At 50.3% G+C, this 41,185-nt stretch carries 42 protein-coding genes, 1 tRNA gene and 1 pseudogene; 12 read left to right on the plus strand and 32 right to left on the minus strand.

Translation table 11 applies throughout. The features are described from left to right. The 7 genes from AC9UG7_RS12035 to AC9UG7_RS12065 form a co-directional block, all read right to left on the minus strand. The coding region (locus AC9UG7_RS12035; protein WP_509588128.1) for an LON peptidase substrate-binding domain-containing protein at positions 1 to 350 on the minus strand (350 nt) is incomplete at its 3' end. A 55-nt stretch (positions 351 to 405) separates the two neighbouring features. Next, complete coding sequence (gene clpX / locus AC9UG7_RS12040; RefSeq protein WP_509588130.1) at positions 406 to 1,668, minus strand: ATP-dependent Clp protease ATP-binding subunit ClpX; 1,263 nt, start codon at positions 1,666 to 1,668, stop codon at positions 406 to 408. A gap of 92 nt (positions 1,669 to 1,760) precedes the next feature. Beyond that, complete coding sequence (clpP, locus tag AC9UG7_RS12045; RefSeq protein ID WP_509588133.1) at positions 1,761 to 2,369, minus strand: ATP-dependent Clp endopeptidase proteolytic subunit ClpP; 609 nt, start codon at positions 2,367 to 2,369, stop codon at positions 1,761 to 1,763. A gap of 13 nt (positions 2,370 to 2,382) precedes the next feature. After that, positions 2,383 to 3,696: a trigger factor gene (tig, locus tag AC9UG7_RS12050; protein ID WP_509588136.1), complete on the minus strand. Its 1,314-nt coding sequence runs from the start codon at positions 3,694 to 3,696 to the stop codon at positions 2,383 to 2,385. 46 nt (positions 3,697 to 3,742) lie between these two features. Beyond that, a tRNA-Leu gene (locus AC9UG7_RS12055) sits at positions 3,743 to 3,829 on the minus strand. 98 nt (positions 3,830 to 3,927) lie between these two features. After that, positions 3,928 to 7,044 carry an efflux RND transporter permease subunit gene (locus AC9UG7_RS12060; protein WP_509588226.1) on the minus strand — a complete coding sequence of 1,039 codons (3,117 nt, stop codon included), beginning with the start codon at positions 7,042 to 7,044 and terminating at the stop codon, positions 3,928 to 3,930. Next, on the minus strand, positions 7,044 to 8,123 hold the full coding sequence (locus AC9UG7_RS12065; RefSeq protein ID WP_509588139.1) for an efflux RND transporter periplasmic adaptor subunit: 1,080 nt from the start codon (positions 8,121 to 8,123) through the stop codon (positions 7,044 to 7,046). The genes AC9UG7_RS12060 and AC9UG7_RS12065 overlap by 1 nt, the downstream gene beginning before the upstream one ends. Before the next feature lie 81 nt (positions 8,124 to 8,204). Between AC9UG7_RS12065 and AC9UG7_RS12070 the strand changes: the two genes are divergently transcribed. The 4 genes from AC9UG7_RS12070 to hemH are packed head-to-tail and all read left to right on the plus strand — an operon-like array spanning position 8,205 to position 12,196. Further along, complete coding sequence (locus AC9UG7_RS12070; RefSeq protein WP_509588142.1) at positions 8,205 to 8,981, plus strand: squalene/phytoene synthase family protein; 777 nt, start codon at positions 8,205 to 8,207, stop codon at positions 8,979 to 8,981. Between the two features lie 28 nt (positions 8,982 to 9,009). Further along, positions 9,010 to 9,849, plus strand: coding sequence for a presqualene diphosphate synthase HpnD (gene hpnD, locus AC9UG7_RS12075; protein ID WP_509588228.1), 840 nt, complete (start codon positions 9,010 to 9,012; stop codon positions 9,847 to 9,849). Beyond that, positions 9,846 to 11,105: a hydroxysqualene dehydroxylase HpnE gene (gene hpnE, locus AC9UG7_RS12080; protein WP_509588145.1), complete on the plus strand. Its 1,260-nt coding sequence runs from the start codon at positions 9,846 to 9,848 to the stop codon at positions 11,103 to 11,105. The genes hpnD and hpnE overlap by 4 nt, the downstream gene beginning before the upstream one ends. After that, positions 11,102 to 12,196, plus strand: a complete 1,095-nt coding sequence (gene hemH, locus AC9UG7_RS12085) for a ferrochelatase (protein WP_509588148.1) — start codon at positions 11,102 to 11,104, stop codon at positions 12,194 to 12,196. Before hpnE ends, hemH begins: the two co-directional genes overlap by 4 nt. A 13-nt stretch (positions 12,197 to 12,209) precedes the next feature. On the opposite strand, the gene AC9UG7_RS12090 is transcribed toward hemH, so the two are convergent. The 6 genes and pseudogenes from AC9UG7_RS12090 to orn form a co-directional block, all read right to left on the minus strand. Then, entirely contained in the window at positions 12,210 to 12,980 is a 771-nt protein-coding gene (locus AC9UG7_RS12090) for a hypothetical protein (protein ID WP_509588151.1), read from the minus strand. Between the two features lie 100 nt (positions 12,981 to 13,080). Next, positions 13,081 to 13,545 (minus strand): bactofilin family protein, encoded by a 465-nt coding sequence (locus AC9UG7_RS12095; protein ID WP_509588154.1) that lies wholly within the window; start codon positions 13,543 to 13,545, stop codon positions 13,081 to 13,083. Then, entirely contained in the window at positions 13,514 to 14,563 is a 1,050-nt protein-coding gene (locus tag AC9UG7_RS12100) for a M23 family metallopeptidase (protein ID WP_509588157.1), read from the minus strand. Before AC9UG7_RS12100 ends, AC9UG7_RS12095 begins: the two co-directional genes overlap by 32 nt. 21 nt (positions 14,564 to 14,584) lie before the next feature. Further along, positions 14,585 to 14,980, minus strand: a complete 396-nt coding sequence (locus AC9UG7_RS12105) for a bactofilin family protein (RefSeq protein ID WP_509588160.1) — start codon at positions 14,978 to 14,980, stop codon at positions 14,585 to 14,587. Between the two features lie 320 nt (positions 14,981 to 15,300). Further along, positions 15,301 to 16,737 (minus strand): annotated as a pseudogene (locus AC9UG7_RS12110) (DEAD/DEAH box helicase); the annotation flags it as partial. 247 nt (positions 16,738 to 16,984) lie between these two features. After that, the gene (gene orn, locus AC9UG7_RS12115; RefSeq protein WP_509588163.1) at positions 16,985 to 17,575 is read right to left on the minus strand and encodes an oligoribonuclease; all 591 of its coding nucleotides are present in this window, start codon (positions 17,573 to 17,575) and stop codon (positions 16,985 to 16,987) included. 133 nt (positions 17,576 to 17,708) lie between these two features. On the opposite strand from orn, the gene AC9UG7_RS12120 reads away from it, so the two are divergent. Both AC9UG7_RS12120 and rsgA read left to right on the plus strand, forming a co-directional pair. After that, a complete protein-coding gene (locus AC9UG7_RS12120) occupies positions 17,709 to 18,953 on the plus strand; it encodes a M48 family metallopeptidase (RefSeq protein WP_509588166.1) in 1,245 nt (414 codons plus the stop codon). Continuing rightward, positions 18,950 to 19,843 (plus strand): ribosome small subunit-dependent GTPase A, encoded by an 894-nt coding sequence (gene rsgA, locus AC9UG7_RS12125; RefSeq protein ID WP_509588169.1) that lies wholly within the window; start codon positions 18,950 to 18,952, stop codon positions 19,841 to 19,843. Before AC9UG7_RS12120 ends, rsgA begins: the two co-directional genes overlap by 4 nt. 16 nt (positions 19,844 to 19,859) lie before the next feature. Here rsgA and AC9UG7_RS12130 read toward each other — a convergent pair whose 3' ends face one another. The 6 genes from AC9UG7_RS12130 to rpsP all read right to left on the minus strand — a co-directional run bounded on the left by AC9UG7_RS12130 (position 19,860) and on the right by rpsP (position 23,748). After that, on the minus strand, positions 19,860 to 20,834 hold the full coding sequence (locus AC9UG7_RS12130) for a CobD/CbiB family protein (RefSeq protein WP_509588172.1): 975 nt from the start codon (positions 20,832 to 20,834) through the stop codon (positions 19,860 to 19,862). 28 nt (positions 20,835 to 20,862) lie between these two features. Continuing rightward, entirely contained in the window at positions 20,863 to 21,567 is a 705-nt protein-coding gene (locus AC9UG7_RS12135; protein WP_509588175.1) for a CoA pyrophosphatase, read from the minus strand. A 63-nt stretch (positions 21,568 to 21,630) separates the two neighbouring features. Further along, positions 21,631 to 22,023 (minus strand): 50S ribosomal protein L19, encoded by a 393-nt coding sequence (rplS, locus tag AC9UG7_RS12140; protein ID WP_509588178.1) that lies wholly within the window; start codon positions 22,021 to 22,023, stop codon positions 21,631 to 21,633. Positions 22,024 to 22,142: 119 nt separating this feature from the next. Continuing rightward, entirely contained in the window at positions 22,143 to 22,901 is a 759-nt protein-coding gene (trmD, locus tag AC9UG7_RS12145; RefSeq protein WP_509588180.1) for a tRNA (guanosine(37)-N1)-methyltransferase TrmD, read from the minus strand. Between the two features lie 10 nt (positions 22,902 to 22,911). Beyond that, positions 22,912 to 23,484, minus strand: a complete 573-nt coding sequence (gene rimM, locus AC9UG7_RS12150) for a ribosome maturation factor RimM (RefSeq protein WP_509588182.1) — start codon at positions 23,482 to 23,484, stop codon at positions 22,912 to 22,914. Positions 23,485 to 23,496: 12 nt separating this feature from the next. After that, complete coding sequence (gene rpsP, locus AC9UG7_RS12155; protein WP_509588184.1) at positions 23,497 to 23,748, minus strand: 30S ribosomal protein S16; 252 nt, start codon at positions 23,746 to 23,748, stop codon at positions 23,497 to 23,499. A gap of 102 nt (positions 23,749 to 23,850) precedes the next feature. Between rpsP and AC9UG7_RS12160 the strand changes: the two genes are divergently transcribed. Further along, on the plus strand, positions 23,851 to 24,384 hold the full coding sequence (locus AC9UG7_RS12160) for a GNAT family N-acetyltransferase (RefSeq protein WP_509588186.1): 534 nt from the start codon (positions 23,851 to 23,853) through the stop codon (positions 24,382 to 24,384). A 72-nt stretch (positions 24,385 to 24,456) separates the two neighbouring features. Continuing rightward, positions 24,457 to 24,903 carry a hypothetical protein gene (locus tag AC9UG7_RS12165; protein ID WP_509588188.1) on the plus strand — a complete coding sequence of 149 codons (447 nt, stop codon included), beginning with the start codon at positions 24,457 to 24,459 and terminating at the stop codon, positions 24,901 to 24,903. Positions 24,904 to 24,964: 61 nt separating this feature from the next. Here the strand turns inward: AC9UG7_RS12165 and folK are convergent, their stop codons facing one another. From folK to AC9UG7_RS12190, 5 genes are read right to left on the minus strand one after another with little or no spacing between them, the layout of a single operon-like run. Further along, positions 24,965 to 25,432 (minus strand): 2-amino-4-hydroxy-6-hydroxymethyldihydropteridine diphosphokinase, encoded by a 468-nt coding sequence (folK, locus tag AC9UG7_RS12170; protein WP_509588190.1) that lies wholly within the window; start codon positions 25,430 to 25,432, stop codon positions 24,965 to 24,967. Continuing rightward, on the minus strand, positions 25,425 to 26,882 hold the full coding sequence (gene pcnB, locus AC9UG7_RS12175; protein ID WP_509588192.1) for a polynucleotide adenylyltransferase PcnB: 1,458 nt from the start codon (positions 26,880 to 26,882) through the stop codon (positions 25,425 to 25,427). Before pcnB ends, folK begins: the two co-directional genes overlap by 8 nt. After that, on the minus strand, positions 26,879 to 27,568 hold the full coding sequence (locus AC9UG7_RS12180) for a histidinol-phosphatase (RefSeq protein ID WP_509588194.1): 690 nt from the start codon (positions 27,566 to 27,568) through the stop codon (positions 26,879 to 26,881). The genes pcnB and AC9UG7_RS12180 overlap by 4 nt, the downstream gene beginning before the upstream one ends. Beyond that, positions 27,558 to 28,244: a DnaA regulatory inactivator Hda gene (hda, locus tag AC9UG7_RS12185; protein ID WP_509588197.1), complete on the minus strand. Its 687-nt coding sequence runs from the start codon at positions 28,242 to 28,244 to the stop codon at positions 27,558 to 27,560. The genes AC9UG7_RS12180 and hda overlap by 11 nt, the downstream gene beginning before the upstream one ends. Positions 28,245 to 28,250: 6 nt before the next feature. Next, the gene (locus tag AC9UG7_RS12190; protein ID WP_509588199.1) at positions 28,251 to 29,321 is read right to left on the minus strand and encodes an AI-2E family transporter; all 1,071 of its coding nucleotides are present in this window, start codon (positions 29,319 to 29,321) and stop codon (positions 28,251 to 28,253) included. A gap of 80 nt (positions 29,322 to 29,401) precedes the next feature. Here AC9UG7_RS12190 and purM point away from each other — a divergent pair, with 80 nt between their 5' ends. Then, positions 29,402 to 30,430 carry a phosphoribosylformylglycinamidine cyclo-ligase gene (purM, locus tag AC9UG7_RS12195; protein ID WP_509588202.1) on the plus strand — a complete coding sequence of 343 codons (1,029 nt, stop codon included), beginning with the start codon at positions 29,402 to 29,404 and terminating at the stop codon, positions 30,428 to 30,430. A gap of 71 nt (positions 30,431 to 30,501) precedes the next feature. Here the strand turns inward: purM and AC9UG7_RS12200 are convergent, their stop codons facing one another. Continuing rightward, positions 30,502 to 31,215: a SirB1 family protein gene (locus AC9UG7_RS12200; protein ID WP_509588204.1), complete on the minus strand. Its 714-nt coding sequence runs from the start codon at positions 31,213 to 31,215 to the stop codon at positions 30,502 to 30,504. A gap of 15 nt (positions 31,216 to 31,230) precedes the next feature. Next, complete coding sequence (gene murJ / locus AC9UG7_RS12205; protein ID WP_509588206.1) at positions 31,231 to 32,796, minus strand: murein biosynthesis integral membrane protein MurJ; 1,566 nt, start codon at positions 32,794 to 32,796, stop codon at positions 31,231 to 31,233. 99 nt (positions 32,797 to 32,895) lie between these two features. Here murJ and rpsT point away from each other — a divergent pair, with 99 nt between their 5' ends. Beyond that, positions 32,896 to 33,195: a 30S ribosomal protein S20 gene (rpsT, locus tag AC9UG7_RS12210; RefSeq protein WP_509579695.1), complete on the plus strand. Its 300-nt coding sequence runs from the start codon at positions 32,896 to 32,898 to the stop codon at positions 33,193 to 33,195. Between the two features lie 111 nt (positions 33,196 to 33,306). On the opposite strand, the gene AC9UG7_RS12215 is transcribed toward rpsT, so the two are convergent. Further along, positions 33,307 to 33,603, minus strand: a complete 297-nt coding sequence (locus AC9UG7_RS12215) for a DUF3579 domain-containing protein (RefSeq protein WP_509588208.1) — start codon at positions 33,601 to 33,603, stop codon at positions 33,307 to 33,309. Positions 33,604 to 33,730: 127 nt separating this feature from the next. Between AC9UG7_RS12215 and AC9UG7_RS12220 the strand changes: the two genes are divergently transcribed. Together AC9UG7_RS12220 and argF are read left to right on the plus strand one after the other, a co-directional pair. Continuing rightward, complete coding sequence (locus tag AC9UG7_RS12220) at positions 33,731 to 34,933, plus strand: aspartate aminotransferase family protein (RefSeq protein WP_509588210.1); 1,203 nt, start codon at positions 33,731 to 33,733, stop codon at positions 34,931 to 34,933. 1 nt (position 34,934) lies between these two features. After that, positions 34,935 to 35,876, plus strand: coding sequence for an ornithine carbamoyltransferase (argF, locus tag AC9UG7_RS12225; protein WP_509588212.1), 942 nt, complete (start codon positions 34,935 to 34,937; stop codon positions 35,874 to 35,876). Positions 35,877 to 35,928: 52 nt separating this feature from the next. Here argF and AC9UG7_RS12230 read toward each other — a convergent pair whose 3' ends face one another. The 5 genes from AC9UG7_RS12230 to AC9UG7_RS12250 form a co-directional block, all read right to left on the minus strand. After that, positions 35,929 to 37,122: an FAD-dependent monooxygenase gene (locus AC9UG7_RS12230; RefSeq protein WP_509588214.1), complete on the minus strand. Its 1,194-nt coding sequence runs from the start codon at positions 37,120 to 37,122 to the stop codon at positions 35,929 to 35,931. Between the two features lie 35 nt (positions 37,123 to 37,157). Next, entirely contained in the window at positions 37,158 to 38,207 is a 1,050-nt protein-coding gene (locus AC9UG7_RS12235; RefSeq protein WP_509588216.1) for an adenosine deaminase, read from the minus strand. Continuing rightward, on the minus strand, positions 38,208 to 39,200 hold the full coding sequence (locus AC9UG7_RS12240; RefSeq protein ID WP_509588219.1) for a Rieske 2Fe-2S domain-containing protein: 993 nt from the start codon (positions 39,198 to 39,200) through the stop codon (positions 38,208 to 38,210). 39 nt (positions 39,201 to 39,239) lie between these two features. Continuing rightward, positions 39,240 to 39,773 carry a hypothetical protein gene (locus AC9UG7_RS12245; protein WP_509588222.1) on the minus strand — a complete coding sequence of 178 codons (534 nt, stop codon included), beginning with the start codon at positions 39,771 to 39,773 and terminating at the stop codon, positions 39,240 to 39,242. Between the two features lie 84 nt (positions 39,774 to 39,857). Next, positions 39,858 to 40,997 (minus strand): BMP family ABC transporter substrate-binding protein, encoded by a 1,140-nt coding sequence (locus AC9UG7_RS12250; protein ID WP_509588224.1) that lies wholly within the window; start codon positions 40,995 to 40,997, stop codon positions 39,858 to 39,860. Positions 40,998 to 41,185: the final 188 nt, after the last annotated feature.

Raw genomic sequence — 41,185 nt, forward strand, 5'->3', positions numbered from 1 at the left:
AGGTTACACACAAAGTGCAAAGGACCGTCTTCAATCTGGTTGACCGTGGCGCGCTGCTGGCCTTCAACCAGCACCTTGACAGTGCCGTCAGGCAGCTTGAGCATTTGCAAAATGGTCGAGACGCAACCGACCTGGAACATATCGCCGACAGCAGGCTCATCCTTGGCGGCTGTTTTTTGCGCGACGAGCATGATGCTGCGGTCTGCGCCCATGGCGGTTTCCAGCGCTTTGATGCTTTTTGGTCTGCCGACAAACAAGGGAATGACCATGTGCGGGAACACCACCACGTCACGCAAAGGCAGCATGGGCAGGTCAATCGGCTCTGAGGGCAACGGGGTTTGTCCGGACATGGTCAAACTTCCAATCAAAAAAATGGGCTGGATACTGACCAGCCCGTTAGGGAAATCAAGCCTTTTTGGCGGCTTCTCGGTACACCAGCAACGGGGGTTTGTTTTCGTCGACAGTGGATTCCTCCACCACCACTTTTTCCACATTACTGCTGTTTGGCAAATCGAACATGGTGTCGATCAGCGATTGTTCAATGATGGAGCGCAATCCACGTGCTCCTGTTTTGCGATCCAAGGCTTTTTTGGCGATGGCTTTCAGCGCTAAAGGCCGAATTTCAAGCTCGACACCCTCCATAGCGAACAGTTTGCCATATTGCTTGACCAAGGCATTTTTAGGTTCCGTCAAGATTTGCACCAAGGCATCTTCTGTCAATTCGCTGAGCGTGGTGACCACCGGCAAGCGACCGACCAACTCAGGAATCAAACCGAACTTGATCAAATCTTCAGGCTCAACCTGGCCGAACATTTCCGTCAAGCTGCGCTCTTTTTTGGTTTTGACCACAGCGCTGAAACCAATACCTGAGCGCTCTGTGCGGTTTTCGATGACTTTCTCTAAGCCCGCAAAAGCGCCGCCGCAAATGAACAGAATATTGGTGGTGTCGACCTGCAAAAAGTCCTGGTTCGGGTGCTTGCGACCGCCTTGCGGTGGCACGCTGGCCATGGTTCCTTCGATCAATTTGAGCAAAGCCTGTTGCACGCCTTCTCCGGAGACATCGCGGGTGATGGACGGGTTGTCTGATTTGCGGGAAATCTTGTCAATTTCATCGATGTACACAATGCCGCGCTGTGCGCGTTCCACATCGTAATTGCAGTTTTGCAGCAACTTCTGAATGATGTTTTCAACGTCCTCGCCCACATAGCCTGCTTCGGTCAATGTAGTGGCGTCCGCCATGACGAAAGGCACGTTCAACATACGCGCCAAGGTTTGCGCCAAAAGCGTTTTGCCAGAACCTGTTGGGCCAATGAGTAATATATTGCTCTTGGACAGTTCTACATCATCCTTTTTAGCATCAAGCTTGTGCTGCAAACGCTTGTAATGGTTGTAGACAGCCACAGACAAAGCACGCTTCGCAGGCTCTTGTCCAATGACGTAATTGTCTAGATTGGTTTTGATTTCTACCGGGGTGGGCAGATCGCCTCGACCTTCGCGCACAGTGCTAGCAGGCAATTCATCTCGAATGATGTCGTTACATAAATCGATGCATTCATCGCAAATGAATACAGAAGGGCCTGCAATAAGTTTTTTTACTTCGTGCTGACTTTTACCGCAAAAAGAGCAATAAAGGGTCTTTTCGCTAGAGGGTCCTTTTTTTTCGGCCATTCAGTAGTTACCTGTGGGAGATGGTCGAATGATACTCAAATCCGCAGCGCTTTCGGCGCAGGCGGTTTGAACGGGGGATTGACTGTCTTGGATCAAGGGCGCTTGGCGATGACATCGTCAACCAGACCGTAAGCCTTGGCTTCTTCTGCGGTCAAGTAGTAATCACGTTCGGTGTCTTGCTCAATCCGTGACAGGGGTTGTCCCGTGGCTTCAGCCAGCATCTGGTTCAAGCGCTCGCGTGTTTTGAGGATTTCACGTGCGGCAATCTCAATTTCTGTGGCCTGCCCTTGGGTTCCGCCTAATGGTTGATGGATCATGACTTTCGAATTAGGCAGACTGAAGCGTTTGCCTTTGGCGCCAGCTGCCAGCAAAAAAGCTCCCATGCTGGCGGCCATACCCGTACAAAGCGTTGACACTTCTGGCTTGATGAAGTTCATGGTGTCGAAAATTGCCATGCCTGCACTGACCGAACCGCCGGGTGAATTGATATACAAGGAAATATCTTTGTCTGGATTTTCGCTTTCCAAAAACAACAACTGAGCGACTACCAAATTGGCCGTATGGTCATTCACAGGCCCCACCAAGAATATGACTCGCTCTCGCAGTAAGCGGGAATAAATGTCATAGGCACGCTCACCCCGACCGCTTTGTTCGATGACAACAGGGACCATGCCCAATGCTTGAATATCCAATGCACTCATGAAAATCTCCAGTTCAAGCTTGTTGGCTCATTAATTCGTCGAAGCTCACTTCTTTGGTCTTGGCCTTCACCAAAGACAACACATAATTGGTGACGTTGTTCTCAATCACAATAGCTTCCACCTCAGCCATCCGACGGCTATCACTATAGTACCAACGAATTACTTCCGCAGGTTTTTCGTAGCTCGCTGCCAAATCTTCAACGTGTGCCTTGATTTGATCGGGTGTGGCTTGCAGGTTGTGCATACGCACCACTTCTGAAACCACCAATCCCATACGTACACGACGCTCGGCTTGCGGGCGAAACACATCGTCTGGAATAGGTGCTTGGTCAGCATCTTTGATACCGCGCTGCTTCAACTCCTCACGGGCACCTTGAACCATACGGTCGAGTTCGGATTGAACAATGGAGTTGGGCAAATCTAATTCCGCATGGGCGACCAAGGCATCCAGTGCGGCTTGTTTGTTTTTTCCCAGTAAACGGAATTTAACTTCACGTTCCAGATTTTTACGAATATCAGCACGCAATGCCTCGACCGTGGCTTCAACCACGCCCATGGACTTCGCAAGTTCATCGGTGACCTCAGGCAAATGCGTGGCCTCCAGTTTTTTCAATGTGACCATAAAGTCAGCGGTTTTACCGGCCACTTCGCGACCTTGGTAATCCTCGGGGAAATGCAGTGGAAAAGTTTTGCTTTCGCCCAATTTCATACCAACTACCGCTTCTTCAAATTCCTTGAGCATCTGGCCTTCACCGACGACAAACTGAAAATCTTCTGCACGGCCACCATCAAAAGGCTCTCCATCAATCTTGCCAATAAAGTCCACCGTCACACGGTCATCAACTGCCGCAGCCGTATCCATTGAGCGCTGAGCAAAAGTTCTTTTTTGCTTAAGCAGGATTTCAACGGTTTTGTCTATTGCGGCCTCGGTGACCTCAGCCTTAAGGGCTTCAACTTCAACCTGACTTAGGTCTTTGATTACCACTTCAGGGTAAACCTCAAAAATAGCATCAAATGCCATTTCAGTATCTGTGGTGTTTTCTTTTTCGCTGATGCGTGGTTGACCTGCAACTCTGAGTTTGGCTTCGTTAGCAGCGACGCTGAAAGCTTCCCCCACCTTGTCATTCATGACTTCGTAATGAACCGAATAGCCATATCGCTGAGCGACGATGTTCATGGGAACTTTGCCAGGGCGAAAACCATCTACTTTGACCTGACGAGCCAAGCGCTTAAGCCGTGCATTCACTTCGTTTTGAATAACTGAGGTAGGCAAGGTCAACGTGATTTTGCGCTCCAGCTTTTCGAGGGTTTCTACATTAACGGCCATGAGGCTTCTCCAATATGAATCAATAGGCGTTTGAAAATGAACGTTTTGGTGCGCGGGGGGGGACTCGAACCCCCACACCATTGCTGGCGTCAGGACCTAAACCTGGTGCGTCTACCAATTTCGCCACCCGCGCGAGTCCAAAAAAAGCAAAAGGCGGTCTGCGTAAACAGACCGCCCGTTCAAAATCGGTCAAAGTTAAATTCTAACCGCCTTCCCCGCGAAATTTTGAATTCAACGCTTTACCCTGAACCAGGCTGCGTACATGGCTGGTAGTGCCAGCAACGTGAGCACAGTGGCCACAATCAAACCGCCCATGATGGCAACAGCCATAGGACCCCAGAAAACACTGCGGGACAAAGGAATCATGGCCAGTACAGCGGCAGCAGCCGTGAGCACAATCGGCCGCAAGCGGCGCACAGCTGACTCGACAATAGCGTCCCAGGCAGGAACGCCTTTGGCTCGGTCTTGCTCGATCTGGTCAATCAAAATCACCGAGTTACGCTGAATCATTCCCATCAATGCGATGACTCCCAACAACGCCACAAAACCAAATGGTCTATTCAGAACAAGCAGCGACATGGCAACCCCAGCTATACCCATGGGACCGGTCAGAAACACCAGCATGGCACGGCTGAAACTTTGCAATTGAATCATCAGCAGCGTGAAGGTGACAAACAACATCAAAGGCAAGCCAGCTGCAATGGAAGAGGAGCCCTTGGAACTCTCTTCGACCGCACCGGCGACGCTGATGGTGTATTGTGAATATCCTTTTTCAGCCCACTGTGCCTGCAAGGCATTGAGCGCTGGTAAAAGCTGTTTGGTGACCGTGGCACCTTGTAAACCCTCTGTAATGTCGCATTGAGCGGTGATGGCGTATTCACGGTTTTCTCGCCACATGACGCCCGGCTCCCAGTCAAACACAGGTTTGGCCACTTGAAGCAAAGGAACTGCACGGCCGCTGGTTGTAGGCACATATGCATTTGCCAAATCCGACATGGTTTGACGTTCGCTCTTGGGTTGACGCAACACAATGTCGACCAACTTGTCGCCTTCTCGGTATTGACCTACTGTATTGCCGCTGAGTAACACCCGCAAAGATTGCGCGATGGATTGACTGCTGACACCCAATGCACGGGCTTTGTCTTGATCGACATTGAACCGAACTACCTTGACGGCCTCATTCCAGTTGTCGTTCACGCCACGGGTATTGCTGTTTTCACGCATCAAGGCCTTGACCTCATCTGCACGCAACCTCAATACCAAAGGGTCTGGTCCAGCCACACGGAACTGCACAGGAAATGGCACTGGTGGGCCATTGGGTAATAACTTTATTCTTGCACGCACCTCTGGAAATTCAGCAGCCATTAGCGCTGGCAAGGCCACCCGCAGGGTTTCACGCGTTGCCAAATCTTTGGGCATGACAATAAATTGGGACACATTGCTTTGAGGGAAAATTTGATCCAGCGGCAAGTAAAAACGCGGCACGCCAGAACCCACCCACAAGCTGACGGAATCAACGCCATTCAATGACAGCATTCGTTTTTCAATGAGTTGGCTCAGTGCTTCATTGGCTTGCATAGAAGTACCTTCAGGAAACCAAACATCCATCATGATTTCTGGTCGACTGGAGTCTGGAAAAAATTGCTGCTGCACCTTTCCCATGCCAAAAATACCCAAGCCAAATGTCAGCAACATCGCTCCTATGGTGAGCCAGCGATGAGTGACACACCAATCAACAGTTTTTCTAAAGCCGTTATAAAAAGTTGAATCAAATAATTCCTGCGGGGCATCGCCACTGCGATGCGGCTTGACCTTCAATAACCAAATACCAAGCAAGGGGACAAAAAACACTGACACCCACCAACTCAGAAGCAAGGCAAGGACCGTTACTGCAAAAATAGCAAAAGTGTATTCGCCGGTCGCAGATTTGGCCAAACCTATGGGTAAAAAACCCGCCGCAGTGATCAGTGTGCCGGTCAACATCGGCATGGCAGTGACTTCATATGCAAAGGTCGCGGCTCGAACTTTGTCAAACCCTTCCTCCATTTTGCGCACCATCATTTCAACAGCAATGATGGCGTCATCGACCAGCAATCCAAGCGAAATAATGAGTGAGCCCAAGGATATTTTGTGAAGTCCAATACCCCAGTAATACATGGCCAAGAAAGTCATAGCAAGCACTAGCGGAATGGTGATGCCAACCACCAGGCCTGGGCGCATGTCTACGTACCAACCAAACCGACCGCCTTTGTGCCAGCCCAATGAAACAAAACTCACCAGCAACACAATGACCACAGCCTCAATAAGAACGCCAATGAATTCCCCCACAGATCGGCTCACAGCTTTAGGCTGATTTTGTAAATTACTGAGTTTGACGCCAACTGGGAGTTCAGACTGCAACTTGACAACAGTTTTCTCAAGAGACTTACCCAGATTAATGATGTCGCCACCTTTGGTCATGGAGACCCCAATCGCAAGGACTTGCTGGCCTTGAAAACGAACTTTTACATCGGGCGGGTCTTGATACCCTCGGGTGATATTGGCGATATCGGCTAAACGAATATGCTGACCTGAAGTTCCACGAATACGCAATTCTTTGAGTTGCGACACCGCCTCAAATTGACCTGCAATGCGAATTTGCACCACTTCCTGAGGAGTCTGTAAGTTGCCAGCACTTTCGACAGCATTTTGCTGACTCAATTGAGACAACACTGCATTGAGGTCAAGTCCCAGTTGCACCAATTTTTTTTGCGGAATCTCTATGAATATTTTTTCGTTCTGAACGCCAAATAATTCAACCTTGGCGACGTCTTTGACCCGCAATAATTTTTGTCTGACATCATCTGCAATGTCTTTGAGATCAGCCTGACTAAAGCCTTCGGCCTGCAAGGCGTAAATCACCCCGTATACATCACCAAAATCATCATTAAAAAACGGACCTTGCACGCCATTGGGCAGGGTACTTCGCATATCGCCGATTTTTTTTCTCACGGCATACCAAACATCGGCTACTTCGTTGGGTTTGGAATAGTCCTTGAGTTGGAAAATGATTTGCGATTCACCGGGTTTGGAGTAACTGCGGATCTTGTCAGCGTAGGGAGCTTCCTGCAGCGTGCGCTCTAGCTTGTCGGTAATTTGCTCGGCCACTTGTTGTGCTGTCGCACCTGGCCAATACGTTCTGACGACCATGGCGCGAAATGTAAAAGGCGGGTCTTCATCCTGCCCCAGTTGAAAATAAGCGGCCACACCTAAGATCAAAAGTACAACCATCAGGTAACGGGTGAATGCGCGGTGATTGAGCGCCCACTCAGACAAATTAAATCTGGCCTGATCGCCTGGTTGAGGCATCATGGCTTTTCACCTGCAGATTTGAAATAAGTCACTTTTTGTCCAGGTGAAAGCACATGAATACCCGCAGTCACTACTTGCTGCCCAGGCGATAGGCCACCGCTGACTACCACAGAGTTTTCATTCATTCCTGCGATTTGTATTTCATGCGATTGCACCGTCATGGTGGCAGGGTCGACAATCCATATGCTGGATTTACCCGCTTCTTGCCGCACAGCTGTGGTTGGCAAAGTCAGCGTTTGACTGTTTCCGACTTCATTTTTCAAGAAGACAGTGGCTGTGCTGCCAAGGGGAATTTTCGCTTCATGGAGCTCAGATTTGACAGTAAAGGTGCGTGTTACTGGGTCCGCACTCGCAGCAATTTCTTGAACTTTGCCAGTAAATATTTGATCCCTGCTCCATAGCTTGATGCGTACCACTTGACCCTGTTTGATATCAGCTACCCTGTCCTCAGGAACGGCAAACACCACATCGCGAAGTCCATCTTGTGCAATTCGCACAATAGGCGTTCCCGCATTGATCACTTGACCAACTTCAACTTCCAGGCCCGTTACCACCCCGGGTTTGTCCGCATACAACTTGCTGTAATTCAATTGATTGGTTTGTGTAGAAAATTGAGCTTGTGCTTGTTCTAATTGCGATTGAGCTGCTTTGTAAGCGGTTTCGCGACGCTCAAGCTCGGCGCCGCTGATGAACTCTTTATCCCTTAATTCTTTGTAACGCTTGTAATCTGCAGCGGCCAAATCCCTGTTGGTTTGCGCTGCGTTGACTTGAGCGCGGGCACTGTCCACTGACAAGCGGTAATCCTGTGCATCAATTTCAGCCAATAACTGACCCGCTTTGACATGCTGTCCCAGTTCTACATGCCTGGCTGTCAGTTTGCCCGGAATACGAAAACCCAACCTAGACTCAATCCTGGCTTTGACCTCTGCAGCAAATTCTGACTCTGCAGAAAGTAGGGATTCGCTAACTGTTATAACCTTGACTGCTCTGATCGGTGCCTGAGTGCTGGGGGTCGGTGAACATGCTGAAAGCAAAACGGCACCCACAGTAATGAGGGCTTTTAATAGGCGAAACATAAATTAACCTTGAAATTAATGACTGACTGGTTAGTAATTTAATTCTGAATACCCGTTATGTCAAGTGACAATATAAAGACCATGTCAACAGTCGGCCACTATGAAAATTTTCCTGTCGCTTCTGTACTTTGCCCGCCGCATTTGCGTGCGCCAATTACTGCCATATACCAATTTGCTCGTACAGCAGACGATCTCGCAGATGAAGGAAACGAGCCAGCAGATGTGCGCTTGAGCCAGCTTTCAAAGTTCAAGAGTGATTTTATGCATTTTGTCAATGACAAGGGCAATGAAGATAGCCCTTGGTCAACGGTATTCAAAGATCTACATCCACAAATCCAACGCTTTCATCTGCCCATCAAGTTATTGTTGGATTTGCTTTCCGCCTTTGAACAAGATGTGGTTTACACCCGAGACCAACGCAGGTATGCAAACCGTGAGGAGTTGCTCGACTATTGCAGCCGCTCAGCCAATCCCGTGGGCCGGTTATTGATGCACTTGTACAAGATCGATTCTGAAAAAGCCCTCGCACAAAGCGACGCCATATGTTCTGCTTTGCAATTGATCAATTTCTGGCAGGACCTGAGCATAGATATCCCAAGAGGGCGGTTTTATCTGCCATTGAACGCAGAACTCAAGCAAGAGGTCGCTTTTGCCCGGCAGTTGATGATGCAAGGCGCAGCACTGGTTCACCAGGTGCCGGGACGGGCCGGTTGGGAGTTGCGACTGGTGGTACAAGGAGGCTTGCGCGTATTGGACAAGATAGAGCGCACAGACACTAGGCTTCGCAGACCGCGTCTTCATGTGATTGATATTTGCGGGATGCTGTGGGGCTGTTTATGGATGCGCGCAGGTTATTGACACCTTCTTGGATGTCACAATCCTGCCCATGACACCACAGCAATATGTGCAAGATAAAGCTGCCGGCTCTGGCAGCAGCTTTTATTACGCCTTTTTATTTTTACCGCCGCACAAGCGTGCTGCGATTACAGCTTTTTATGCGTTTTGTCGTGAAGTTGACGATGTAGTAGACGAGATTGAGGACTCGGGTGTGGCAGCACAAACTCTGCACTGGTGGCGCATTGAAGTAGCCAACAGCTTTGCAGGCAACCCTCAACACCCGGTGATGAAGGCATTGATCCCCTTAGTGGCTGAGTACGGAATCACTGAACTTCATTTGCAAAAAGTCATCGACGGCTGTGACATGGATTTGCGGCAAACACGCTATCTCGACTTCGCTGGGTTGACCACCTATTGTCATTTGGTCGCAGGCGTTGTGGGTGAAGTGGCTGCACGTATTTTCGGACATACACAAGCCAAGACCATCGACTATGCTCATTCATTGGGATTGGCTTTTCAGCTCACCAACATCATCAGGGATGTAGGAGAAGATGCATTGCGTGGTCGCATTTACCTGCCTATTGACGAGCTACAAAGATTTAATGTCACAGCCAATGACCTGTTGCAACGCCGTGACACACCCGCTTTTCAAGCCTTAATGCAGTTTCAATGCGACAGAGCATTGGATATTTATGAACAGTCTTTGGCCGGTTTGCCAAGCGTTGATTGGCGGGCACAAAAACCCGGTTTGATGATGGCGAGTATTTATCGCACGCTACTCCTAGAAATTGCTGATGCGAAATTTCCTGTATTGACGCAACGGGTGGCGCTGACACCACTCAGAAAAATGTGGCTAGCCTGGAAAATGCAGGCGCTGGGGCGTTTTTGAAAACCCTCACCATTGTTGGTGGCGGCTGGGCTGGGCTGGCTGCAGCTGTGCACGCAGTAAACAGCGGATGGAAGGTCAAGCTGTATGAGGCTGCGTCGCAACTTGGTGGCAGAGCCCGCGGCGTAGTGCGCGACGGTTTGTTGCTGGATAACGGACAACACATTTTGATCGGCGCATACACGCACACCTTATCTTTGATGCAAACAGTGGGTGTGGATATAGAAAGCTCTTTACTGCGCATGCCTTTGGCCGTGAAATATGCCGATGGCTCAGGCCTTCAATTGCAACCTGGTTTACCGACTCCATTGAATGTGATTGCTGGCATCCTTTCGGCCAAAGGCTGGCCATGGCCGGACAAATGGCGCTTTCTTCGCCAAGCATTGCAATGGCAACGCCAACACTTCGTCTGTGCGCCCGATTTGAGTGTCTCAGACATTTGTGGGGGTGTACCACGCAGCATCATGGATCAATTGATTGAACCATTGTGCGTCTCTGCATTAAATATGCCATGCAATAAAGCAAATGCACAGATCTTTTTAAAAGTGATAGAAGATGGATTGATGGGCAATGCAGGCTGCAGTGATATGTTGATACCTCGCACTGATTTAAGCATGTTGTTTCCAGTCAAGGCAAAAGATTGGCTGACCCGACACGGCTCTGAGATTGTGACCAACCAACGGGTCACAGACCTTCACTTTGACGAACCCTCAACGGTAGTCCTCGCTTGTCCTGCATGGGAGGCGGCCCGATTGGTGAGGCATTTAAATCCCAACTGGGCAAGCTTGGCTGAGGATTTGCAACATACTTCCATTGCGACGGTTTATTTACGCACTCACAAAACGTTGAATTGGCCACTACCCATCATGGCACTGAAAAACAGTGCGGATGCACCTGCTCAATTTGCTTTTGACAAATACAGAATCAGTCAACAAGCCGAGATGCGTGGTGTGATAGCCATGGTGGTCAGTCACTGCAACGGCGATAAGGAAACATTGACTCAGGCCGTTTTGCAACAGGCTCATGAACAACTAGGACTTGAAAGCGTTGAAGCCTTGTTGACTATCGTTGAAAAAAGAGCCGCTTTTGAATGCCCACCCCATCTTGTTCGTCCATCCATGTACGTTCACGAGGGCGTATGGGCTTGCGGGGATTATGTTGCCGGCCCCTACCCCTCGACTCTAGAAGCCGCAGTCAGATCGGGGGAACAAGCCATGGCTTTTTTAAACAATTCCCTTATCGACGAAAATAACACATGACTTTAACTCCCCGATTTGCCGCCGAACCCCATTACAGCCACGGCCAACAAGCCAAAACTGCTGCGATTTATTGCAACCTGGGAACCCCACAAGCACCTACTGCTTCTGCCCTTCGCCAATATCTCGCCGAGTTTTTGAGCGATCCACGCGTCGTTGAAATTCCACGCTTTCTTTGGTTGATGATTTTGCACGGTATTATTTTGCGGGTTCGCCCCGCCAAATCAGCCCACAAGTATGCAAGCATCTGGACGCCCGATGGATCTCCGTTAAAAGTATGGACAGACTTACAAAGTCAGGCCTTGCAGCAACAATTTGATCCAGAAAAGATACAAGTCCGCTATGCCATGCGATACGGGTCACCTTCAATTGCTTCGGTTTTGGATGAATTGAAACAACATGGCGTCAACAGGGTGCTGATTTTGCCCGCCTATCCACAATATTCAGCCACCACAACTGCAAGCGTATTTGATGCCGTTTTTTCCTGGGGCATGCAAACTCGCACCATGCCGGAATTCCGATTCATCAATCACTACCATGACGATGCTGGCTACATACACGCACTGGCTGAAAAAATCCGCACGCATTGGTCTGAACATGGAAGATCCGAACAACTGGTCATGAGTTTTCATGGCGTGCCAGAGCGCACACTGAAACTGGGTGACCCCTATCACTGTGAATGCCATAAAACGGCCCGACTTCTCGCGCAAGCATTGGGATTGAACAAAGACCAGTACAAAGTCTGTTTCCAGTCGCGTTTCGGCAAAGCCAAATGGCTGGAACCCTATACCGAACCTACAGTCAGAGCATTGGCCCAAACTGGATGTAAATCCATTGATATTGTCTGTCCAGGGTTTGTCAGTGATTGCTTAGAGACCTTGGAAGAAATCGCCATGGAAGTCAAAGCAGCATTCATTGAAGAAGGCGGCTATTCGTTCCATTACATACCCTGTTTGAATGACAGCCCGATTTGGATAGACGCCTTACAAAACATTGTCCACACCCATATGTCAGGCTGGCCCATCGACCAAGCTTCAGACAGCGAGCGAAATACATCCCGGCAAGCGGCATTGGCTATGGGAGCTAGCGACTGATATTTAATTGCCTTTATTTGGCAGTCGCTGAAGCGGGGATATCTGTCGTAGCTTGCACAGGAATAGCTGGCGTAATGAATGTAAATGAATTATTGCTTTTGCTTTGATCAGAAGCCGGGGGCACTTGAACCGCGTTAACTGCATTCGGTGCAGTAGCTTGTGCGTTTGCATTGCTTGCCGACTCTGGCTCAGGAGCAGGAACTGGTGAGCTAGATACAGGCTGAGCTTGACTTTCTGAGTTGGAAGATTCAGTTTTTTCATCTACATAATGCGGCTTAAGCGCTGCTGCTGCAATAGCTACCAAAAAAAGAGCAAATATCTTGAGAAGGTATCCGCTGTTGTTGGTCTCAGCTTCCGTATCCTGGGTTTTTATTTCTTCACTGGTCGAGTCCAACTGGACTGGATCTGTAGCCACCGGTTCCGCAGGAGCTTCAACTTTTTTAGTTAGAGTTTCCGGTTGGCTGATATCTTCCGGTGGCTGAGCAAGAAAATGCAATGCCTCGCCACGCGAAAGTGCAGCGCTCTGAACTGCCTTCTGACTGCTATTCTCAGGCTCAACAGGCAGAGCAAATACTTCCTCCTGTACCTGAGGCTCTGAATAATCTGTAGGTTGCTCAACAACTTGCGGCGCAACTTGTCCAAATAACTCAGCGTCTGTCATTTGTAACAAGCCAGCTACTTTTCGTGCGGCAGTCAATTTCACGTTCTCGCTGTAAAAAGCAGCTAAACCGCCCTCTTCTATTTGTCGAATTTGTTTAGAGGATAGGCAGGCCATGGTGGCCATGTCTGTGACAGCCCAGCCTAACGATTCGCGCTTGCGTCGAACTGATTGACCGTCAATCTGAGATACGTCCGACATTCAAAACCTTTATTTCAATAAAAGCTTACTTGACGAGTAACAATTCACCCTTGATGGATGCTCCCTTTTGTACTGACAGCGTTTGATACACGACGTGACCATCAACTGATGCAGATGAAGTCACAATCAATTCGCTGCAAGTAGCAGTTCCGGAAAATTTACCTTTGATGTGAAGACTTGAACAAGTGACTACACCTTCAACCTGACCGCGTGAACCGATGGTCAACTCATCCACTTGAACCTGTCCATTCAAAGAGCCTTCGACGTGAATGGCTCCCTTGGCGGAAATTTCACCGCGGAATGAAAAACCTTCACTGAGTATAGAGGGCTTTGAGGCATTGGAAGAGATCATATCCATCATATTGGTTCTCGGAGGTTGAGCTATTGGCTGATTGTCTGGAGTGGCTTCAAGCGGTGAGGCGGGTTTAATTAAATCCACAGAAGGTTGTGAAACTGGGCTATTTGTCGCTGTTTTGGATTTGTTGAACATATTGTGCAGTCCGAATCACTTTTTGAGGATTGACTGGATAACCACCGACCAAAATCTCAAAATGAAGATGTTTACCCGTGGAAGATTCTCCAGTATTTCCAATGTAACCCAAGAGGCTTTCCGTAGTCACTTTGTCGCCTACTTTAACCATCAATTGAGCCATGTGCGCATACAAAGATTCCACACCGTTCAAATGTCGAATCACCACAGTATTGCCATATTGTGGGTGGTATTCTGCCATGACCACGATTCCGGGTTTGACCGCGTAAACTTTATCGTCTCCTGTCTGGCTCATTAAATCAAGTCCTGTGTGGAAATGAGACTTGCCAGATAAAGGGTGTTTTCGAATACCGAAATCTGAAGAAACGCTGTAATTTGCTACAGGCAAATGGCTTGGTAATGCATACAAAACCTCTCTTAATGCCCGATTGGTAGAAAGCTCGTCAGCAACTTTTCCGCGCAACAAGGGGTTGGATTGGATATCCGAATCCAGTGAATAACCGCCGTTGGCAGAATTTTGTTGAATGATGCGAACAATTTTCTCAGTCAAACCCGAAGTTTCGAGTTGAGCTTTCAATGTGTCGTTTTCTTCGGAGACGGCCACCATGGACGTTTCTACGAAACGCCGAATACTCATATCCCGGTCACGAATGGTCTGTGCCATTGCAATCATTTGATCTTCACTCAATTCGGAATTGCCAGGCAAGTTGGCATCCACTGAGCTACTCATCAAAGCACGGTAAACATTCTCGTGCGATTTCTCAAGACGCGCACGACTGAAGCCGAGCGTCAAACTTGTCACTGTCAGAAAAATAATCAGTGCGAGCAAGCCTGCCGAAGTAAGTAACAAGCCTCTTGCGCAAAATTTTTGAAGTCCGGCAGGGATATTGAAGTAAGTGAGATCGCCGCTTTGTTCAAGAATCAGCTTGACATTTTGATAGTCCCGCGTCCAGACTCGCTTGATAAAATGCGGTGTTTGAAGAACGTACGTTAAATGGTTTGAAGAAAAAAAACGCATGAACTCACCGTGAAATAGGCATCAAGTGCCAGCAGGCTTAGGCAGGTTATTTGACCCCGCTGAAGTTGTATTTGAGCCAACTGGTTCAGCGCCTTGGTGCAAGGCTCCCTCTATTTCCCCACCCTTTTCAATTTCTATTTCGGCATAGTGAACTTTGCCAACGATTTTGCCCGTAGCACGAACAATCAAACTTTTCTCACTGACGATGGTGTTGTGAAGCTGTCCACGTACGTCTAATAACTTGGCTGATACACGGCCTGTGATGCGGCCTGTTGTACCGATCAGCACTTCTTCTGCTGTCAAATCACCCTCAATGACGCCGTTGATGACGGCTTTTGAGGGAACAGTGAATGCGCCTTTGACAACGACACCGTCACCGATAACAACACTTTCTAAAGAATCTGCTGGATTTGCCATACTTGCTCCTTAAACCGATCTTAACAAAGATCAAATGTAAATTAACTTTTTTATTGAAGCTCTTGATTTAATTGAAAAAAAAATAGTTGATTCCGATTTTTCTAAAAATAAAATCCAAGCTTTTAGCAATTAAATTGAATATTTTTTCATGGGTTATTAAAACCAATATCTTCATTAAACTATTAATTTACGTGTAACTGCATCAATACTCAGTTATTTGTAAATCAGCAACAGTTGAAGAAAAAGCCCAATCAAGTTTAAAACTCAGCTGGGCTTGGCACGGTTTTAATATCTGAACAACATCAAGTTCTGGCCGAGCCTCTGGACTTGAATCCAGCGCCGCCGCGCTTTGCGCCAGCAAAGGAACGGCCACCACCGGGCGGTTTGCCACGGCGTGGTTCATGTGAAGGCGCACGCGCTGGTCTCTGGGTGGGCTCCAGACCTGGGATTACTTCAGCATTCAAGGATGCCTGGGTGTAGTGTTCAATATCAAGAATTTTGCGCCGATCGCGGAACTCTGCAAAAGTCACAGCTAAGCCATCTCGACCAGCTCTGCCCGTGCGGCCGATACGGTGCACGTAGTCTTCCTGTTTCATCGGCAAGCCGAAATTGAACACGTGACTGATACTGGGCACATCAATACCTCTGGCTGCCACGTCAGTTGCAACAAGGATTTGAACCCGTCCATCACGCAGAGCTTGCAATCGGCGATTGCGCAAACCTTGGCTGAGTGCGCCGTGTAAAGCCACGGCGGAAAAACCCACTTGCTGTAAATCTTCGGCCAAAGCGTCACATTCAATTTGCGTGCTGGCAAAAACGATGGCCTGATCTATCGTCGTGTCGCGCAACCAGTGGTCCAGCAATTTACGCTTGTGCTGCTGATTGTCTGCCCAGAACAGAATCTGCTTGATATTGCTTTTCTGTTCTTTGGTCGATTCGATTTGCAAGCGCTGAGGCGTGCGCATGATGCGGGCAGCTAGTTGCTGAATACGCGGCGCAATGGTGGCGCTGAACATCATGGTTTGACGGCGGGATTCGGTCAATTGATGGATATCAGCCAGGTCTTCGGCAAAGCCAAGGTCCAACATGCGGTCGGCTTCGTCAACCACTAAAAACTGCACCTTGCTCAAATGCAATTGCTTGGAACGCTGTAAATCAAGCAAACGTCCAGGCGTAGCAACAACCAAATCTGCATTGTGTAAACGCGCAATTTGCAAAGGGTAAGGCATACCACCAACCACGCAAGCCACACGCAATCCTTTGCAATGCTTCACAAGGTCAATGGCGTCCTTGGCCACTTGTTGCGCGAGTTCACGTGTAGGACACAACACCAAAGCGCTGGGGAAAGCCGGCTTGACATGGCGGGTATCAGTTGGATTTTTGCGGCGAGGCTTCTTTGGCAGTTCTTCACCGTTGGCTTTTGCCTGCTCTACTTTCAAGGCCCATTCTTTGGCTTCTTGCTGCTCTTGCGCCTGACGCTCAATCAGTATGGTATTCAAAACTGGCAATAAAAATGCGGCGGTTTTGCCACTACCGGTTTGGCTGGAAACCAGCAAATCATTGGCCGGTTTGTCAGCGTTGTCCTGCAAAGCTAAAGGAATAGCTCGCAATTGAACCGCCGTGGGTTCGGTGAAATTCAAGTCGCGAACAGCAGCAAGCAACTCTGGGGCGAGTCCCATTTGGGCAAAGGCGTTGGGGACAACGGCTGGGGTTTCGTTGATGTGGATCTCGGTGGAGACAGGGGCGTGATCGTTCATAGCGTCAGCCGGGGTATGCAAATTCAAATCGTCCATTGTGTAAAGCCCGCACCTGAAAAGGCGGGGCAACTCCGTTCAAAGGTTGGAAAAACATCAACCTTCAAACAAAGCATGCTGCAAAACTTTTTGCAACGCGGTTCCAATAGAACCCAAGGTGTGAGGAGGATGTAGCAATGTCACACAACCAAGTGCAACTCAGGGTATTCTCGCACGAAATGCGGATGCTGTTACGTTCTTTTAAGACTACTTACAGTTTCAGAAAATACTCGCGGTAATGCGCAAGTTCATCTATAGACTCGTTGACATCGGCCAAGGCCGTATGGTTTTGCTGTTTTTTGAATGCGTTGTAAACCTCAGGCTTCCAGCGCTTAGATAACTCTTTGAGCGTACTGACATCGAGATTTCTATAGTGAAACCATGATTCAAATTTTGGCAGGTACTTAAGAAGAAATCTTCTGTCTTGCCCTATGGTGTTGCCACACATGGGTGCCACCCCCTTGCTGACATATTTTTTCATGAAATCAATCAATACCTCCTCTGCCTGCGATTCGGTAACGGTAGATGCCTTGACCTTTTCAATCAATCCGCTTTTACCGTGCGTGCCCTTGTTCCAAGCATCCATACCTGCCAGCAATTCGTTACTCTGGTGAAGAACCAACACTGGCCCCTCGACTCGCGGTGACAAATCAGGTCCAGTAATCACAATGGCAATTTCCAACAAACGTTCTTTGTCAGGGTCAAGGCCAGACATTTCGCAATCCAACCATACGAGGTTATTGTCATTTTTGGATAACACAGCTTGTGCAAGAGGGGAATGAGTTTGGTCAGAAGAGTTCATTGAGAGATTGTCCCTCAAGCCCGACAAGGATAATCATTTGTCGCAAAATAGCACGCTACGCTCTCGACCTTTGACTAACCAGTCATTTTTCAGTCACCGAAAAACATCTACACTTGTCCATATGATTTCTGCTATGAATTTCACTCTTGTTTTCACAGCGTTGCTGTTGATTAACTTATTGCTCAAATTGTGGCTTGCCAGCCGCCAAGTCAATCATGTCGCCTTGCACCGCAACGAGGTACCCGCAGACTTTGCGTCAGCCATCACTTTGCCTACGCACCAAAAGGCCGCCAATTACACCTTGGCCAAATTGCAATTAGGCTATTGGGACTTGGCATTGGACGCTGTCGTTTTGCTGGGATGGACCCTGATGGGCGGACTGTCCTATCTTGACAATGCGCTGATGTCCTTGGTGGGTACCGGGATGTTGCAACAATTGTTGCTGGTGCTTGGGTTCATGCTTATTTCTGGAATCATCAACTTACCTATTTCCTATTATCAAACCTTCAAAATCGAACAGCATTTCGGTTTTAACAATATGACTGTGGGTCTATGGGTGAGTGATTTGATTAAAAGCACGCTTGTAGGCGTTGTCCTTGGCTTACCTTTGATTTGGGCTGTCTTGTTCTTGATGAATTCGGGGGGGACGCTGTGGTGGTTGCTGGCCTGGGCGTTATTGGTGGCCTACCAATTATTTGTGATGTGGATTGCACCCAACTACATCATGCCTTTGTTTAATAAATTTCAACCTCTTGAAGACGCTGAATTGAAAGATCGGGTCGACCATCTCATGCAACGCACCGGTTTTAAATCGGATGGTTTTTTTGTCATGGATGGGAGTCGCCGTTCTGCACATTCCAACGCTTTCTTCACAGGGCTTGGCAAACAAAAGCGTGTGGTGTTTTTTGATACCCTGCTCAAAACCCTGAACGCCGGTGAAATGGAAGCGGTATTGGCGCATGAACTGGGTCACGCCAAACTCAACCATATTCCCCAATCACTTGTTCGTAGCTTTGTGGTGACTTTGGTAGGAATGGCCGCCTTAGGATGGCTGAGTACTCAGTTATGGTTTTTTGAAGGCCTGGGTGTACTGCCACATGCCATGTCCGCCAACGATGCTTTGGCACTGCTTTTATTTATGCAATTTGTTCCCTTACTGACATTCATCGCCACCCCTGTTCGTGCTGCGCGATCACGCAAACATGAATTTGAAGCGGATGCATTTGCTTGCGAACACGCAAACGGGGCAGACCTGCGACAAGCTTTGATCAAGCTATACCAGGACAATGCGTCAACGCTCACGCCTGATCCCCTGTATGTGAGTTTTTACCATTCACATCCGCCAGCTTCCCAGCGTCTGGCCAGACTGACTACATGACCTTATCTGGCCGTGTGGTCGCCAGCCATGGCAGACACGTGGTGGTTGAAGACAACGAGGGTAAGCGTCGAATTTGTCATCCCCGAGGAAAAAAAAATCAAGCGGTGGTTGGCGACTTTGTGCAGTGGCTTGCCAGCGAAGACGAAGGTAGCATTGAATCTATTGATCCAAGACGTAATCTGTTTTACCGTCAGGACGATATCAGAACCAAATCTTTTGCAGCCAATCTCGATCAGGTTCTGGTGTTGGTAGCAGCCGAGCCTGAATTTTCCCAAAGTCAGGTGGCACGCGCACTGATAGCCGCAGAACAAGCCGGCATTCAAAGCTTGATTGCATTAAATAAACAAGACTTGACGCTGGCATTTGACAAAGCTTGGGCCAGGCTAAAGCCATACCGAGACTTCGGCACACAGGTGCTGGCACTGGGTTTGCGCAATCAGGACGATGATTTGGCCGAATTACGCCAGTCATTGCAAAACAGAACTACCCTGGTTTTAGGGCCATCTGGTGCGGGGAAAAGCACACTCATCAACCGACTGGTTCCGTTGGCGAATGCAAGTACAAATATCATCTCCAAGGCATTACACAGCGGCAAGCACACCACCACATCAACCACTTGGTATTGGGTTGATACTAACAAGACAACCGCCTTGTTGGATTCGCCCGGTTTTCAGGAGTTTGGTTTGAACCATATTGCCGCAGGCGATCTGACCAGTTGCATGCCAGACATCAAAAAATACAGTGATCAATGCAAGTTTTATAACTGCACCCATGTGCACGAACCCGACTGCGGTGTAAGAGACGCATTGTCTAAGGGACAAATTGATGCAGGTCGCTACAAAATTTACGTGGAATTGTTTACAGAAATGTCTGCGCCCAAAAACTACTGAAATGTGAAATCAGCGTTTATCCAACCAAGCGAGCTAGTGTCAACAAAGCAAGCAATACCATCCACATCACCACCGCACGCCACACCAGGCCAACCATGCTACGCAGGTGAGAAAATTCGGGTTCGCGCCCCGCAGTCGGTTGGTTGACTTCTTGATCCATCAGATTGTCTGAATACGGGGACGCTGACAACGCCCCGCCTAATCTGACGTTGATGGCGCCTGAGGTTGCAGCCAAGACAACGCCGTCATTCGGGTTTTGAAAATGATCGGCTTCTTGACGCCATGTATCCACGGCGTCTTCGAAATTTCCCACGACAGCAAAAGTCAATCCGGTCATGCGAGCTGGCAGCCAATCCACACGACGCCATGCCAGCGAGGAAACCGTTCGCAAGGATTCACTGACTTGTTTGACAGGATAGTCATGGTCAGCAGAGTTTTCACCCCATGTGTGAAACAGCAGTGCAGATAATCTGAAGAACAATGCACCAGCTGGGCCTAACCCCAAAGCGGCGAGTACTGAGAACCAAGCAACCACGCCAAACACATGCCTGTGCGCTGCCAGTGCCGAATGTTCGATGACATGGCGAACAATTTCTGTTCGAGTGATCAACAAGTCTGAATCGCCTTGCCAGTCGCGCAATAAATCTCTGGCTAATGCATCGTCACCGGTAGCTAAGGCATCTCGGATGCCAGTGAAATGATGACTGAAACGCCTGAAACCCAAAGTGGCGTACAAAACAGCAAGGCTCCAAAACATGGCAAAAACCCAGCCTAGGGTCAACATCAACCACCAATGCATCACAACAACAACTATGCAGGGAATACCCAAGGCAATAAACCAAGCTGTCCAAGCATGTTTGACATCGCCAGCATCCAGGTTATTTTTTAACCATTCTGCCCATGCATAAAAACCTCGCTCCAGCCAATGTCCTGCAGTCAATGGTCTGACTTGCTCAAGTAAAAAAGCCAATAAAAGAGAGATGAAACTCATGTGTCAAAGATGAAAGCGCTCAAAAACTTCATTCGCTCACCTGTAAAAATTGATAAAGGTGCTTCAATATACCTGCAGTAGCCCCCCAAATTAGGCGATGGTGCATTTCTTTTTCATAGGGCATAGAAAACCATTCCCGTCTGACGCCCTGCCACTCCATCGCATGCCTATAGTGGTTGGCGGGGTTCATCAGAAACGCCAACGGTACTTCAAATACCTCTGCAACCTCCTGCGGATTGGCTGTCACTTGCATGAAAGGGTCAAGCAGAGCCACTACCGGTGTCACTTGATAGCCCGTACCTGTGATGTAAATCGGCAGACAACCCAGTATGGTGACAAATTTCGGATGTAAACCCACCTCCTCTTGTGCTTCTCGCAAGGCTGTGGCTATTTCATTTGCATCCTGTGCATCTTGTCGACCTCCCGGCAACGCCACTTGACCGGAATGCGAGGACAAATGCGCGGTGCGCAATGTCAGCAGCACAGTCGGCTCCTCCCGCATCACAATGCCCAGTAACACTGACGCAGGTTTGGGTGGTTTGTCATGCAATGGGGGTTCGCGAAAAGTAGCCAGGGTCTGAGGCCGTGATTCAGCAAAGCGCCGTCTCAGTTTTTCTGCTGTCAACTCCTCTTGGCTTAGCCGCGGCAAATGAGAATCTGTTCCAACAATTTCAGCCTGATGGGGCAAGAAGTCAGGTATTTGCGTCAATGAAACAGAGGGGATCGGCGTCATGGTCAACAAAAAACCGCCGCAGCTTGCGCCGGGGCGGTTTGACAGTTCGTCATTGATAGGGATTTATTGAGCGGCTGCTGCTTTGGCGGCCGGTGTGGCCTTGGCGGTGAGTTTTTCCTTGATACGTGCAGATTTACCACTGCGCTCACGCAAGTAGTACAGCTTGGCGCGTCGAACATCACCACGGCGCTTGACTTCAATCCCTGCAATCAAAGGGCTGTAGGTTTGAAACGTACGTTCCACGCCTTCTCCGCTTGAGATTTTGCGCACGATAAAGTTGCTATTAATGCCGCGGTTGCGCTTGGCAATGACCACGCCTTCAAATGCCTGCACACGTTTGCGGCTACCTTCAACCACGTTCACGCTGACAACCACGGTGTCGCCAGGGGCGAAAACGGGGATTTTTTTGCCCATACGGGCAATTTCTTCTTGTTCCAATATTTGGATGAGATTCATACAGTCCTCTGCACGATCATGGATGCGCTACACAAAAGGCCGGTGATTGCACAAAGGCTGAAACACCCGGCGGCCATCCAGAGGATCGAAAAGCCCTACATTATAACCACGATAAAGGATTAGCCGGCGCGGTCTATCAAACGCTCGTCTTCAGTACTTAGCAGTCCCGTTTGACGCGCTTTTTCTATCAAATCCGGCCTGCAACGAGCAGTTAAAAGCAAGCTTTGCTCACGCCGCCAGTCAGCGATATGGGCGTGGTGACCGGACAATAGCTGAGGTGGAACAGGCAGTTCCTGCCATACCTCTGGACGGGTGTAGTGTGGGCTGTCTAACAAACCACTCAAATCCGGCGAAAAACTGTCTTGTGCATGGCTGTCACTGTCGTTCAACACACCCGGTTGTAGACGTGCAATCGCATCCAGCCAAGCCATGGCAGGCAACTCACCGCCCGACAGCACAAAATCACCCAAGCTGATTTGGCAGTCCACATAGGTATCAATAAACCGCTGATCAACGCCTTCATAGCGACCACAGAGCAAAATAGCTCCATTTGCAGACGCGGAAGATTCGCGCACCATGGACTGGGTCAGAACCTCGCCAGTCGGACAAAAATAAATCAGGGGCGCACTTTGCCTGTCATGCTTACGCTCTTGGCGTATGGCCAACAGACAGGCGGCCAAGGGTTCAGCCAACATCACCATACCGGGGCCGCCGCCAAACGGCCTGTCGTCAACACGGCGATAGTTACCTTCAGCAAAATCGCGCGGATTCCAGCATTTCAAAACGATGCGACCGCTGTCATAAGCACGTCTTGTCACGCCCTGGTCCACAAAGGATTGGATCATGTCGGGAAACAGTGTGATGACATCAATTCGCATGACTGCTACTTTAATAGTCGGCCAGCCAATCAACCAGAATGAGTCGATTTTCTATGTCAACTTTGTCCACATAAGCGCTGACGAATGGGATCATGCGTTCCACGGGCTTTGCTGGGTCCTCAGGATTGGTCTGGCTCAACACCAGCACAGTTTGTGGACCGGTAGCCATCAATTCAATGACAGTACCCAAATCCAAACCCTCTCGGTTATGCACCGACAAACCAATCAGGTCAACCCAATAAAACTCATCTTTTTGGGTGGATGGAAAAGAAGAACGCGGAACGAAGATGCGGGCACCTTTAAGGCTTTCGGCGATATCCCGGTCTATGCTTTCGGCTGGGCAAGCGACAACCGAATCGCCGTGCTCCTTGGCTTCCCGAATCAGCATAAGCACAGTGCCAATGAAAGGCGAAACGCCGCGCTCATTGGGCTGCAAAAACCAACGTTTGGAAGAAAAAAGCGCCTCGGGTGAGGCGCTGTGGGGCAAGACTTTGAACCAGCCTTTGAGTCCCCAAGCATCCAAAATGCGCCCGACTTCGATAGCGTCCGCTGGCAATTCAGCAGGCTCCCAAGCAGGCAACATAGGATGTGGAGTTCAGGCGGCTTTTTTGCCGGCTTGTTTGATCAGACGGTCGACCGTAGGCGACGTTTGTGCGCCAACGCCTACCCAATAGCTCAAACGGTCTTGCGCAATACGCAAACCTTCTTCGCCACCGGCGGCGATCGGGTTGTAAAACCCAATACGCTCGATGAAACGGCCATCACGGCGAACGCGCTTGTCAGCGACAACAATATTGAAAAACGGACGGGCTTTTGCGCCGCCTCGGGAAAGTCGGATGACGACCATGGTTTATCCTTGGGTGCAGTCTTTGATTCAGCGATGAGACACGCGACTTGACCACCCGGCCAGCGCTCGCTGAAAAGCCTGCAATTATAGACTGCAACCCATATGAGCCCAAAAACACTACTGATCCGTCCCTGCCAGAACGCTGACTTGGTCGAGGTAACCGCCATCTACACACACCACGTCGCCCACGGCAGCGGAAGTTTTGAAATTGAACCGCCAAGCCTTGCCGATATGACACAGCGTCATGCCAATGTGGTTCAACTTGGCCTGCCCTGGCTGGTGGCCAGCCGAGACAACGATGTGCTGGGATTTGCATATGCCAGCCAGTTCAGGCCGCGCCCCAGTTTTCACTACTTGGTTGAAGACTCGGTCTACATACATCCTGCACACACTGGACAGGGTTTAGGTGTGGCTTTGCTGGCTGAATTGATCAGGCACTGTGAGCAAGTCGGCAAACGGCAAATGTTGGCGGTGATCGGCGACTCGGCCAACGTAGCCTCTATCGCCTTACATGCTGGCCTTGGATTCAAACATGCAGGTGTATTGCAAGCCAGCGGCTGGAAGCATGGGCGCTGGTTAGACGTAGTCATGATGCAAAAGGCTTTAGGAGCCGGGCAAGCGTGCGATCCCATGTAAAAACACCTTAGGCCCGCAGCGTTTATCCGTCAACCCAAGTCACCGCCAAGTCAGCAAAGGATAATCCCTCTTATGAAAAATAAATCGATGGTATGTTGGCTAAGCTTGTTGGGTGGTCCCTTAGGGCTGGCGCGTTTTTATATGTTCGGTTTGCGTGACTCCATAGGGTGGGCGCTTCTGTTGCTGACTTTGCTAGGTATTTACGGTTTTGAACGTGCCCAATCGTTTGGTTTAGATGATCCTTTGAGTTGGTGGCTGGTTCCCCTGCTGGGACTGTCGATTGCCATCAGCGCATTGCACACAATTTATTGGGGACTGATGTCTATCACCACTTGGAACAGCCATTACAACCCCGGCGCTGATACCGAGTCGTCTATCGGACGAACAAACTGGCTGACTGTCGGTGCGCTCGTCTTGTCCCTGATGCTTGGCACCACCGCCTTGCTCTCCAGTCTGGCTTATGGGTTTCAACGGTATTTTGAATCCCAAGCGGAAGAGATGCAAAAAATTTCTCAATAGCCCAGCCAAACGGTGTCGGCATTTCTTCAAAGCTTCTTGAAACCCAAGTGGTACCCAGCAATCAAGGCAGTTTGTGAATCACCTGATCAGCAACGGCATGTAGCATGACTGGTATGACTTTGTGGGGCGCCAATTCCTGCAATGGCCACAACACAAAAGCCCGATCCATCCAGCGGGGGTGAGGGAGCATCAGGCGGTGGCTGAAAACAGTCGCGTCGCCATAAAACAAAATATCCAAGTCCAACTGTCGGGGGGCATTCTGGCGACTGCGTACTCGCCCAGCTTGCTCCTCCATAGATTGCAATTCGTTCAACAATTCCGGCGCTGTCAGCCGCGTACGAATACTTGCAACCGCATTGATGAAGGGTGGGCCCTCCGCTTGATAAGGCTCGCTTTGGTACAACGCGGAACTGGCAACAACTTCTGTCAAAGGCAGATGATTCAGGCTTTCGATCGCTTGGATGACTGCGGCCAAAGCGTCGCCCAGATTGGCACCGACAGCGACATAAGCGCTGACCGGGTCATGCATCGGCGCAACCACCGGCATCGGGTTTGGCTGCGGCAGGCTTGCGACGGCGGCGCGGTCGTTTACGAACTTCACCTTCTGCCCGAACCGCACGCGCAGCAGGTTTGACGGATTGCAGCAATGCAAAACGGCTGTCGTCATCTGCCAAGCTGAAATCCTCCCACCAGTCGGCCAATTCCACATCGACTTCGCCAACCTCGGCACGCAGACACATGAAATCAAAACCCGCACGAAAACGCGCTTGCTCCACCAAGCCAAAAGGCGCACTGCCGCTGCGCTTTTCAAAGCGCGGCTGCATGGTCCAAATTTCGCGCATGTCACCGGCCAATTTGCCGCGTCCCGATACATCACCGATACGAGCATTGAACACTTCTTCTATGGCTTCTTGCAATGCTGGGAACACCGCCATTTGACCTGTACGCGCCTGCCAGCCTTCGCGCACATCTGCCCACAATACGCAGGCCAGAAGAAAGCTTGGTGCCACAGGCTTACCTTCACCCACGCGTCTATCGGTATCTTGCAAAGCCGCAAGTACAAATGGAGAGTCGGCTCTTTCTACCACTACATCAAGCAGCGGGTAAATACCTTTGGCCAATCCTAGATGTTTCAATTGTTCGATGCTGGCGATGGCGTGTCCGGTTTGCAGCAGTTTGAGCATTTCATCGAACAAACGACTTTGCGGCACATCTACCAGCAACTCTTTCATCGATTTCAAAGGCTTGGCGGTGCGCGGTTCAAGCTTGAAACCTAAGGCACTGAGCTTTGCGGAAAAACGTACCGCCCGAATAATGCGCACTGGGTCCTCGCGGTAGCGAGCCGCCGGCTCGCCGATCATGCGTATGACGCGTTTGGCAGCATCTTCAAAGCCATGGTGGTAATCAATCACCTCTTCCACGCTTGGGTCGTAATACATGGCGTTGACGGTGAAGTCGCGCCGTGTAGCGTCTTCGTCTTGCGGGCCCCAAACGTTGTCACGCAACACTCGCCCACTGGCGTCCACTGCATGTGTCATATTGGACAAGGCTTTTTTGCTGGTGCGCTCGTTGCCACTGACTTGCTCGGCATCGTTGCTGTCCAAATGAGCGCGGAAAGTAGACACTTCAATGACCTCATGGTCTCGGCCTCGACCGTAAACCACATGCACGATACGAAAACGTCTGCCGATGATGAAAGCGCGCCGAAAACAAGCTTTGACTTCCTCTGGTGTCGCATCGGTGGCCACATCAAAATCCTTTGGCTTTAATCCGACCAACAAATCGCGCACCGCGCCGCCCACAATAAATGCTTGAAAACCACGTTCCTGTAAGGTGCGCACGACGTTCCAAGCACGCTCGTCCACCAACTCGGGGTCTATGCCGTGCGTAGTTGCAGGTATCACCCGACGCTTACCGAAACGCGCAGTGCTGGCGTGACTCGATTTACCAAACAGGTTTTGGATTATTTTTTTGATCATGGGTTCTCGAAAAGGTCGAGGATACGCCATGCCCGTTCTTTGGCAATCTGCCGCAAGGCTTGGCCCGGATTGGTCACCACCGGGTTTTGCACTTTTTCCAACAACGGCAAATCGTTGGTTGAGTCACTGTAGAAAGTGGCTTGAACCTGCGTCCAATCCAGGCCTTGTTCTGCCAACCACTGGGTGACGCGCGTGACTTTGCCTTCGCGCAAGGTGGGCACACCGGCAATTTCGCCAGTGAAATGACCGCTGGCGTCTCGCTCCAATTCAACCGCCAGCAACACATCCATGCCAAAAGCCTTGGCGATCGGTCCGGTCACAAATTCGTTGGTAGCAGTCACCATGACCAAAGTTTCACCCATTGAGCGGTGCTGCTCCACCAGAGACAGTGCGGACTGATGAATAGCGGGTTGAATGACCTGTTGAATAAATAACCGGTGCGCCGCCTGGACCTCCTCCATGCCACGCTCGCGAATGCTTTGCGTGGCAAAGCGCACATACGCATGTATGTCCAAGCAACCGGCGTTGTAATCGGCATAAAACGCATTGTTTCTTTGACGAAAACTGGCCTCGTCTACCCAACCCAGTCCCAAGGTGAACTCGCCCCAAGACTGGTCAGAGTCCAATGGCAGTAACGTTTGGTCTAAGTCAAATAAAGCCAATTTCAATGGGGGTTCAGAATTCATCCAGCATGGCTCTCAATAAAGGAATGGTCAAGGGACGCTGGGTTTGCAGCGCGTAGTTGTCGAGTTGTTCAAGCAAGGCGATCAAGTGCCCCAAATCACGGCTGAAACGGCTGAGCAAATAATCCAGTAAGTCATCTCCAATATGCATACCCAGCGCCTGTGCATGTCTGGTCAATACCTCGCGCCGCTGCGCATCATCGAGCAATTGCAAATGAAACACATGACCCCAGCCGAGCCGGGTGCGCAAATCTTCTCGCAGAGGTAGGTCCTGCGGCGGCACGTTACCTGCTGCCAGCACCCAAGGTTGACGAACTGCACCAGGGGTGGCTGAGTTGACAAACCAGTTGAATGCCATGTGCTGTTGGACTGCGCTGTAAGACTGCACATCGTCGAGTAACAACACCTCCCAAGCCGGGTCGAATTCAGCGGGCTGCACCGATGACTTGTCCATCCACCCTACCAATGCGCCCTGGTTTCTGATGTGATCGGCCACTGCCTTGAGCAAATGGGTCTTACCGCTGCCGTTGTGCCCCCATAAATACGTGGGTACCGGCGAGCGAATGTGACCTGCCATCCACAATTCCAAATGCGCTAACGCTGCGGTGTTATGGCCAGGATGGAAATTTCCCAGACTCGGTCCCACTGACACGCCGATGTCCAATGCGATTTGTTTCATTCAGCGTTAGTCCGCATACAAACGGCTGCCGACATAACGTTGACGCAGACGACGCAGAGCAACCAACAACACCGCACTGGCTGGCAGGGCCATCAAAACACCGACAAAGCCAAGCAATTGACCAAAAGCCAGCAACGCAAAAATCACGGCAAGCGGGTGCAAACCGATGCGTTCACCCACCAGCCGCGGGGTCAGTACAAAACCTTCTAGCAACTGTCCTAGCCCAAACACAACAGCCAGCATCACCGTCGCTTGCAGTGGCGCCAACTCAAGGAATCCGGACAAGGCCGCCAGCAGCAAGCCCACGCCAAAACCGACATAGGGCACGAATACCGCCATGCCCGTCAAAATACCAATAGGCCAAGCCACGGACAAACCGAAGAGCGACAAACCAGCAACGTAATACACAGACAAGCTCAACATCACCAGCAACTGTCCGCGCACATATTCGCCCAGCACCGCATCGGCCTCAGCCACAAAATCAATCACAGAAGGCTCGGCTTTGCGCGGCAACCATTCGCGCAATTGCGTCAACATATGGTGCCCGTCCATCAACATATAAAACAGCGCCACCGGCACCAGGATGAGATTGCCAATCACTGCCAGCGCCACACTGCCACCGATACGCAATGAGGACATCACCGAGTCCATGCTGTTGTGTAACAAGGACTGCGCCTGAGTAGAGATAAATTCTTTGATGCCCTGCGGGTCGAGTTGTAATTCGATACCCAAGTTTTGCAACAACGGTGTGAGAGCGGTTTGCAATTGCGCCAGCAAACCGGGCAACTGGGTTTGAAGCCTTCCCGCTTCTTTGAACAACACTGGAAGAACTAAACCTACCAACGCCACCAACAAACATAAAAAAACCGATTCGCTCAACAGGACAATCACAAATTTGGGCACACTGTTTCCTGCCAAACTCTGTATGCGCCGCACCACCGGCGACAACACATAAGCGATGACGGCTGCGATCAGAAAGGGAGTGAGCACCGGCGTCAGCCACCACAGCAAGCCAGCCAGCAGACTGCTGATAAACAGCCATGTAGCGTAAAAACGGTAGTCGGGAGAAGTGGACATCAGGTCAAGCGTTACCCGCATTTAGAATGCTCTGATTCTATCGATCCTACCCTCGGGCGAGAATGCAGCGCCCTTCGCTTATGAACACACCACTTTCTTATAAAGATGCAGGCGTCGACATCGACGCAGGCGACGCGCTGGTTGAACGCATCAAACCGCTGGCCAAAAAAACCATGCGCGATGGCGTTTTGGCAGGCATAGGCGGTTTCGGAGCTTTGTTCGAGGTACCGAAAAACTACAAGGAACCGGTACTGGTCAGCGGCACCGATGGCGTGGGCACCAAACTCAAATTGGCGTTCGAATGGCATATGCATGACACCGTTGGCATCGACTTGGTTGCGATGAGTGTCAATGATGTACTGGTGCAAGGCGCAGAACCGCTGTTTTTCCTTGACTATTTCGCTTGCGGCAAGCTGGATGTAGAAACGGCAGCGGCTGTGGTGGGCGGCATTGCCAAAGGCTGTGAAATGTCGGGTTGTGCCTTGATTGGCGGTGAAACCGCCGAGATGCCGGGCATGTACCCCGCTGGTGAATACGATCTGGCGGGTTTTGCCGTAGGCGTGGTGGAGAAGTCGCTCATACTCACCGGCAAAAACGTCAGCCCCGGCGATGTGGTGCTGGGTTTGGCATCCAGCGGCGTGCATTCAAATGGTTTTAGTTTGGTGCGTAAATGCATTGAACGCGCGGCCGGACATTTACCCACCACCCTCGATGGCCAGCCCTTCAAACAAGCCCTGATGGCCCCTACCCGCTTGTATGTCAAAAGCGTGTTGACGGCTTTGAAAGCCCATCCGATCAAGGCCTTGGCCCACATCACGGGCGGTGGCTTGACCGAAAACATTCCCCGCGTGTTGCCTGATGCGTGCGCCGCGCATTTGGTACGTGAAAGCTGGCCGCGCACCGAACTCTTTACATGGCTGCAGCAAACCGCAGGTATCGACGAGGCCGAGATGTGCCGCACCTTCAACAACGGCATCGGTATGGTGGTGGTGATTGCCGCTGAACAGGCCGATGTCTGCCTGCAGACGCTGGCTGCATCAGGAGAGCAGGTTTACAAAATTGGCGTGATTGCTGAAAAGGGCAACGAGGCCGCAGTGCTTATTGATTGATTTTCATACCCAACAAATACCGCCTTTGATTGATCAGGTTCGGCGCTATGGGTAGCCTCCACAGAGCGCTGTTAATTTTCAGGCAAGAGTACAGCCAACCTTGCCCTGACTTTGGTTAACCGTTCCTGATCGTCTTGGCGGCGGTAAATCTCGTGCAAGTTGCGCAACATGCGTGCAATGATTTGACGCGGCGCGGCAGGTTCCAAATGAAAGGCCAACGCGTCATCAGAAATGGCTTGCGGCTTACCCAGTTTGGCACCCGGCAACCACGGAATCAATCGTTCTGCCAAGTCTTCACGGCTCAGCGATTCACCGGTGAACGGGTCAATCACCACATGGCCTTCATGCGGGTATACCAAATCCAGCTTGACCAGAAAATGGCCCGGAAAACTCACGCCATGGACTTTGAGTCCCAGACTTAGGCCCAGTTCTAACCAAAGAACTGCCAAACTGATGGGTATACCCAAACGCTTACTCAGCACCACATTGATAAAACTGTTGTGCGGATCGTCATAGTGGTTAACGTTGCCCGCGAACCGCATGTCATCAAAAAAGAAACTATTTAGCTCGCGCAGTTTGTCTAACGCATCCGCGTTGGGCATCACCCGACGCTTGAGGCGTGCGGCTAACACATCTACCTCATCCAATACCTGTTGAATGTCCATTTTTGGAAACTCATCCTGTGCCAAGCTGACAGCGGTTTCCAGCAGCGGGAAATCGTCATCGCTTTGAACCAGTGAGGTGAAGTAATCCAAGGCTGAGGGGAGTTGCAACTTGTAGTCCATGTGTCAATCATGCCTTCAGCGACGCAAAAGTGCACGCAGATCGACACCAATAACCCTAAGCGTCGCGAAATACACCACACTGGACGCAACCAGCACCAAAAACATCAAGCCTGCGCGTTGCCAAGCCAATGACTGCAAACCAGTCCAATCCCAGTTCTGAGCCGCCCACCCTAAGCCGCCAGCCATCAAAGCGCAAGCCAGCAGCACCTGAAGACACAAGCGTGGCCAACCGGGTAAGGGCATGAACTGCCCCTGCCTGCGTAATCCGACCAGCAGGCTCAAGGCGTTAACCAATGCGCCCAGCGCAATGGACAAAGTCAAGGCAGCATGTGCCAAGTAAGGCACCAATAACCAATTCATCAGTTGGGTAAACACCACGACGACCACAGCAATTTGCACCGGTGTACGGGTATTTTGGTTAGCGTAAAACCCTGAGGCCAGCACTTTGATAGCGACCAGTCCCCACAAACCCACACCGTAACCTGTCAACGCAAGACTGGTCTGCTGCACATCGTGGCTTGAAAATGCGCCATAGTGGTAGAGCACCGCTACCAGCGGTTGGGAAAACACCAGCAAGGCCACGGCACAAGGCAGCGCCAACACCAACACAAGACGCAAACCCCAGTCCAACATGGCGCTGTAGCGTTCGCGGTCCGCCTCGGCTTTGGCCGCAGCAAGTTGCGGCATCAGCACCACACCCAGAGCCACGCCAAGCAGCGCAATCGGAAACTCCATCAAGCGATCGGCATAGCTGATCCAACTGACACTGCCTGGGGTCAAGTGAGAGGCGATTTGTGTGTTGATCACAAGTGACAACTGGGCCACACCGACCCCAAGCAAAGCTGGTCCCATCATGGTGAGGATTTGGCGGGTACTATGGTCGCGCCACGCGGCCTTGATCTTTGTCGGCGACACGCTTATCTGAGGCAATAAGCCCAATTTCAATAAAGCGGGAATTTGCACCGCCAGTTGCAATACGCCCCCCAGCATCACACCGGCAGCCAGGCTGTAAATGGGCTCAATACCCTGTGAGCGCAGCCAAGGCGCACCCAACCAAGCGCTGGCAATCATGCAAACATTCAACAGGACGGGTGTAGCCGCAGGGACAGCAAAGCGCCGCCAAGTATTCAAAATACCTGCCGACAAGGCCACCAAGGACATGAAGGCGATGTAGGGAAACATGATGCCAGTGAGGTTGACCGCGGTTTGCAAGCCTTGGGCTGACTGCTTCAAGCCACTGGCCATGGCCCAAACAAGCCAAGGGGCGCCTAAAACGCCAAGCAAACTCGTGAGCATGACGGCCCAGGCCAGTAAAGTGGCCACTTTATCTATCAATAAACGGGTGGCGTCATCCCCTTTTTCTGCTCGGGTGGCGGCCAGCACCGGCACAAAAGCCTGACTGAACGCGCCCTCTGCGAACAGGCGACGAAACAGATTCGGGATGCGAAAAGCCACATTGAATGCATCAGTCAACGCGCTGGCTCCAAATACCGTGGCAATCAGCGTTTCCCGGGCGAAACCGGTGACACGGGATACCAAAGTGAATAAAGAAACGGTTGAGGCGGACTTGAACAAGCTCATCCGCCGCAGTGTAGCTTCGGTTCGTGACAACGTAACGGGTCTATTTGCTACAATGTCCGGCTTTGCCAACAACATCCTCAGACACACAAAGGAAAAACCATGGCTTCAGCCAAACCCAAGAAAAAAAACCCGCGCCTGGCATCAGGCCGCAAACGCGCCCGTCAGGACGTGAAACTCAACGAAGCCAATAGCTCGTTGCGCTCCAAATACCGCACAGCGGTGAAGAATGTTGAAAAAGCAGTTCAAGCCGGCGATAAAGTCAAAGCCGCTGAACTCTTCGGCAAGATGCAATCCGTGGTGGACATCATCGCTGACAAGAGAATCTTTCACAAAAACAAGGCAGCTCGTGACAAGAGCCGCCTGGCCGCCAAGGTGAAACACTTGGCACTCGCTGCCTGATTAGTCAGGCACCCAGCCCGGTCTGCCGCAAGCAGACCGCCATTTGAAACCGGTGCGCTGTTGGCAAAAAAAGTGGAAAACCGCCCCCAGGGGCGGTTTTTTTATGCGTGGTCATTCTTGGTTATCTAAAACTTGCAAATCATTGTCTCTGGCAAAACCCATTAAAAAATCCCAAGCCATGACGTTGGCCATGCGAATATCCGTATGCACAATCACGCATTTTTGGCCTTGGCACATGTTGGGAACGCACCAAGGCGAGTAACTGAAATGGTCACCGGGCATGGCGGGTTCAGGGCGGATACTGCTGATGACTCCGGCTAAGCGTTCTGCCCAGTCACTGGGGCGAAATGTTTGACCTGACTTGGTGACACCAAGAATCACCACTTCTTTTGAAATATAACTTTGCACCAGTCACATTCTAGGTGCCAGTTATTTCAAACTTCTGACAACCAATGCCGCCTAGAATTGCCCATCCCGGCTCCAAGCCTTCATGGCTTCAGAGCCGATTTATTTTCTGACACATACCGAGGCCCCCATGTCCACAGCCGATCCCGCTTCGCATCTGATGAATACCTATGGCCGTCTGCCAATGACGGTATCCCATGGTCAAGGTGTCTACGTATGGGACACAGCAGGCAAACGTTACCTCGACGCGCTCGCCGGGATTGCTGTCAACACACTGGGACACAATCACCCGCGCCTGGTTCCCGCCTTGCAAGACCAGGTCAGCAAAATCATGCACAGCTGCAACTACTATCACATCCCGTTGCAGCAACAGTTGGCTGACAAACTGGTCGAGTTATCAGGCATGACCAATGTTTTTTTCTGTAATTCAGGGCTAGAAGCCAACGAAGCCGCATTGAAGATGGCTCGCAAGTTCGGCCACAGCAAAGGCATAGAAAAGCCAGCCATCGTTGTCTACGAAAAAGCTTTCCACGGACGCAGTATTGCGACGCTCAGTGCCACGGGTAATGAAAAAATCCAACAAGGATTTGGTCCTCTGGTCGAGGGCTTTATTCGCGTGCCGATGAACGACATCACTGCCATTGAAAATGCCACAGCCAACAACCCCAACGTAGCAGCTGTATTTTTTGAAACCATCCAAGGTGAAGGCGGCATCAACCCCATGAGCACAGAGTATTTACGGGCTGTGCGTCAATTGTGTGATGAACGCGACTGGCTGCTGATGATTGACGAAGTGCAGTGCGGTATCGGACGCACAGGAAAATGGTTTGCACACCAATGGGCGGGCGTTCAAGCAGATGTGATGCCGCTGGCCAAAGGCTTGGGTTCGGGCGTACCGATTGGCGCAGTCGTTGCCGGCCCCAAGGCAGCGGGTATTTTTCAGCCCGGTAACCACGGCACCACTTTTGGCGGTAACCCATTGGCGATGCGTGCTGGCGTGGAAACCTTGCGCATCATGGAAGAAGACGGTTTGCTTGAAAATGCGTCACGTGTCGGCTCGCATCTGATGCAATCCTTGCGAAATGAACTCGGTCATGTAGCTGGCTTCAAAGAAATACGCGGTATTGGTTTGATGATAGGCATCGAATTAGACCGCCCTTGCGGTCCATTGATGGCACAAGCATTGCAAGCAGGACTGTTACTCAGCGTAACCGCCGACAGTGTCATTCGCTTGTTACCTGCACTCATCATGAATGAAGCGCAAGCCGATGAAGTGGTATCTCTGTTGGTTCCACTGGTGAAAAACTTTTTAAACACCCATCCCAAGGTCTGACATGAGCCAGCCTCTGAAACATTATTTACAGTTCAGCGATTTGACTGCGGACGAGTATGCGTATTTATTCACCCGCTCGGCATTGATCAAACATAAATTCAAATCCTATGAAAAACACCAACCGCTGACCGATAGAACCTTGGCCATGATCTTTGAGAAAGCATCTACCCGCACACGCATCAGCTTTGAAGCTGGCATGTACCAAATGGGTGGTGCTGTGGTTCACCTGACCACCGGTGACAGCCAACTCGGGCGAGCAGAACCCATTGAAGATTCAGCCAAAGTCATCAGTCGCATGGTCGATCTGGTCATGATCCGCACTTATGAACAAACCAAAATCGAACGCTTTGCCAACAACTCTCGGGTACCCGTTATCAATGGCTTGACCAACGAATTTCACCCTTGCCAAATATTGGCTGATCTATTTACCTTCATCGAACACCGAGGTGATGTGTCAAATCCTTTGGCATGTCTTCAAGGCAAGGTAGTGGCTTGGGTAGGCGACGGCAACAACATGGCCAACACTTGGCTTCAGGCTGCCGATCTGCTTGGCTTCACGGTTCATGTCAGCACCCCTGGGGGTTACGAAGTCAACCAGTCAGTAGCCGGGGTATCCAACCCAAACTGTTTCAACGTTTTTGCTGACCCCATGCAAGCCTGCAAAGAGGCCGATTTGGTGACTACCGATGTCTGGACCAGCATGGGCTATGAAGCCGAAAATGAAGCGCGACGCAAAGCCTTCAAAGCCTGGTGTGTCAATCCAGCCATGATGTCCGCGGCTAAACCGGATGCTTTGTTCATGCATTGCCTGCCAGCTCACAGGGGCGAGGAAGTTCAGGCCGAGGTGATTGACGGTCCGCAATCCGTGGTGTGGGATGAAGCGGAAAACCGCCTGCATGTGCAAAAAGCTTTGATGGAATTTGTTCTTCTGGGTCAACTCTGACCTCATAAGATGAAATCATTCAGACTCAGAGTCTGAGTGATTTCAACGGGTATCAGGCCGCATACAACCATGGCAAGTCCATCAATTGCTCGCCACGCCACTTCAGTGCGGTGTCACGCGCCATCCGTAAAAAACCATCTGCATGAAAGATGCGGCCATTTCGCCTTGAGCGTTGCTGTACACGTGACACGCGAGACCAGCGAGCGTTGGCATAGTCAAGCAAATTTTCCGACGCTGTCTTGCCTGTGCGCTGCCAAAACGAGGCTAATGCAGCGGCATCCTCTATGGCCATACCAGCCCCTTGCGCCAAGTAAGGCAACATAGGATGTGCGGCATCCCCCAGCAATGCCACCCTGTCTTTGGCCATTTGGCCTGCATGCCACAAGGGAGGCCGATCGAATAAACACCAGGCGCGCCATCCTTTCGCCGCATCAATCAACTCGTTTAACGCATGGCAACTGGTATGCATGGCTTGCTTTAAATCTACGGTGATTTGTTCTGTACTTCGGGACACATCCCATCCAGCCTGAGAGGCGGGACCATTCGATTCAATCAACACCACCAGATTTAAAAAATCTCCGCCTCGCACAGGGTAATGCACCACGTGCAGGCGCTTACCCATCCATATGCCAATATGCATTTGTTGAAAGAACTTGGGTGCGTCTGCCATAGGCAATAAAGCACGGTAAGCCCAATGACCGCTGGCGCTAGGCCCATCACGATCAAACATGAGGGCACGCACATTGCTGTGCAATCCATCGGCACCTATCAAGGCCTGCGCCTGATGCCTTTGATGAATGCCATCAAACTCTAACTCCAAACCTTTTGCATGCAGATTGATACCCGACACACCATGGTTTAAATGCAAAGTGATGGCCTCATGTTTTTTGACGGCATCTAGCAATGTGCGGTGCAAGTCCGCGCGAAGAACAGTGAGATAGGGTGCCCCGTATTTTTCAATGAACGATTGACCCATGGGTAACTGACCGGCAATTCGACCATCGTCTGCCCGCCTCGCGATCAATCCTTGAGGGGTACAAGCCTGCGCTTGCAAAGCCGTGTTGACACCCCATTGTTGCAATACCCGCACAGCATTCGGCCCAAGTCCTATGCCAGCGCCGGCTTCGGAAAAGTCGCTGGCTTTTTCATACACATGCACTGATGCGCCTGATCGGCCAAGCGCCAGTGCAGCGGCCAATCCGCCTATGCCTGCGCCTGCCACTGCCACCGGATCTAAGGAAGACATGTCTTAAACGCAGATAGCGTTGTCATCTATCAAACTCACGTCGATGAAGCACCGAACTGTTGAAAACAAGCGTCTAGTTGAGCTCTCCATACCGTCCTCTGCGAATCAGATACAAATGCGGCCTCGAAACTGTTGCAAGCCAACTGGTATGCCTGCGTGGCATTCAATTTCAAGGCGGTAAATGTTTGCAGATAATTGTCGTTCAAGTAACCGCCGAAGTAAGCGGGGTCGTCGGAGTTGATCATGACGCACAAACCTTTCTCAAGCATCTGACCCAGGTTGTGCTGCGACAACGATGGGAAGACGCACAACTTCAAGTTAGACAGTGGACACACCGTCAGCGGTATGCGCTCGTCAGCCAAACGCTTCATCAATGCTTCATCGTGAATGGCTTGAATACCATGGTCAATTCGCTCGGCGTGCAACACATCCAAAGCGCTCCAGATGTAAGCTGGCGGACCTTCCTCACCCGCATGAGCCACTGCCTTGAGCCCGATTTGGCGTGCCAGTTTGAACACACGTTCGAATTTTTCCGGCGGATGACCTCGTTCGCTGGAGTCCAAACCGACACCGATGAACATGTCTTTAAAAGGTATGGCCTGTTCCAGCGTTTCAAATGCTGACTCTTCACTCAGATGTCGTAAAAAACACAGTATCAACGATGACGAGATTCCCAATTTTTCTTTGGCATCCACACAGGCTTGATGTAAACCTGTGATCACAGTTCGCATACTGACTTTGCGTTCGGTGTGTGTTTGCGGATCAAAAAATATCTCTGCATGCACAATATTGTCTGCTTTAGCGCGTAAGAAATAAGCCCATGCCATGTCATAAAAATCTTGCGGTTGTTGAAGCACGCTAGCGCCTGCATAGTAAATGTCCAGAAAACTTTGCAAGTCAGTGAATGCATATGCAGCTCGCAACTCTTCTACAGTCGCATAATTTAAACGCACGCTGTTTCTTTTAGCCAAAGCAAATATCAACTCAGGCTCCAGCGAACCTTCAATATGAATATGCAATTCAGTTTTTGGCATGGCACATAACAATGCCGGCAGTGATTCAGCGCCAATGGCTTCTAGATTCATTCAACAAACTCCGAAAGTGACAGCTATTTTTTTTAAAAATCGGCGGTAAGCAACGGATGCCTTGTCACTGGCAACACTTGACTCGCTTACAGAGTACACCGGCAGCAAAACAGGTATTTGTGACTCAAGAACCGGTTTATCTTGAGAAAATATTTTGTTTTGGAATGACAGTAAATCTTCAATTTCGGCATCAAAATCAGCAACAGCCATGCGAAACCAGACCCTGCATTGACCGCGAAACAGCGGTTGAATCAATAAAATAATTGATTCCTCGTAGTCTTTGGGAACACCACTTTGCGCATCGGGTATCTTGGTTAACACTGCAGAAAAAGGATGCATGACTTCATAGTCATAGGCCACCATACCTGGTTCAACCGACAAGGCGCTTGTATTGGGTTGCCACACTTGGGCGTTACTGATTTTGAATCCGCTGTCTGATTCATAGACTTCTATCTCTGGTATTTCGCAACGCGCTGCGTCTCCCAGCCACCCGTCATGTACAAAACCGAAATGCGACATATCTAAGAAATTTTCAACAATTCTCGGCGCACTGGTAGCAACTTCATAAGGACCGGCGTTGAATTTGCGTAAACTCGCATTGTTCTCAGCGGCAAACTCTGGCCATTTGGCTTTATAGGCATTCTGCGTATCAAAACACACCCAGACCAAACCCATTCGCTCTTGCACAGCAACAGGTGTTGCTTGGTGTGCTTTTTGGGGCGTCAATTGCGGCAAGGCTGGAATCAGGGTGCAGTCTCCCTTGTTATTGAATTTCCAACCATGGTAAGCGCATTGCAACTGACTATTGCAAACGCGACCAAGCGATAACTGTGCGCCTCGGTGCGGACACTTATCGTGCAAGCCATGGACAATGCCTTCTTCGTCACGCCAAAACACCAAAGGTATTTCTAAAAGCACGGCCGCAAAAGGTTCTTCCTGTACTTGTCGTGAGTCACACGCAGGATGCCAAAATGAATATTCAATATTTGCCATGGATAAGGTTAATCAGGTCATCAAGGTGGAGTTCAAATTTCAATCTTGGGTACGTCTTTTGTGGGGTAACAGATGCTGATGAGAAGGCACCCACTTCAAATATGCCTCTATCCAATCATGCGCCACTTTTTGCTGAGCTTCATGCAGTGATATTTCACCATGACAAACCATTTTGTAGACCACGAACTCCAGATCGTTTTTTTTCTCTGCTGACCATTCACCCTGCCTAGTTTGCGGCCACAGGTTTCTAGGATCAGATGGACTGCCTCCAATATTGAGAGGTATCAAATGATCTAACTCGTAATGTCGCGGATCTCGATCGACATAGTTGTATTGTTGGATTTGTTCATGTTTGAGTCGATTGGTGTATTTTTTGTCCGGCCTGACTTGATCGGTATACCCTCGAACACAAACGGTGTCTTGAATGTTATTTTGAGTGACGCTTGGGTCGGTTGCCCCAGGGGTAAGCATAGGGTCTGGACGGGCCGTTGTCTGGGCATAAGAGACGCCACAAGAGGCAATCGCCATCATTTCCCATACAAAAGTAAGGCGCAAGAGCAGAATATTTTTCAAAGGGATTCATTTTTAAGTATTTTAGAAATTATGTAACAAAAAAGGCTGCCCGTAGGCAGCCTTTTTGATAATTGCTTAGAAAGATTATTTATTGCCAGGCACTTTACCCTCTACACCTTTGACATAGAAGTTCACGCCACTCAAAAACTTGTCGTCAGCGACTTCGTCTTTTTTCAGCAATGTTTTGCCGGTGTTATCAACCAAGGGGCCTTTCCAAATGGCAAAACTGCCATCTTTCAAACCCGCCTTGATTTCATCAATTTTGGCTTTGGTATCCGCAGGCACGTCTTCAGCGATAGAAACGATGTCGATTGCGCCTTCTTTCACACCCCACCACACGCCAGTGCCACCGACCCATTTGCCTTCTAAAGCTTCACGGGTAGCCATGATGTAGTAAGGCGCCCAGTTAATCACGCTTGAAGCCAAATGTGCTTTGGGGCCGTAAGCGGTCATGTCAGAGTCCCAACCAAAAGCACGTTTGCCTTTGGCTTCAGCGGTTTTCAGTACGGCAGGAGAGTCAGTGTTTTGGAACAAAATGTCAGCACCGCTGTTAATCAGCGATGTGGCAGCTTCTGTTTCTTTAGGTGGGTTGAACCATTCATTGACCCAAACGACCTTGGTTTTGACTTTGGGGTTGACCGATTGCGCACCCAAAGTGAAGCTATTGATGTTGCGAACAACTTCAGGGATGGGAATGGAGGCCACCACGCCTAAAGTATTGGACTTGGTCATTTTTCCAGCAATAACGCCAGCCATGTATGCGCCTTCGTAGGTGCGGCTGTCATAGGTGCGCATGTTGTCGGCTTGTTTATAGCCGGTAGCATGTTCGAATTTGACGTCCTTGCTGTCAGCCGCGACTTTCAACATGGGTTCCATGTAACCAAACGTGGTGCCGAAAATCAGTTTATTGCCCTGAGACACCATGTCGCGGAAATTACGCTCGGCATCAGCAGACTCAGAAACGTTTTCAGTGAATGAAGTTTTGATTTTGTCGCCGAATTCGGCTTCGACTGCTTTGCGGGCATTGTCGTGTGCGAATGTCCAACCGCCGTCGCCGACTGGTCCAACGTAGGCAAAAGCAATTTTCAAAGGCTCTGCCTTGGGAGCTTCTGCAGCAGGTGCGGGTTTGGGTTCTTCCTTTTTACCGCAGCCGACCATGACGGCAGCAGCGACAAGGCCTATGGCAGCGGCACGAAACCAGGTGCGCTTTTTAAATTCAGTCATATACATCCTTTAAAGAAAAAATCGTCAGAGTTTGGGGCAAGGAAAACCGCATTATGGCCTTGATTGGCGGGGTTTTCCATGGGTTTTCAAAAAATTGGGTCCCGAGAAATTGGGGTCAGATGCGGGAATGGGGGTCAGAGAAATTGGGGTCAGATGCGGGAATTGGGGTCAGATACCAATTTCCTTTG

This window comes from Limnohabitans sp., assembly GCF_046052765.1.
Lineage (GTDB): Bacteria > Pseudomonadota > Gammaproteobacteria > Burkholderiales > Burkholderiaceae_C > Limnohabitans.

Coding starts and splice junctions, on each gene's coding strand:
- AC9UG7_RS12105 (WP_509588160.1), bottom strand. CDS start 14,980: ATGGCAAATCCAGCAGATTCTTTAGAAAGTGTTGTTATCGGTGACGGT.
- AC9UG7_RS12165 (WP_509588188.1), top strand. CDS start 24,457: ATGAAAAATAAATCGATGGTATGTTGGCTAAGCTTGTTGGGTGGTCCC.
- AC9UG7_RS12240 (WP_509588219.1), bottom strand. CDS start 39,200: ATGGCAAATATTGAATATTCATTTTGGCATCCTGCGTGTGACTCACGA.
- AC9UG7_RS12100 (WP_509588157.1), bottom strand. CDS start 14,563: ATGCGTTTTTTTTCTTCAAACCATTTAACGTACGTTCTTCAAACACCG.
- trmD (WP_509588180.1), bottom strand. CDS start 22,901: ATGCGAATTGATGTCATCACACTGTTTCCCGACATGATCCAATCCTTT.
- folK (WP_509588190.1), bottom strand. CDS start 25,432: ATGCATGACCCGGTCAGCGCTTATGTCGCTGTCGGTGCCAATCTGGGC.
- rpsP (WP_509588184.1), bottom strand. CDS start 23,748: ATGGTCGTCATCCGACTTTCCCGAGGCGGCGCAAAAGCCCGTCCGTTT.
- AC9UG7_RS12230 (WP_509588214.1), bottom strand. CDS start 37,122: ATGTCTTCCTTAGATCCGGTGGCAGTGGCAGGCGCAGGCATAGGCGGA.
- purM (WP_509588202.1), top strand. CDS start 29,402: ATGAACACACCACTTTCTTATAAAGATGCAGGCGTCGACATCGACGCA.
- clpP (WP_509588133.1), bottom strand. CDS start 2,369: ATGAGTGCATTGGATATTCAAGCATTGGGCATGGTCCCTGTTGTCATC.
- murJ (WP_509588206.1), bottom strand. CDS start 32,796: ATGAGCTTGTTCAAGTCCGCCTCAACCGTTTCTTTATTCACTTTGGTA.
- orn (WP_509588163.1), bottom strand. CDS start 17,575: ATGAACTCTTCTGACCAAACTCATTCCCCTCTTGCACAAGCTGTGTTA.
- rpsT (WP_509579695.1), top strand. CDS start 32,896: ATGGCTTCAGCCAAACCCAAGAAAAAAAACCCGCGCCTGGCATCAGGC.
- AC9UG7_RS12060 (WP_509588226.1), bottom strand. CDS start 7,044: ATGCCTCAACCAGGCGATCAGGCCAGATTTAATTTGTCTGAGTGGGCG.
- argF (WP_509588212.1), top strand. CDS start 34,935: ATGAGCCAGCCTCTGAAACATTATTTACAGTTCAGCGATTTGACTGCG.
- rplS (WP_509588178.1), bottom strand. CDS start 22,023: ATGAATCTCATCCAAATATTGGAACAAGAAGAAATTGCCCGTATGGGC.
- AC9UG7_RS12065 (WP_509588139.1), bottom strand. CDS start 8,123: ATGTTTCGCCTATTAAAAGCCCTCATTACTGTGGGTGCCGTTTTGCTT.
- AC9UG7_RS12190 (WP_509588199.1), bottom strand. CDS start 29,321: ATGTCCACTTCTCCCGACTACCGTTTTTACGCTACATGGCTGTTTATC.
- AC9UG7_RS12235 (WP_509588216.1), bottom strand. CDS start 38,207: ATGAATCTAGAAGCCATTGGCGCTGAATCACTGCCGGCATTGTTATGT.
- AC9UG7_RS12120 (WP_509588166.1), top strand. CDS start 17,709: ATGAATTTCACTCTTGTTTTCACAGCGTTGCTGTTGATTAACTTATTG.
- tig (WP_509588136.1), bottom strand. CDS start 3,696: ATGGCCGTTAATGTAGAAACCCTCGAAAAGCTGGAGCGCAAAATCACG.
- clpX (WP_509588130.1), bottom strand. CDS start 1,668: ATGGCCGAAAAAAAAGGACCCTCTAGCGAAAAGACCCTTTATTGCTCT.
- AC9UG7_RS12250 (WP_509588224.1), bottom strand. CDS start 40,997: ATGACTGAATTTAAAAAGCGCACCTGGTTTCGTGCCGCTGCCATAGGC.
- pcnB (WP_509588192.1), bottom strand. CDS start 26,882: ATGATCAAAAAAATAATCCAAAACCTGTTTGGTAAATCGAGTCACGCC.
- AC9UG7_RS12160 (WP_509588186.1), top strand. CDS start 23,851: ATGAGCCCAAAAACACTACTGATCCGTCCCTGCCAGAACGCTGACTTG.
- AC9UG7_RS12070 (WP_509588142.1), top strand. CDS start 8,205: ATGTCAACAGTCGGCCACTATGAAAATTTTCCTGTCGCTTCTGTACTT.
- hda (WP_509588197.1), bottom strand. CDS start 28,244: ATGAAACAAATCGCATTGGACATCGGCGTGTCAGTGGGACCGAGTCTG.
- AC9UG7_RS12095 (WP_509588154.1), bottom strand. CDS start 13,545: ATGTTCAACAAATCCAAAACAGCGACAAATAGCCCAGTTTCACAACCT.
- AC9UG7_RS12135 (WP_509588175.1), bottom strand. CDS start 21,567: ATGACGCCGATCCCCTCTGTTTCATTGACGCAAATACCTGACTTCTTG.
- rsgA (WP_509588169.1), top strand. CDS start 18,950: ATGACCTTATCTGGCCGTGTGGTCGCCAGCCATGGCAGACACGTGGTG.
- AC9UG7_RS12180 (WP_509588194.1), bottom strand. CDS start 27,568: ATGAATTCTGAACCCCCATTGAAATTGGCTTTATTTGACTTAGACCAA.
- AC9UG7_RS12220 (WP_509588210.1), top strand. CDS start 33,731: ATGTCCACAGCCGATCCCGCTTCGCATCTGATGAATACCTATGGCCGT.
- hpnD (WP_509588228.1), top strand. CDS start 9,010: ATGACACCACAGCAATATGTGCAAGATAAAGCTGCCGGCTCTGGCAGC.
- AC9UG7_RS12090 (WP_509588151.1), bottom strand. CDS start 12,980: ATGGCCACCATGGCCTGCCTATCCTCTAAACAAATTCGACAAATAGAA.
- rimM (WP_509588182.1), bottom strand. CDS start 23,484: ATGTTGCCTGCTTGGGAGCCTGCTGAATTGCCAGCGGACGCTATCGAA.
- AC9UG7_RS12200 (WP_509588204.1), bottom strand. CDS start 31,215: ATGGACTACAAGTTGCAACTCCCCTCAGCCTTGGATTACTTCACCTCA.
- AC9UG7_RS12130 (WP_509588172.1), bottom strand. CDS start 20,834: ATGAGTTTCATCTCTCTTTTATTGGCTTTTTTACTTGAGCAAGTCAGA.
- hemH (WP_509588148.1), top strand. CDS start 11,102: ATGACTTTAACTCCCCGATTTGCCGCCGAACCCCATTACAGCCACGGC.